Source organism: Arthrobacter sp. 131MFCol6.1 (assembly GCF_000374925.1).
Lineage (GTDB): Bacteria > Actinomycetota > Actinomycetes > Actinomycetales > Micrococcaceae > Arthrobacter.
The window spans coordinates 56569-112477 of the sequence record NZ_KB895545.1; the positions used below are offsets into that span (position 1 = coordinate 56569).

Annotated in this window: 58 protein-coding genes (2 of these 58 running past the window's edge); 16 read left to right on the top strand and 42 right to left on the bottom strand. The window is 67.9% G+C overall.

Going from position 1 to position 55909, the window contains the following annotated elements; translation table 11 throughout:
• A protein-coding gene (gene hflX / locus C566_RS0111290) for a GTPase HflX (RefSeq protein ID WP_018774451.1) crosses the window boundary here: on the bottom strand, nt 1–956 show its 5' portion. The gene continues 649 nt to the left of window position 1, outside the view; the window shows 956 of its 1605 coding nt (coding positions 1–956); its start codon is at nt 954–956; its stop codon lies beyond the left edge, outside the window.
• A 499-nt stretch (nt 957–1455) separates the two neighbouring features.
• Here hflX and C566_RS0111295 point away from each other — a divergent pair, with 499 nt between their 5' ends.
• Complete coding sequence (locus C566_RS0111295; protein ID WP_018774452.1) at nt 1456–2070, top strand: class I SAM-dependent methyltransferase; 615 nt, start codon at nt 1456–1458, stop codon at nt 2068–2070.
• On the opposite strand, the gene dapF is transcribed toward C566_RS0111295, so the two are convergent.
• From dapF to C566_RS0111325, 6 genes are all read right to left on the bottom strand, one after another.
• On the bottom strand, nt 2051–3004 hold the full coding sequence (dapF, locus tag C566_RS0111300) for a diaminopimelate epimerase (RefSeq protein WP_018774453.1): 954 nt from the start codon (nt 3002–3004) through the stop codon (nt 2051–2053). The two genes, C566_RS0111295 and dapF, sit on opposite strands and share 20 nt — an antisense overlap.
• A gap of 51 nt (nt 3005–3055) precedes the next feature.
• Entirely contained in the window at nt 3056–3991 is a 936-nt protein-coding gene (miaA, locus tag C566_RS0111305; RefSeq protein ID WP_018774454.1) for a tRNA (adenosine(37)-N6)-dimethylallyltransferase MiaA, read from the bottom strand.
• Nucleotides 3992–4103: 112 nt separating this feature from the next.
• The gene (miaB, locus tag C566_RS0111310) at nt 4104–5654 is read right to left on the bottom strand and encodes a tRNA (N6-isopentenyl adenosine(37)-C2)-methylthiotransferase MiaB (RefSeq protein ID WP_081627321.1); all 1551 of its coding nucleotides are present in this window, start codon (nt 5652–5654) and stop codon (nt 4104–4106) included.
• Between the two features lie 127 nt (nt 5655–5781).
• Nucleotides 5782–6267, bottom strand: a complete 486-nt coding sequence (locus C566_RS0111315; protein ID WP_018774456.1) for a regulatory protein RecX — start codon at nt 6265–6267, stop codon at nt 5782–5784.
• A 136-nt stretch (nt 6268–6403) separates the two neighbouring features.
• Complete coding sequence (gene recA / locus C566_RS0111320) at nt 6404–7456, bottom strand: recombinase RecA (RefSeq protein WP_018774457.1); 1053 nt, start codon at nt 7454–7456, stop codon at nt 6404–6406.
• A gap of 234 nt (nt 7457–7690) precedes the next feature.
• On the bottom strand, nt 7691–7927 hold the full coding sequence (locus tag C566_RS0111325) for a DUF3046 domain-containing protein (RefSeq protein WP_026266606.1): 237 nt from the start codon (nt 7925–7927) through the stop codon (nt 7691–7693).
• Nucleotides 7928–7968: 41 nt separating this feature from the next.
• Between C566_RS0111325 and C566_RS0111330 the strand changes: the two genes are divergently transcribed.
• Entirely contained in the window at nt 7969–8478 is a 510-nt protein-coding gene (locus tag C566_RS0111330) for a MarR family winged helix-turn-helix transcriptional regulator (protein WP_018774459.1), read from the top strand.
• Between the two features lie 99 nt (nt 8479–8577).
• Here C566_RS0111330 and C566_RS0111335 read toward each other — a convergent pair whose 3' ends face one another.
• From C566_RS0111335 to C566_RS23185, 8 genes are all read right to left on the bottom strand, one after another.
• The gene (locus C566_RS0111335; RefSeq protein ID WP_018774460.1) at nt 8578–9030 is read right to left on the bottom strand and encodes a helix-turn-helix domain-containing protein; all 453 of its coding nucleotides are present in this window, start codon (nt 9028–9030) and stop codon (nt 8578–8580) included.
• A gap of 139 nt (nt 9031–9169) precedes the next feature.
• Nucleotides 9170–9712, bottom strand: a complete 543-nt coding sequence (locus C566_RS0111340; protein WP_018774461.1) for a CinA family protein — start codon at nt 9710–9712, stop codon at nt 9170–9172.
• Nucleotides 9709–10347 (bottom strand): CDP-diacylglycerol--glycerol-3-phosphate 3-phosphatidyltransferase, encoded by a 639-nt coding sequence (gene pgsA / locus C566_RS0111345; protein WP_018774462.1) that lies wholly within the window; start codon nt 10345–10347, stop codon nt 9709–9711. Before pgsA ends, C566_RS0111340 begins: the two co-directional genes overlap by 4 nt.
• A 21-nt stretch (nt 10348–10368) precedes the next feature.
• Nucleotides 10369–13359 (bottom strand): FtsK/SpoIIIE family DNA translocase, encoded by a 2991-nt coding sequence (locus tag C566_RS0111350; RefSeq protein WP_026266608.1) that lies wholly within the window; start codon nt 13357–13359, stop codon nt 10369–10371.
• Between the two features lie 220 nt (nt 13360–13579).
• A complete protein-coding gene (locus C566_RS0111355; RefSeq protein WP_018774464.1) occupies nt 13580–15271 on the bottom strand; it encodes a ribonuclease J in 1692 nt (563 codons plus the stop codon).
• Between the two features lie 60 nt (nt 15272–15331).
• Complete coding sequence (dapA, locus tag C566_RS0111360) at nt 15332–16240, bottom strand: 4-hydroxy-tetrahydrodipicolinate synthase (RefSeq protein WP_018774465.1); 909 nt, start codon at nt 16238–16240, stop codon at nt 15332–15334.
• Between the two features lie 103 nt (nt 16241–16343).
• Complete coding sequence (locus C566_RS0111365) at nt 16344–17108, bottom strand: carbon-nitrogen hydrolase family protein (RefSeq protein ID WP_018774466.1); 765 nt, start codon at nt 17106–17108, stop codon at nt 16344–16346.
• A gap of 9 nt (nt 17109–17117) precedes the next feature.
• A complete protein-coding gene (locus C566_RS23185) occupies nt 17118–17585 on the bottom strand; it encodes a hypothetical protein (RefSeq protein WP_018774467.1) in 468 nt (155 codons plus the stop codon).
• A gap of 115 nt (nt 17586–17700) precedes the next feature.
• On the opposite strand from C566_RS23185, the gene C566_RS0111375 reads away from it, so the two are divergent.
• Nucleotides 17701–18954, top strand: a complete 1254-nt coding sequence (locus tag C566_RS0111375) for a heparan-alpha-glucosaminide N-acetyltransferase domain-containing protein (protein WP_026266609.1) — start codon at nt 17701–17703, stop codon at nt 18952–18954.
• A gap of 69 nt (nt 18955–19023) precedes the next feature.
• Here C566_RS0111375 and C566_RS0111380 read toward each other — a convergent pair whose 3' ends face one another.
• Together C566_RS0111380 and dapB are read right to left on the bottom strand one after the other, a co-directional pair.
• A complete protein-coding gene (locus C566_RS0111380; protein ID WP_018774469.1) occupies nt 19024–19506 on the bottom strand; it encodes a hypothetical protein in 483 nt (160 codons plus the stop codon).
• 5 nt (nt 19507–19511) lie between these two features.
• Nucleotides 19512–20270: a 4-hydroxy-tetrahydrodipicolinate reductase gene (dapB, locus tag C566_RS0111385; RefSeq protein ID WP_018774470.1), complete on the bottom strand. Its 759-nt coding sequence runs from the start codon at nt 20268–20270 to the stop codon at nt 19512–19514.
• 417 nt (nt 20271–20687) lie between these two features.
• Here dapB and C566_RS0111395 point away from each other — a divergent pair, with 417 nt between their 5' ends.
• Nucleotides 20688–21146 (top strand): Clp protease N-terminal domain-containing protein, encoded by a 459-nt coding sequence (locus C566_RS0111395; protein ID WP_018774471.1) that lies wholly within the window; start codon nt 20688–20690, stop codon nt 21144–21146.
• A 38-nt stretch (nt 21147–21184) separates the two neighbouring features.
• Here the strand turns inward: C566_RS0111395 and C566_RS0111400 are convergent, their stop codons facing one another.
• From C566_RS0111400 to C566_RS0111430, 7 genes are read right to left on the bottom strand one after another with little or no spacing between them, the layout of a single operon-like run.
• On the bottom strand, nt 21185–21697 hold the full coding sequence (locus tag C566_RS0111400) for a molybdenum cofactor biosynthesis protein MoaE (RefSeq protein WP_018774472.1): 513 nt from the start codon (nt 21695–21697) through the stop codon (nt 21185–21187).
• The gene (locus C566_RS0111405; protein ID WP_018774473.1) at nt 21687–22199 is read right to left on the bottom strand and encodes a MogA/MoaB family molybdenum cofactor biosynthesis protein; all 513 of its coding nucleotides are present in this window, start codon (nt 22197–22199) and stop codon (nt 21687–21689) included. The genes C566_RS0111400 and C566_RS0111405 overlap by 11 nt, the downstream gene beginning before the upstream one ends.
• Nucleotides 22196–22738: a cyclic pyranopterin monophosphate synthase MoaC gene (gene moaC, locus C566_RS0111410; protein WP_018774474.1), complete on the bottom strand. Its 543-nt coding sequence runs from the start codon at nt 22736–22738 to the stop codon at nt 22196–22198. Before moaC ends, C566_RS0111405 begins: the two co-directional genes overlap by 4 nt.
• Entirely contained in the window at nt 22735–23958 is a 1224-nt protein-coding gene (locus C566_RS0111415) for a molybdopterin molybdotransferase MoeA (protein ID WP_018774475.1), read from the bottom strand. The genes moaC and C566_RS0111415 overlap by 4 nt, the downstream gene beginning before the upstream one ends.
• A 26-nt stretch (nt 23959–23984) precedes the next feature.
• On the bottom strand, nt 23985–25682 hold the full coding sequence (locus C566_RS0111420; protein ID WP_081627326.1) for a molybdopterin-dependent oxidoreductase: 1698 nt from the start codon (nt 25680–25682) through the stop codon (nt 23985–23987).
• A gap of 35 nt (nt 25683–25717) precedes the next feature.
• Nucleotides 25718–27100, bottom strand: coding sequence for a sensor histidine kinase (locus C566_RS0111425; RefSeq protein WP_018774477.1), 1383 nt, complete (start codon nt 27098–27100; stop codon nt 25718–25720).
• Nucleotides 27087–27830, bottom strand: coding sequence for a response regulator transcription factor (locus tag C566_RS0111430; protein WP_018774478.1), 744 nt, complete (start codon nt 27828–27830; stop codon nt 27087–27089). The genes C566_RS0111425 and C566_RS0111430 overlap by 14 nt, the downstream gene beginning before the upstream one ends.
• Before the next feature lie 132 nt (nt 27831–27962).
• Here C566_RS0111430 and moaA point away from each other — a divergent pair, with 132 nt between their 5' ends.
• The 3 genes from moaA to C566_RS0111445 all read left to right on the top strand — a co-directional run bounded on the left by moaA (nt 27963) and on the right by C566_RS0111445 (nt 29789).
• Nucleotides 27963–29102, top strand: a complete 1140-nt coding sequence (moaA, locus tag C566_RS0111435; protein ID WP_026266612.1) for a GTP 3',8-cyclase MoaA — start codon at nt 27963–27965, stop codon at nt 29100–29102.
• A gap of 8 nt (nt 29103–29110) precedes the next feature.
• Nucleotides 29111–29377, top strand: a complete 267-nt coding sequence (locus C566_RS0111440; RefSeq protein WP_018774480.1) for a MoaD/ThiS family protein — start codon at nt 29111–29113, stop codon at nt 29375–29377.
• A gap of 130 nt (nt 29378–29507) precedes the next feature.
• Nucleotides 29508–29789, top strand: a complete 282-nt coding sequence (locus C566_RS0111445; RefSeq protein ID WP_018774481.1) for a hypothetical protein — start codon at nt 29508–29510, stop codon at nt 29787–29789.
• A gap of 22 nt (nt 29790–29811) precedes the next feature.
• On the opposite strand, the gene C566_RS0111450 is transcribed toward C566_RS0111445, so the two are convergent.
• The 8 genes from C566_RS0111450 to C566_RS0111485 all read right to left on the bottom strand — a co-directional run bounded on the left by C566_RS0111450 (nt 29812) and on the right by C566_RS0111485 (nt 38572).
• Entirely contained in the window at nt 29812–30309 is a 498-nt protein-coding gene (locus C566_RS0111450) for a hypothetical protein (RefSeq protein ID WP_043466767.1), read from the bottom strand.
• A 57-nt stretch (nt 30310–30366) separates the two neighbouring features.
• A complete protein-coding gene (locus C566_RS0111455) occupies nt 30367–31716 on the bottom strand; it encodes a M16 family metallopeptidase (protein ID WP_018774483.1) in 1350 nt (449 codons plus the stop codon).
• A gap of 104 nt (nt 31717–31820) precedes the next feature.
• The gene (locus C566_RS0111460) at nt 31821–34079 is read right to left on the bottom strand and encodes a polyribonucleotide nucleotidyltransferase (RefSeq protein WP_018774484.1); all 2259 of its coding nucleotides are present in this window, start codon (nt 34077–34079) and stop codon (nt 31821–31823) included.
• A 247-nt stretch (nt 34080–34326) separates the two neighbouring features.
• Nucleotides 34327–34596, bottom strand: a complete 270-nt coding sequence (gene rpsO, locus C566_RS0111465; RefSeq protein WP_018774485.1) for a 30S ribosomal protein S15 — start codon at nt 34594–34596, stop codon at nt 34327–34329.
• 138 nt (nt 34597–34734) lie between these two features.
• Nucleotides 34735–36063 (bottom strand): kynureninase, encoded by a 1329-nt coding sequence (kynU, locus tag C566_RS0111470; protein ID WP_018774486.1) that lies wholly within the window; start codon nt 36061–36063, stop codon nt 34735–34737.
• Nucleotides 36060–36914, bottom strand: a complete 855-nt coding sequence (gene kynA, locus C566_RS0111475) for a tryptophan 2,3-dioxygenase (protein ID WP_018774487.1) — start codon at nt 36912–36914, stop codon at nt 36060–36062. Before kynA ends, kynU begins: the two co-directional genes overlap by 4 nt.
• A gap of 99 nt (nt 36915–37013) precedes the next feature.
• A complete protein-coding gene (locus C566_RS0111480) occupies nt 37014–37997 on the bottom strand; it encodes a bifunctional riboflavin kinase/FAD synthetase (RefSeq protein ID WP_018774488.1) in 984 nt (327 codons plus the stop codon).
• Nucleotides 37998–38188: 191 nt separating this feature from the next.
• Nucleotides 38189–38572 (bottom strand): hypothetical protein, encoded by a 384-nt coding sequence (locus C566_RS0111485; protein ID WP_018774489.1) that lies wholly within the window; start codon nt 38570–38572, stop codon nt 38189–38191.
• Between the two features lie 113 nt (nt 38573–38685).
• Between C566_RS0111485 and C566_RS0111490 the strand changes: the two genes are divergently transcribed.
• Nucleotides 38686–39168, top strand: a complete 483-nt coding sequence (locus C566_RS0111490) for a hypothetical protein (protein ID WP_155846865.1) — start codon at nt 38686–38688, stop codon at nt 39166–39168.
• A 194-nt stretch (nt 39169–39362) separates the two neighbouring features.
• Complete coding sequence (locus C566_RS0111495; RefSeq protein ID WP_018774491.1) at nt 39363–39917, top strand: NUDIX domain-containing protein; 555 nt, start codon at nt 39363–39365, stop codon at nt 39915–39917.
• 89 nt (nt 39918–40006) lie between these two features.
• Here C566_RS0111495 and C566_RS0111500 read toward each other — a convergent pair whose 3' ends face one another.
• Genes C566_RS0111500 through truB form a run of 3 tightly spaced genes read right to left on the bottom strand, consistent with a single transcriptional unit; the run spans nt 40007 to nt 41863 of the window.
• Nucleotides 40007–40525 carry a hypothetical protein gene (locus C566_RS0111500; protein WP_018774492.1) on the bottom strand — a complete coding sequence of 173 codons (519 nt, stop codon included), beginning with the start codon at nt 40523–40525 and terminating at the stop codon, nt 40007–40009.
• 1 nt (nt 40526) lies between these two features.
• Nucleotides 40527–40880, bottom strand: a complete 354-nt coding sequence (locus C566_RS0111505; RefSeq protein WP_018774493.1) for a hypothetical protein — start codon at nt 40878–40880, stop codon at nt 40527–40529.
• Entirely contained in the window at nt 40880–41863 is a 984-nt protein-coding gene (gene truB, locus C566_RS0111510; protein WP_196802369.1) for a tRNA pseudouridine(55) synthase TruB, read from the bottom strand. Before truB ends, C566_RS0111505 begins: the two co-directional genes overlap by 1 nt.
• Nucleotides 41864–41947: 84 nt before the next feature.
• On the opposite strand from truB, the gene C566_RS21390 reads away from it, so the two are divergent.
• On the top strand, nt 41948–43162 hold the full coding sequence (locus C566_RS21390; protein WP_018774495.1) for a pyridoxal phosphate-dependent aminotransferase: 1215 nt from the start codon (nt 41948–41950) through the stop codon (nt 43160–43162).
• A 92-nt stretch (nt 43163–43254) separates the two neighbouring features.
• On the top strand, nt 43255–43464 hold the full coding sequence (locus C566_RS0111520) for a hypothetical protein (protein ID WP_026266615.1): 210 nt from the start codon (nt 43255–43257) through the stop codon (nt 43462–43464).
• Between the two features lie 90 nt (nt 43465–43554).
• On the opposite strand, the gene C566_RS0111525 is transcribed toward C566_RS0111520, so the two are convergent.
• From C566_RS0111525 to rimP, 7 genes are all read right to left on the bottom strand, one after another.
• On the bottom strand, nt 43555–43902 hold the full coding sequence (locus tag C566_RS0111525) for a CU044_2847 family protein (RefSeq protein WP_018774497.1): 348 nt from the start codon (nt 43900–43902) through the stop codon (nt 43555–43557).
• A gap of 66 nt (nt 43903–43968) precedes the next feature.
• Entirely contained in the window at nt 43969–44406 is a 438-nt protein-coding gene (gene trxA / locus C566_RS0111530; RefSeq protein WP_018774498.1) for a thioredoxin, read from the bottom strand.
• 212 nt (nt 44407–44618) lie between these two features.
• Nucleotides 44619–45128, bottom strand: coding sequence for a 30S ribosome-binding factor RbfA (gene rbfA, locus C566_RS0111535; RefSeq protein ID WP_018774499.1), 510 nt, complete (start codon nt 45126–45128; stop codon nt 44619–44621).
• 244 nt (nt 45129–45372) lie between these two features.
• Complete coding sequence (gene infB, locus C566_RS0111540) at nt 45373–48276, bottom strand: translation initiation factor IF-2 (RefSeq protein WP_026266616.1); 2904 nt, start codon at nt 48274–48276, stop codon at nt 45373–45375.
• 152 nt (nt 48277–48428) lie between these two features.
• The gene (locus C566_RS0111545) at nt 48429–49103 is read right to left on the bottom strand and encodes a YlxR family protein (RefSeq protein ID WP_331271119.1); all 675 of its coding nucleotides are present in this window, start codon (nt 49101–49103) and stop codon (nt 48429–48431) included.
• On the bottom strand, nt 49027–50007 hold the full coding sequence (gene nusA / locus C566_RS0111550; RefSeq protein WP_018774503.1) for a transcription termination factor NusA: 981 nt from the start codon (nt 50005–50007) through the stop codon (nt 49027–49029). The genes C566_RS0111545 and nusA overlap by 77 nt, the downstream gene beginning before the upstream one ends.
• Complete coding sequence (rimP, locus tag C566_RS0111555) at nt 50007–50624, bottom strand: ribosome maturation factor RimP (protein WP_018774504.1); 618 nt, start codon at nt 50622–50624, stop codon at nt 50007–50009. The genes nusA and rimP overlap by 1 nt, the downstream gene beginning before the upstream one ends.
• Nucleotides 50625–50729: 105 nt before the next feature.
• On the opposite strand from rimP, the gene C566_RS21395 reads away from it, so the two are divergent.
• The 5 genes from C566_RS21395 to fdhF form a co-directional block, all read left to right on the top strand.
• The gene (locus C566_RS21395) at nt 50730–51911 is read left to right on the top strand and encodes a ferritin-like domain-containing protein (RefSeq protein ID WP_196802370.1); all 1182 of its coding nucleotides are present in this window, start codon (nt 50730–50732) and stop codon (nt 51909–51911) included.
• A 79-nt stretch (nt 51912–51990) separates the two neighbouring features.
• The gene (locus tag C566_RS0111565) at nt 51991–52719 is read left to right on the top strand and encodes a VIT1/CCC1 transporter family protein (RefSeq protein WP_018774506.1); all 729 of its coding nucleotides are present in this window, start codon (nt 51991–51993) and stop codon (nt 52717–52719) included.
• Between the two features lie 68 nt (nt 52720–52787).
• Nucleotides 52788–53876 (top strand): aminoglycoside phosphotransferase family protein, encoded by a 1089-nt coding sequence (locus C566_RS0111570; protein WP_018774507.1) that lies wholly within the window; start codon nt 52788–52790, stop codon nt 53874–53876.
• Between the two features lie 84 nt (nt 53877–53960).
• A complete protein-coding gene (locus C566_RS0111575) occupies nt 53961–55661 on the top strand; it encodes an NAD(P)H-dependent oxidoreductase subunit E (protein ID WP_018774508.1) in 1701 nt (566 codons plus the stop codon).
• Nucleotides 55649–55909, top strand: the 5' portion of a protein-coding gene (gene fdhF, locus C566_RS0111580) for a formate dehydrogenase subunit alpha (RefSeq protein WP_018774509.1). The gene runs 2415 nt beyond the window's last position; the window shows 261 of its 2676 coding nt (coding positions 1–261); its start codon is at nt 55649–55651; its stop codon lies off the right edge, out of view. Before C566_RS0111575 ends, fdhF begins: the two co-directional genes overlap by 13 nt.

Genomic DNA, 55909 nt, shown 5'->3' on the forward strand with positions numbered 1-55909 from the left:
CCGGCGATCGCCACCGAGGGCACGGCGTTACGACGGCGGTTGGCCCGCTTCGTTTCCCGGGCAGGCTTCATGGCGGCGATTTCGCGCCGCAGCTTGGCCATCCGGGTGCGGATCCGGCGGCGGTCCAGTTCGATCTTGGTCTCACCGGGGCCACGCGAGCCCATGCCGGCACCGGCGCCGCCCACCTGGCCACCGGCCTGGCGGGACATCGATTCACCCCAGCCGCGCAGGCGCGGGAGCAGGTATTCGAGCTGGGCGAGCTCCACCTGCGCCTTGCCTTCACGGCTCTTGGCGTGCTGGGCGAAGATGTCCAGGATCAGCGCTGTACGGTCAATGACCTTGACCTTGACGATGTCCTCCAGGCCGCGCCGCTGGGACGGGGCCAACTCGGCGTCGACGACGACAGTGTCGGCGCCGGTGGACATCACGATGGCTTTCAGTTCCTGCGCCTTGCCGGAGCCGAGGAAGGTCCCGGGATCGGGCTTGGCGCGCCGCTGGACGAGCCCGTCGAGGACCTCGGAGCCGGCTGTCTCAGCGAGGGCGGCAAGTTCACGCAGGGAGTTCTCGGCGTCCGCGAGGGTGCCCTCGGTCCAGAGGCCGGCCAGGACGACGCGCTCAAGGCGCAACTGCCGGTATTCGACCTCGGTGACGTCTTCGAGCTCGGTGGACAGGCCAGCCTTGCGGCGCAGCGCGTGGCGTTCCTCAAGGTCCTGCTGGTCGCCGTCGAAGTTGGTGTACACCTCGTCCAGGCGGGAGATGGCCTGTGCCTTGCCGAGCACCGACGTCGGGCCGCCGGTACCGGCACCGGCGGCGGTGGCGGTGCCGTGGCTGGTGCCGCCGCCGCGGCCTGGGGCGGGGGTGTCCTTGGAAAGGATCCGGTCGATTACAGCTTGGATCTCCTCAGGGCTCATGTCCTGGGCTGCTGAATCGGGTCCGGTGTTGGGGTGGCTGGTCATGGTCTCCTTTAAGGGTTCGGCTCTTTCAGAATAGTGCCGATTGCTGCTCTGTGGGGCGGTATTCGCGCTGGGCTGACGGCGGGGGGTCATGCAGGCCTCCTGGAATGCCCGCGGCAACGGTGCCGGGGCGGGGCTGGCTCCGTCCGGAGCTATGGCTGGCTGAAGGGTAGAGGCGGCAGAAGCGCCTGGCTGTGGGACCACAGAATGTGGAGATCACAGTGAGGTAGGTGCCGTCCGCCAAGCCGGGCCAAGGAGCACGCTGCCAAAAGACACGGTGCTGGAAAGCGGCTGGATTCCAAGTGGTGCGGGCGCCAGCGGGTGAGAAAACTCACCCTTGCGATGGCGCACTCAGCCGAAGGCGTTTACCTGCGTCGCTCCGGGGACGGGACGGACCCGTGCCGGCTACTTGGAGATCAAGATCATGTTTCGTAGCGTAGCAGACGCCGGCGCTCCCGCCCGGTTTCCCATACGGGCTGGCCGCGAACTAATCTGGCCCATTATGGAGTCTGCACACTATTTCAGCGCCCAGCCGGCCGGGCCGTTCACCCGCAAGCCGCTCACCGTGGATCTTGCCGGTGAGACGCGCCGGTTGCAGACGTCCTCGGGGATCTTCAGCCCGGACGGGATCGACAAGGGGACGGCGGTGCTGCTCGCCGACGTCCCGGCGCCGTCGCCGCAGGGCAACCTGCTGGATATCGGCTGCGGCTGGGGACCGATCGCCCTGACTATGGCCCTGCGGGCACCGCACGCACAGGTCTACGCGGTGGACGTGAACGAACGTTGCGTGACCCTGACCAACGAAAACGCCGGCCTGTTGGGGCTGAACAATGTAACCGCCAGCACGCCAGACGCCGTCGACCCCGAACTGCGCTTTGACACCATCTGGTCCAACCCGCCGATCAGGATCGGCAAGGATGAGCTCCACGCCCTCCTGCGCCTGTGGATTCCCAGGCTGGCACCGGGCGGATCGGCCTGGCTCGTGGTCCAGAAGAACCTCGGCTCGGACTCGCTGCAGCGCTGGCTCTCGGCGGAGCTCGACTCCAGCTTCAGCGTGACCCGGGAGAGCACGTCGAAGTCGTTCCGGATCCTTCGAATCAGGAAAGCGTCCCGCTAGCGACGATCACGGCCGGGCCGCTGAGTTCGACGTGTTCGTGCCCCTCCGGGCCCAGGAAGAATTTCACGCCGACGACGCCGCCGGGGACGTGGACGTTCCACGCGTCCGGTGCGCCCTGGCCGGCCCAGTGGCGAATCGCGACGGCAGCAGCGCAGGCGCCCGTGCCGCATGACTGGGTCTCCCCCACCCCGCGTTCGTGGACCCGCATGGTGATGGTGCCGGTGCCGTCGTGGACCAGTGGTTCGGACGGCACAACGAATTCGACGTTGGTGCCGTGCGGCGGCGTCGGGTCCACGCGGGGGGCCGTGAACAGCTGCGTGGCTTCCAGTTCGGCCGTTTCGGCCAGGGCCACGACGGTGTGCGGGTTGCCCATGCTGACGGAGAGGGCGGGGCGCGCGACTTCGAGCCCGTCGGCGCTGACGAGCGAATCCATGGCCCGCGCCGTCGCCTCGCCCGGGAAAATGAACTCCCAGGGGCCCATGTCCACGGCGTAGCCCGCAGCTGTCCGGACGATCGTCTTGGCACCGCCCCGGGTTCCAATGACGAGGGATTCGCCGGCCGGCAGGTCCACGAGGCCTTCGGCGATGAGGAAGTGCACAAAGACGCGGACTCCGTTGCCGCACATCTCAGAGAGCGAGCCGTCGCCGTTGCGGTAGTCCATGAACCACTCGGCGTCGGGGTGCGCGGTCAGCAAATCCTGTCCCTCGGGCAGGAGCCGCGAAGGCACGGCGCGGATCAGGCCGTCGCCGCCGATGCCGCGGTGCCGGTCGCAGAGCGCCGCGACGTGCTCCGGGCTGAGCTCGAGCGCGCCGTTGGGGTCTGCGATCAGGACAAAGTCGTTGCCCGTTCCGTGGCCTTTGGAAAACTTCAGACCGCTCAGGGGTGCGGTATCGCCGGCAGTACGGTCAGCGGCTACGGCTTGGGATTCGTCCATGCTCCAAGGTTACCGTTCCGTCCTGACCGCTCCGGTATCGTGACCCAAGCGCTACGCCGGAGGCGGAACCGGCGTCGCCCGGCAGAGGCCGGCGGCCTCGGCCACCAGATCAGGATCGTTCCAGCCCAGCCACGTGATCCGGGGATCCGCACGGAACCAGGTCAGCTGCCGGCGCGCGAACTGCCGGGTGGCGATGATGGTTTCGTCCGCGGCCTGCTCCAGGCTGGAGGCACCGTCGAGCACCCGGAGGAACTGGGCGTAGCCGAGGGCCCGTGGCGCGGTCCGGCCGTTGCGGAGTCCGGCGGCGTCCAGCCGGCGGACTTCGTCCAGTAGCCCCTGGTCGACCATTGCGTGGACCCGGTCGGCGAGGCGCCGCCGGAGCAGTTCCCGGTCCACCTCGAGTCCGATCTGGACGGCAGGCTGGAAGTATTCGCGGGCCGGCATGAAGGAGCTGAATGGCCGCCCGGTGAGCTCGAAAACTTCCAAGGCTCGGATGATCCTGCGGTCGTCGCCGAGCCTGCCCGCGGACACGGGGTCCACTGCTTCCAGCCGTTCCCGCAGGGGCGCAGGTCCCGCGGTGGCCAGTTCCGCCTCAAGCCGGCCGCGGATCTCCGGATCCGTGCCGGGGAACTCGAGGACGTCGAGGGCGGCGCGGACGTAGAGTCCGGAGCCGCCGGCCAGGATGGCCCGCTTGCCCCGCCCGTGGATGTCGGCGATCAACGCGCGGGCCTGCTGCTGGAAGTCCGAGACGCTCGCTTCCTCGGTCACGTCCAGAATGTCCAGCAGGTGGTGCGGCACACCGCGGCGCTCGGCCTCGGTGATCTTGGCGGTGCCGATATCCATGCCCCGGTAGAACTGCATCGAGTCGGCGTTGATGACTTCACCGTCGAGCTCGAGGGCGAGGGAGACTGCCAGGTCTGATTTGCCGGATCCCGTCGGCCCGACGACGGCGATCACCGGCGGCGCAACCGGCTGTGCCCCCGGCACCGCCGTATTTTGGGCAGTGTCCTGCTGGGCTGTGTCCTCGGCTGGTGTGGCCTGGGCTGGTGTGGCCTGGGTTGCTGCGTCGTGCGCGGCACCCTGCGGGCCGGGCACGGCGCTAACGGCCGCGGACCGGGAGGCTGGGCATGCCCAGCGACACGCCGGAGGTGCCCTGCGCGCTGGTCTTGCCCGCGGGGCTGGCCGGGGCTCCGCAGGAATCTGCCTGCGAACGGTCCCAGGCGTCACCGGCACGGGACCGGCGCAGGCTGTAGTCCTCGGCCGAGGCAGGGTCCGAGACGAGGTGGAACGCCGCCGCCTCCGTGATGGTCACGGTCACCAGATCGCCGGGCCGGGGCACCTCGGCTCCCGCGGGCACGGAGAAGTGCACCAGCCGCTGGTCCTGGGACCGGCCGGAGAGGCGGTGGGTTTCCCCCGCCTTACGGCCCGACTGGGCGGTCACCATGACTTCGACGCGACGGCCGAGCTGCCGGGCGTTTTCCTCTGCCGCAATCCGGTCCTGCAGGGCCGTGAGGCGCTCAAAGCGTTCCTGGACGACTGCCTTGGGCAGCTGGTCCGGCAGGTCCGCAGCGGGCGTGCCTGGTCGCTTCGAGTACTGGAAGGTGAAGGCGGTGGCGAACCGGGACTTCTCCACGACGTCGAGGGTGGCCTGGAAGTCCTCCTCGGTCTCGCCGGGGAACCCGACGATGATGTCCGTGGAGATGGCGGCGTGCGGGATCTTCTCGCGGACCTTGTCCAGGATGCCGAGGAACTTGGTGGAGCGGTAGGACCGCTTCATGTCCTTGAGGACCTTGTCCGAGCCGGACTGCAGCGGCATGTGCAGCTGCGGCATGACGTTGGGGGTCTCGGCCATGGCGTCGATGACGTCGTCGGTGAAGGCGGCCGGGTGCGGGCTGGTGAACCGCACCCGCTCCAGGCCCGGGATGTCGCCGCACGCACGCAGCAGCTTGGAGAACGCCTGCCGGTCGCCGAATTCGACGCCGTAGGAGTTCACGTTCTGGCCCAGCAGTGTTACCTCGATGGCGCCGTCATCCACGAGCGCCTGGATTTCGGCCAGGATCTCGCCGGGGCGGCGGTCCTTTTCCTTGCCCCGCAGGGCCGGGACGATGCAGAAAGTGCAGGTGTTGTTGCAGCCCACGGAGATCGATACCCAGCCTGAGTAGACGGAGTCCCGCTTGGTGGGGAGGGTGGAGGGGAAGACGTCCAGCGATTCGAGGATCTCCAGCTGGGCCTCATTGTTGTGGCGGGCCCGGTCCAGCAGCGCCGGCAGGGCACCGACGTTGTGGGTGCCGAACACGGCGTCCACCCACGGGGCCTTCTTGAGGATGGTCTCCCGGTCCTTTTGCGCGAGACAGCCGCCGACGGCGATCTGCATTCCGGGGTTGGCTGCCTTGACCGGGGCGAGGATGCCGAGGTTGCCGTACAGCTTGTTGTCGGCGTTCTCCCGGACCGCGCAGGTGTTGAAGACCACGACGTCGGCCAATTCGCCGGCGGAGGGGACGTAGCCTGCGGCTTCCAGCATGCCGGCCATCCGCTCGGAATCGTGCACGTTCATTTGGCAACCGAAAGTGCGCACCTGATAGGTGCGGGGCTGGGCCGGGGCGGGACTTTCCGGTGCGGAAACGGGGTCTGCGCTGGTTGCTGGCTGCACCGCCGGTGGCGCTGTTGGAGAAGTCGTGCCGGCTGCTGGGGAAGGAATGGTAAAACTCACCTGTTAAGGGTAACGGGTAAGGATAGCGGGCAGCGGCTGGTCCAGCGCAGACCCCCGCCCGGCGGCTCTAGTCCCCGTCCCCTGCATGGCCGGCGGCGGCATCGAGCACCTCACCCACCACCCGGAAGGCGAGCGACGGCTGGTATCCCTTGCGGGCCAGCATTGAGGCAAGGCGGCGCGTCACCTTGTCGCGTTCCGCCCGGTCTTCGCCGCCGGTGAATCCCCGCAGCTTGCGCTCCACGAGCTCCCTGGCTGCTGTTTCCTCGTCGGCGTCGCTGAGCTGATCCAGTGCACCGGCAGCGATCTCCGGGTCGATGCCCTTGTCCGCAAGTTCGCGCCGCAAGGCCCCCTTGGCGAGCTTGCGGGTCTGGGACCTGCTGCGGACCCACATGTCGGCGAACTCGGCGTCGTCAACCAGCCGCACTTCCTCGAAGCGGTCCAGCACGGCCTCCGCGACGTCCTCGGGGACGTTGCGCTCGGCCAGTTTGCGCGCGAGTTGCAGCCGGCTCTTGGGCGAATTCGTCAGCTGCCGCAGCACGATGGCACGCGCCACGGCCGCGGGGTCCGCGTCCCGGTCTTGTTCGGCCGGCGCACCCGCGCCATGGGCGCTGTCCGCGGGCTGGTCGGGGTCGACAAAGCCGAGGGCAGGATTCCGTGATGGAAATCCTGCCCCCTTGCGCCGCCGGCTGTTAGAAGCCGTCAACGGCCTTCAGCTTCGGTGATTCCTCGGTCTCGGCCGGGGCCTTGACGCCGACACCGAGCTTTTCCTTGATCAAACGCTCGAGTTCGGCCGCCAGCTCCGGGTTGTCGCGCAGGAAGCGGCGGGAGTTCTCCATGCCCTGGCCCAGCTGGTCGCCATCGTAGGTGAACCAGGAGCCCGACTTTTTGATCAGGCCGTGCTCGACACCCATATCGATAATGCCGCCCTCACGGGAAATGCCCTGGCCGTAGATGATGTCGAACTCGGCGATCTTGAAGGGCGGGGCCATCTTGTTCTTGACGATTTTGGCCTTGGTGCGGTTGCCGACGGAATCGGCGCCCTCTTTCAGGGTCTGGATGCGGCGGACGTCGATGCGAATGGAGGCGTAGAACTTCAGCGCCTTACCACCGGTGGTGGTTTCCGGAGAGCCGAAGAAGACACCGATCTTTTCACGCAGCTGGTTGATGAAGATGGCCGTGGTCTTCGTCTGGCTCAGGCGGCCGGTGATCTTACGCAGGGCCTGGCTCATCAGGCGGGCCTGCAGGCCAACGTGGCTGTCGCCCATGTCGCCTTCGATCTCCGCGCGGGGAACGAGGGCGGCCACGGAGTCGATGACGATGACGTCAAGGGAGCCGGAACCAATAAGCATGTCCATGATTTCCAGTGCCTGCTCGCCGGTGTCCGGCTGGGAGACCAGGAGTGCGTCGGTATCGACGCCCAGCTTGGCGGCGTATTCCGGATCGAGGGCGTGCTCGGCGTCGATGAAGGCGGCAATGCCGCCCTGGCGCTGGGCGTTGGCAACGGCGTGCAGGGCGACCGTGGTCTTACCGGATGATTCCGGACCGTAGATTTCCACGACGCGGCCGCGGGGCAGGCCGCCAATTCCGAGGGCGACGTCCAGTGCGATGGAGCCGGTCGGGATGACTTCGATGGGCGCACGGACTTCATCGCCGAGGCGCATAACCGAGCCTTTGCCGAACTGCTTGTCAATCTGGGCAAGCGCTGCGTCGAGCGCCTTCTGGCGATCCGGGGCTGCGGCCATGATTCACACCTCTAATACTTTCTCGCTGTGGAGTGGCCGTGGAGGCCTTTGTCTGTCATCACTGACGCTACTGGCACCCTCCGACAAAGTTGTCGAGAGAACCACTTATGTGGAAAACGGTCTGAAAAAAAGCATATCGCTATCCGAACAGATATTCGAACAAGCGGGCGGCGTGTCAGGCGTCGACGGGTCGTGTCAGGCGTCAACGGGGCTCAGCCGGCGTCGTCGCAGGTGTCAGCGGGGCCCGGTGGTGTCACGGGGTTTGACGTCCCGGCCCAGGCGGCGCTCCGGCGGGACGTCCTGGACGTCGCACAGGGCAAGCCACACCTGGCGGGGCGGAACGCCGGCGCTGAGGGCCTGGTCCGCGGTGCGGCCTCCAACGCCTGCCAGGACCAGCGAACTGCTCAGGACGCGGGAGTATCCCGCGCCGAACTCGTCGTCCATAAGCCGCCAAAAGTCACTGATTCGCACGAGTAAAGTCTCTCACGGCCCGGGACTCTAGAATGGTTGCCATGAGCAACCCAACTGAGTCCGCGGGAAATGCAGCTCCCGATCCCGCCGGCGCGGATGCCGCCCTGGACGCCGTCGAGAACCAGCTGAGCCTGCTCTGGCGCCGGGGCCGGTCGATTTCCCATCAGCTCTCGCGCCAGGTCCATCCGGACATGGAACCAGCCGCCTACGGGCTGCTCAGCGTGATCCGCAAGCAGGGCCCCATCCGGCTGACCGATCTCGCCTCCTGCATCGGTGTCGGCAAGCCTTCGGTGAGCCGGCAGATCGCCTTCCTCGAGGGCCTCGGGCTGGTGTCCAAGGAGGCGGACCCCCTGGACGGCCGGGCGCAGGCCATCCGGCTGACGCCCGAAGGCGAGGAAAGGATGCATCAGGTCCAGGACGCCCGACGTGAGGTGTTTCGGGAACGCCTGGCGGAATGGCCCGCCGAGGATCTGCAGGCGCTGGCCATGTACATGGCCAAGCTCAATGCCACCTACGAACGTGACGGGTTCCCCCGGGACGAGCCTGCCTGACTCCCCCGGCGGGAATCCAGGTCCCCGGAATACGTCAGAGGACCTCCGGCCGCGGCCGGAGGTCCTCTTGTGTGTCTTAGGTCTTAAGTGAGTTGGGGGTTAGCGTGCTCCGGAGAGGAGGCCCTTGGCCAGCTCGTCGCTGAGGTCGGAGTTGAGCTCCCGGTCGAGGTCGCGGCCGTAGCGCTGCGCGAACTCCTGGGGAACGGTGTCCGGAACCGCGACGCCTTCTGCGACTGCGACGCGGTCGCTGACTTCGCGGAGCATGCTCGAAAGCGGAACATCGAGGGCCGAGCAGATCGAGGAGAGCAACTCCGAGGAGGCTTCCTTCTGGCCGCGTTCCACTTCGCTCAGGTAGCCCAAGGAAACACGGGCACTGTGAGAGACTTCGCGGAGCGTACGGCCCTGGCGCTGGCGGACGTCGCGCAGGACATCACCGATTTCGTGACGTAGTACAACCATCTTGCGCTCCTTCTGTTCGCTCTTGGCCTGATCGGCGAGGCCCACATCCTTCCAGCGGACAACGCCGTTTACGGATACGGGCTGCTTTACCATCTGTATCGCCTTGCTCCTCGTACTGTCGAGTCCGCCGGTGGGGGCGGACTCTGCTGATGATTTCATCCTAGGCGCCTCCCTCATTTGGAAGCGACACAATGTAACAACTATTCGGAATCAACTTTTGTTCCCGGCAACTTTACGCCCGGTAGCCTTCGGAAGATAGGGCCTCCAGCAGACGCTCCAGCGCAGCGCCGCACGCGAGGGCGCGGATCTCTGCGCGGCTGCCCTCAAACGAATAGGGGTACGACGTCGATCCTTCCGCCGTGGCGATGCCGATAAAGACCGTGCCGACCGCTTTGCCGTCGTGCGGTTCGGGCCCGGCCACGCCGGTGGTGGACACCCCGATGTCGGCGCCGCAGATGCGCCGCGCGCCGTCGGCCATGGCTGCGGCTACGTCGCCGTCCACGGAGCCGACGGAGTCGAGCAGCTCACTGGGGACGCCCAGAACGCCGGCCTTGACCTTGTTGGCGTAGGACACCACGCCGCCCTGCAGCATCCCGGAGGCGCCGGGCGTGTCGGCCAGCACGGCGGTGACCATCCCGGCGGTGAGGGATTCGGCGGTGGCGGCGGTCATGCCGCGGCCGAGGGCGCCGGTGACGGCCTGCTCCGCCAGCCGGTGCAGGTTGGGGTGGAGGTTGGGATGCAGTTGGGGATGAGGAGCTGGGTCCGGCTGGTTCATGGCTTGTTCTCCCTTGAACGTTGTTTCTCTGCCCTGATGCCGGCGGCCCGCAGCTTGAGCGCCTCGATGACGTATTCGCCGCCGGTCCACAGGGTGATGACCAGGGCAGCCATCATCACGACGAACGCTACAACGCCCAGCCACGGGGCTAGGGACGCCAGCGGAAGGACGTAGAGAAAGATGGCCACCGTCTGCACCACGGTCTTGAGCTTGCCGCCGCGCGAGGCCGGGATGACGCCGTAGCGGATCACGAAGAAGCGCAGCGCTGTGATGCCCCACTCCCGGACCAGGATCAGGATCGTGACCCACCACGGCAGTTCCTGGAGCAACGAGAGCATGACCAGCGCGGAACCGATCAGGAGCTTGTCGGCAATCGGGTCAGCAATCTTGCCGAAGTCGGTGACGAGGCCGCGGGACCGGGCGATGTCGCCGTCGAGCTTGTCCGTGTAGATGGCCACCGCGAAGACGAAGGCGGCCGCCCAGCGCCAGACGCCGTTCTGGGCCTGCAGTCCCGGCGCGTCGAGGAGGAGGAACCAGACGAAGAACGGCACCAGCACTATCCGCAGCATCGTGAGGACATTCGGCAGGTTCCAGATCCGCGAGGCGGATCCGGCGTTGGCTTCGGCGCTATTCACCTTCCTAGGCTACCGTCTGCGCTACCGCCCGGTGAGCGACCAGGCGTCCTCCGAGCCGTCCTCGTCGCTGGAACCGCCGTCGGCGCCGTCGTGGTAGTCGATCGCATGGGTGCGGTTTTCCAGGTCGGCCGCCACGAGGTCCTCGGCGTAACCGCCCTGGGCGATGTTCGCGTTGGCGTTATCGCTCAGTGCCGCGGTCTGCGAGTCGGCGGACACCGGACCGTCCTGCCCCTTCATCGCGGCCAGCACGGCGGCGAGGTCATCGGGCTTGACCAGCACGTCGCGCGCCTTGGAACCTTCGGAGGGCCCCACCACTCCCCTGGACTCGAGCAGGTCCATGAGGCGGCCGGCCTTCGCGAAACCGACACGGAGCTTGCGCTGGAGCATCGAGGTGGAGCCGAACTGGGTGGTGACCACGAGCTCGGTTGCCTGGAGCAGGACCTCAAGATCGTCCCCGATGTCGTCGTCGATCTGCTTCTTCTGCGCCTCGGGCGCGACGTCGTCCCGGTAGACGGCCTTGAGCTGGCCCTTGACGTGCTCGACGACCTTGTGGATTTCGGATTCGGTGACCCAGGCACCCTGGACACGCATCGCCTTGGACGCCCCCATCGGCAGGAACAGGGCATCGCCCTGGCCGATGAGTTTTTCGGCGCCCGGCTGGTCCAGGACCACGCGGGAGTCGGTGACGGAGGAGGTGGCGAAGGCCATGCGGGAGGGCACGTTCGCCTTGATCAGGCCGGTCACGACGTCGACCGACGGGCGCTGGGTGGCCAGGACCAGGTGGATGCCGGCCGCACGGGCCAGCTGCGTGATGCGGACGATCGAGTCTTCGACGTCGCGCGGGGCCACCATCATGAGGTCGGCGAGTTCGTCCACGATCACCAGCAGGTACGGGTACGGCTTGATGACGCGCTTGGAACCTTCGGGCGGGTGGACCTTGCCGGCCCGGACGGCCTTGTTGAAGTCATCGATGTGCTTGAAGCCGTAATTGGCGAGGTCGTCGTAGCGGGCATCCATTTCCCGGACCACCCACTGCAGGGCCTCTGCCGCCTTCTTCGGGTTGGTGATGATCGGGGTGATGAGGTGCGGGACCCCCTCGTAGGCCGTGAGTTCCACGCGCTTGGGGTCCACCATGACCATCCGGACCTCGTCCGGGGTGGCCCGCATCAGGATCGAGGTGATCATCGAGTTCACGAACGAGGACTTGCCGGCACCGGTGGCACCGGCCACGAGCAAGTGCGGCATCTTGGCCAGGTTGGCCACGACGTACCCGCCCTCGACGTCCTTGCCGACCCCCATGACCATGGGGTGGTCGGTGCGGCGGGCGTTCTGGCTGCGCAGCACGTCGCCCAGGGAAACGGTTTCGCGGTCCGTGTTGGGGATTTCGATGCCGATGGCCGACTTGCCCGGGATGGGACTCAGGATGCGCACATCCGAGCTGGCAACGGCATAGGAGATGTTCTTGGACAGGGCGGTGACCCGCTCCACCTTGGTGCCCGGGGACAGCTCGATTTCGTAGCGGGTCACGGTGGGGCCGCGGCTGAAGCCGGTGACCTGCGCCTCCACGTTGAACTGGTTGAGGGTCTCGGTGAGCGAGGCGACAATCGCGTCGTTGGCCTCGGTGCGTTCCTTGGGGATGGAACCGGGTGTCAGCACGTCCGACGCCGGCAGGGTGTAGGTGACGTCGCCGGCCAAGGAGAGCTGTTCGGTGCGCTGCGGAATCGGGGTGGGCAGCGGTGCCGGCGCGACCGGGTTGGAGGGGACCTTGGCGGCCGCGGCGGCGGCGGGATTGAGCGATCCCGCGGCCACCATCCCCGGAGTGACCAGCGGGATGGCCTCGGTGGCGTCGCCGCTGGACTCCGCCGCAGCGCCGGCGGATCCTGCCGAGCCCAGCCCCTGGGCGGCCTTGATCTTTTCGACGGCGATCTCGGCCTGGGTGGGACGGCGGACGCCGGGCGCCACATCGGGCGCAGCATCGGCCGCGGCGCCAGAGTGCGCCTTGCCCTTGGCGCCCTTGGCCGGACGTGCGTCGGCAGCTTCCTCATCTGCGATGAGGGCGCGCTCGAAGGCCTCGTCGCCGACGTAGCCTTCCAGGCCGGACTCGTCGTCGTGGTCCTTGCCGAAGAGGCGCTTGCGCTTCTTCCTGGCCGGGGCCGGTGCGTCGTTCTCGTACAGGTAGCTGCGGTCGTGGCGGTCGCCGTCTTCGTCGTCCTGCAGGTCGATGCCCATCAGGTGCTCGTAGGCGTCGCGCAGGCGGCCGGGGATGGCGCCGAAGGGCGTGGCGGTGACGATCAGCAGCGAGGTGAAGGCCAGCAGGCCGTACACCGCGACGGGGACGGCGGTGTGCACGGCGGCCAGCGGGGCCGCGGCGAGGTAGCCGAGCATGCCGCCGGCCCGGCGCAGGCCGTCAAAGCCGTCGGCGACGGTCGGCTGGCCGCCAATGATGTGGGCCAGCCCGGAACCGGCGAACGTCATGATGAGGAAGCCGATGCCGATCCGGTTGTTGCCGCGGCCGTCGTCGGGCTGGCGGAACAGGCGGAAGGCGCACACGAACAGCATGAGCGGCAGCAGCAGGGCCATCCAGCCGAATGTGCCGTTGACGATCGCAAAGATGAGATCGGGGAGCCAGCCCTGGAATCCCCACCACGCGAAGGTGGCGACGAAGACTCCCAGGGCCAGATTGAACAGGGCGGCGCCGTCGCGGCGGTCCTCGGGGGCGAGGTCGCTGACGTCGTGGCCGACCCGGCGGATGCCGGCGCCGATCACGTGGGCGACGCCCAGCCAGGCTCCGGCCAGCACCCGCACCACCCAGGGCTGGTGCGGCTCAACAACGGCCAGCTGCCGGGTCCGGGCGGTGGCTGTTGTTCTACCTGCGGTGCCGCCTGCGGTGCCGCCTGCGGCGCCCCGCGGCCGGGCGGATTTGGATGCGGCGGGACTGGACCCCCGGCCGGGAGAACTGCCTGATTTGCCGCTTGAGTTTCCTCTAGGCGCGGAAGAAGTACGAGTCGCCATACCCGCCACGGTACCGGATGCCGGGCCGAAAACCCCGAATTTCCGGGCGTCCGGGATCATGTTGCCGCCGGACCCAACGGGAACGGCCTCCCCCGCCTCCCGCGGCGCTCAGGCTGCGGGTTGGCCGGGAAGGCCGTTGACCAGGCGTGCGCCGGGTACGGGTGGAGGACTTACGACCGGAGAACCACCTGAGGCTTACGCCCGGTGAACCACCTGAGGCTTACGCCTCAAGGACCACCGGGATGATCATGGGCTTGCGGCGCAGCTTGCGGTTGACCCACGTGCCGACGACCCGGCGGACGACCTGCTGCAGCTGGTGCGTCGTGTGGTCCGTGCGGTTCAGCACGGCTTCCTCGAGGGCCTCGTTGATCTTGGGGATGATCTCGTCGAAGACGGAATCGTCCTCGGCCACACCGCGGGCGTGGATCTCCGGCCCGGACACCACCTTGCCGGTGGCACGGTGGATGACCGTGATGATGGAGATGAAGCCCTCATCGCCGAGAGTCTGGCGGTCCTTGAGGTCTGCTTCCGTGACTTCGCCGACGCTGGAGCCGTCGACATAGACGAACCCAACCTCGACCTGGCCCACGATGTCTGCCTGGTGGTCGCGAAGATCGATCACTGTGCCGTTGTCCGCGAGCAGGATGCTTTCCTCCGGCACTCCGGATTCGAGGGCGATCTTGCCGTTGGCGATGAGGTGGCGGGTTTCGCCGTGCACCGGCATGGCGTTGAGCGGCTCAAGGATGTTGTAGCAGTACAGCAGCTCCCCGGCGGCAGCGTGGCCGGAGACGTGCACCTTGGCGTTGCCCTTGTGGATGACGTCGGCGCCGAGCTTCAGCAGGCCGTTGATGATGCGGAAGACGGCGTTTTCGTTGCCCGGGATCAGGCTCGACGCGAGGATGACGGTGTCGCCCTCGCCGACGACGACGCGGTGGTCGCCATTGGCCATGCGGGACAGGGCGGCCATGGGCTCGCCCTGGGAGCCGGTGGACATCAGTACAACCCGGTTGTCCGGCAGGTTGTCGATGTTCTTGATGTCGACCAGGATCCCGGCCGGGACCTCCAGGTAGCCCAGTTTCGCGGCGATGGCCATGTTCCGGACCATGGAGCGGCCGACGAAGGCAACCTTGCGGTTGTGGTTGGCGGCGGCATCGAGAACCTGCTGGACGCGGTGCACGTGCGAGGAGAAGGACGCGACGATGATGCGCTTGGAGGCCTGCCCGAACAGCCGGTCCAGGGTGGGCCCGATTTCCTTCTCGGCGGTGGTGAAGCCCGGGACGTCGGCATTGGTCGAATCCGACATGAACAGGTCCACGCCTTCTTCGCCCAGCTTGGCGAAGTGGCGGAGGTCGGTGATGCGGCCATCAAGCGGCAGCTGGTCCATCTTGAAGTCACCGGTGTGCAGGACGGTGCCGCCGGAGGTGCGGAGGAACACGGCCAGGGCGTCCGGGATGGAGTGGTTGACGGCGACGAACTCGCATTCGAAGGGCCCGTACTTCTCGACCTGGCCCTCGACGACGATCTTCGTGTTCGGCTTGATCCGGTGTTCCTGCAGCTTGGCCTCGATCAGGGCCAGTGTCAGCTGTGACCCGACGATGGGGATGTCGGCGCGCAGGCGCAGGAGGTAGGGGACGGCGCCGATGTGGTCTTCGTGACCGTGGGTCAGGACTACCGCGACGATGTCCTGGAGACGGTTCTCGATGTAGGAGAAGTCCGGCAGGATGAGGTCGACACCGGGCTGGGTCTCTTCGGGGAAGAGCACGCCACAGTCAACGATGAGGAGCTTGCCATCGATCTCGAAAACGGTCATGTTGCGACCGATTTCCCCGAGTCCGCCGAGCGGCACGATCCGCAGGGTGTTCTTCGGGAGGCGGGGCGGCGTGACAAGGCCGGGAAGGGCGGTTTGGGTCATAGTGCACTACTTTCCAGGCTGAAGCCGGGCTGGTTCTTAACGATCAGGATTGGCTCCCGATCAGGAAAAGACCATCCCCGCTTCCGCCAAATCCTCGCGGATGGTTGCGATCTCGGCCTCGCCCGGCTCCACGAGGGGCAAACGGACAACCGAGTTGGGCAGGACTCCCTGCCACTTAAGAACCTGCTTGGCAGCGACAGCACCCTGAATGTGGGTCATCACTGCGCGGACCACGGGGTCCAGTTCGAAATGTAGGGTGCGGGCGGTAGCAAAATCGCCTGCAAGTGCGGCATCGATCAGCGCACGGAATTGCCGGGTCGCGACGTGCGCGGAAACGCTGACCAGCCCGACGGCGCCGGCGGCCATCCACGGCAGCGTGAGGCCGTCGTCGCCGGAGTAGACATCAAGATCGGTGTTCGCCAGGACGCGCGTGACGGCGTTGAAGTCGGCCTTGGCATCCTTGAGGGCGACGATCCTGGGGTGGTCGGCGAGCCGGATCATGGTCTCGGGCAGGATAGGCACGCCGGCGCGGCCAGGGATGTCGTAGACCATGACGGGGAGGTCGGCGGCGTCGGCCACGGCCTCGATGTGTGCCTGAATGCCGGCCTGGCTCGGCTTGTTGTAATACGGCGTGACGATCAGCTGGCCGTGCGCTCCGGCCTTGGCGGCGCGCTTGGCCATCTCGATCGAGTGCGACGTGTGGTTGGTCCCGGTTCCGGCGATGACTTTGGCGCGGTCGCCCACGGCCTCGACGATGACGCGGAAGAGCTTCTCTTTTTCGTCGTCCTCGAGCGTGGAGGTCTCCCCCGTGGTGCCGGAGATCACGAGGGCGTCATTGCCGTCGTCGACGAGCTTGCTCGCCAGTTCCGCCGACTGCCGGTAGTCGACCTCACCGTCCGGTGTGAAAGGCGTGACCATGGCAGTCACGAGGGTCCCGAACGTGTAAGAGCGAATATCAGAGTCAGCCATATGAAAAACGTTACCTTGTCTGCGGCATGTTAGGACAATGGCGGCGGTGTGACGAACGTCAAACTCGGCGGCCGTGCGTCACTTTTCGGCGGCTCGGCCGGACTCAGGGCCGCCGAAACCGCGCCAGCACACTGTATTGGAGACTCACGGTCAGCACCTCGGTGCCGGTGCCGGCCGCCTGCCGGAGCGGGAGCCCGTCAGGACCCCAGAATCCGCTTTGGCCACACGAAGGGCCGAGCGGCGTGGCGCCTGCCAGGTTCGCCAGGACGGAGAACATCCGGTTGTCCATGGCCCGGGCGCCAAGATGCAGTGCCAGCCGGTGGTCTTCGCCGGCCGTGTAGAGGGCCGAGACGGCATAGATGTCCGCCCCGGCGTCCGCGGCCCATTCCGCGTGGCCCGGGCGGGCTGCGTCGAAGCAGATCGCCAGGGCGACCTTCCAGCCGTCGATCTCCAGGACCGCGGGATTGCTGCCGGCCACGAAGCGATCCTGTTCCGGTCCGTGCAGGTGCGCTTTGAAGCTGGTCTCGATGGAGCCTGTTGGGTGGACTGCGAGGGAGGCCAGCCGCGGCGTACCGTCCGGTTCTTTGAACGCGGCCCCGATCACCGCGGTTATTCCGGTGCGCCGGCAGATTTCCCGGATGCCGTCCAACCGCCCATCCGCCGCACTCAGCCACTCCCCTGCCCCCTCCAGAAGGTCCAGCCGGTACCCCGTCAGCGAGAGTTCGGGAAAGATGACCATCCGGGCCCCGTGCGACTCGGCGTCTTCGATGAGCCGGATGTGCTCGGGCACGTTGGCGGCGACGCCACCATCCAGGGCCTGGTATTGGACGGCGGACAGCGTCAGCGCGGTGATTGAGCCAGTGGTCACCCTGCCATCCTATGCACCCCGTCTTTCGCCGGAGGGTGCGGATCTGTCGCCGGAGGGTGCCGAGCAGTAACGCCCAACGGCGGTTTCGCGCAGGGCCTCTGCCCAGGCGGCAAGGCGCTGGGCCGCCCGCACGTAGTCGAACAACTCTGTTGGAGTGAGGGCGTCAAGGTCCGTCTCGGCCAGCCGCCGGGCCAGCTCAGCCCCCGGCGGCACCGCAGCCAGCGCCGTGCCTTCGTTCCCCCACTGGACGTCCTCGGCCGGTTCGCCGGCCACCAGGCGCCGGAAGAGGAAGTCCACGACGCCCGGGCTCATGGCTTTGAGGACGCCGGCCGCCGACTCGCCACCGCCGGCCCGTCCGCCCGGCGTGGTCCTGGTCCGTTCCGGGCCGACCGGATCCGGACCCGGGATTTGCCGGTTTGTGGAATCCCGGCCGGTGCATTGGGGTCTCGGGAAGGTGGGCTCTGCGGCGTCGTTCATACGCCCATCGTATTCGAACATATATTCGAATACAAGACTTGTTCGGAGACGGATTGGAGCTGTGGGCAGGCCGCAGATGGGACGATTACCCGGCCGATCGTGAGACGATCGGATGATGACCGCGCGCGGAATGACCACTGCTTCCCGGACCGTCCGGGGCACTTCCTCCGGCGCCCGGCTGGCCGGTATCGACGCCGCACGCGGCCTGGCCCTGCTGGCCATGATGGCCACGCACGTGCTGGCGACCTTTGAACCGGACCCGCAGCTCACGCCCACGTGGATTGGCCTGGCGTTTTCCGGACGGGCAGCCGCGCTGTTCGCCGTGCTGGCCGGAGTCGGCCTCGCGTTGTCCACGGGGAAACAGCAGCCGCTTGAGGGCCCCGAACTGTGGTCGGCCCGCAGAGGCATCGCCCTGCGGGCGTTCGTGATCGGCGCCGTCGGGCTCTCCCTGGGCGGGCTGGAAGTCAACATCGCGATAATTCTGGTCCACTACGCCCTCCTGTTCCTGTGCGTGCTGCCCTTTATCGGGCTCGGGGTGAAACGCCTGGCCGCACTCGCGGTCCTCTGGATACTGGCTGCGCCCGCTCTGGCCTACCTCCTGCGGCCGTGGTTGCTGTCCGCCGATCCGCCCCTGCGGCTGGGTCACAACCCCAGCTGGGAGGATCTGGCCACGCCGGCCAGGCTGCTGGGCGACCTCTTCCTCACGGGCTACTACCCTGTCCTGCAGTGGATCGCCTATCTCCTTGTAGGGCTGGTGATCGGCCGGATGGCGCTGTGGAAAGCGGCCGTGCCGTTCCTGCTGCTGGCTGCCGGAACGGTGGTGGCGGTCATGTCCAAGTGGCTGGGGACGCTCATGTTGGAGGACTGGGGCGGCCGGCAGGCCCTGCAGGCGCACATCGGCGATCCCGCCTACCCGCTGGAGAGCCTGCTGCAGGTCAACCTTGCCGGCGTCGACCAGTCAGGCTCGGTGTGGTGGCTGGCCACGAGCGCACCGCACTCCGGCACCACGCTGGATCTGTTGCACACTTCGGGGGCCGCTGCCGCCGTGATCGGTCTGTGCCTGCTGCTGGGACGGCTGGGTGAATGGCTGGAACTGGATCTGATGCTCCCGCTGCGCGGCGCCGGGGCCATGACGTTGAGCCTCTACACGGCTCATCTGTGCATCATGGCTGCCCTGCACGATCAGCCGCTGATGCCGGGCTGGACCGTGGAGGGGGTGTACTTCGCGCAGGCTGTCGGGATGCTGGTGGCCGGCGGAGTCTTCGCGGCGATGGCCTGGCGCGGGCCGCTGGAGTGGGCGACGCATGCGGCCAACCAGGTTGGCGGCTATCAGCCGGCCCGGGTCCGCCAGCCTCCACGCCTCCGCTAAGGTCCGACGCCGGACCCGGCGCGGCAGGTGCCACGGCCGGATCCGGCCTCATCGGCGATGGGTGTCCGGCTAGGGTTTCTGCGCCCCGGCACGGAACATCCGCACGGCGTCGCGCATTGAGGCGCGGGCGCGCTTGCGGTCTCCGGCAGCATCGTAGGCACAGCTGAGCCGGAACCAGGAACGCCAGTCCCCGGGGGCGGCTTCGGCCTCGGCGCGATACTTCTCAAATTCGGCGTCGGCGGCTTCGCGGATGATCCGGCCGGCGGGCGTGCGCGGCAGCGTGTCCTCCGGCAGGCCTCCTTCGGCTTCGAGGATCTTCGCCAGCCGCTCAGTGCGGGCGCCAAACAGCAGTTCCCGGATCAAGGCCCAGGCGCCGATGACCGGCAGCACCAGGTAGGCGACGCCGATCGCCTTCGCCACGAGGCTGGGGTCGGACATCAGCAGCACGGAACGTTGAAGGGACACCACCAGGTAAAACACGAGCAGCAGGGTGACGGCCCCCACCCAGATCTTGGTGCGGTTCGCTTTCAGGGCTGTCAAGGCAGCGGACATCGGGCTCAGAGTCCCAGGTCCAGGTAGCCGTCAAGTCCCACGGTGAGACCGGGGTGAGCGGCGACGTTGCGGATCCCCAGCAGCACTCCGGGCATGAAGGAGGCGCGGTCGAAGGAGTCGTGGCGGATGGTCAGCTGCTCCCCCGGCCCGCCCAGCAGGACCTCCTGGTGCGCAACAAGCCCCGCGAGCCGGACGCTGTGGACCCGGATGCCGTCGACGTCGGTGCCGCGGGCACCCGCGAGTTCCGAGGTGGTGGCGTCCGGGCTGGACGGCACGCCAGCGTCGGAGCGCTCGGCCGAGATCAGCTGCGCCGTGCGCACGGCCGTGCCCGAGGGCGCATCGACCTTGTCCGGGTGGTGCAGCTCAATAATTTCAACGGATTCGAAGTACTTGGACGCCTTGGCGGCGAAGGCGGAGGCCAGGACCGAGCCGAGGGCGAAGTTCGGGGCGATCAGGACACCAACTTCGGGCCGGTCGGCGAGGAGTGCCTGCAGCCCCGCGAGCCGGCCGGCATCCCAGCCGGTGGTGCCGACCACGGCGTGCATGCCGTGCTCGACGGCGAAGCGAACGTTCGCCTCGGTGCTTTCGGGGACGGTCAGGTCCACCACGATCTGTGCGCCGGAGCTGACAAGGAAGTCGAGGGAGTCGTTGCGGCCAAGGGCCGCAACGAGGGTCAGGTCCGCGGCGGCGTCGATGGCCTTCACGGCCTCTGCGCCCATGCGCCCGCTGGCGCCCAGCACGGCGACTGAGAGTTGTTCGGTCATGCCATTAACCCTACCGCCGGGGCCGTTGCGTTCCGGAACCGGAGGCCTTGGGTTACAGGCCCCGCCGTCGGTGGGGACAGCGGGATTTCTATGCCGTGTGAGCAACGTTCCGCAATGCCAGACCCGCGGACCCGATGGTCACGCCAACCCCAAATCTGTCAGGCTGGATTGACGGGCCGGCGTTGTCAATCTAAACTGACAGGCATGGAGACTGACGACCTGTCCGCGCATATTCATTCACTAGACCCCGCCGTCGGTCTACGAGCGGTCGGTGCCCTCCATCGCCTCGCAGAACAGGTCGAGGCAGCGCAGGTCCGAGCTGCCCGCCAGCAGGGATGGACCTGGGAGCAGATCGGTGACGCCCTGGGCGTCTCACGGCAGTCCGTCCACGCAAAATACCGAGAGTGAGATCAAACCATGTTTGAACGATTTGCCGGCGACACCCGAAAAATCGTTGGCTACGCCATGGACGAGGCCCGCTGCAGCGGCGACAAGCGGCTGGGCACGGATCATCTGCTGCTGGGGGCGCTTCACGATCCCGGTCCGGCCGGCGTTCTGGGAGTCACGCTCGATCAGGCACGGGAAGCGGCGGCGAGGCTTGACCGCACGGCACTCGCGTCAATCGGAATAGACGCCCAAGGATTTGAGCGCGCCCCCATGCCCGGCCGGGGGAAAAAGCCGCCCTTCAGCTCGGGCGCCCGGTCGGTAATGGAAGGCATGCTTCGGTACACCATGGATCAGAAGTCACGACAGATCACCACCGCGCATCTTCTGCTGTCACTGCTGGACCGCGAGGAACACGACCCGGCAGCCGCGCTGCTCAAGGAACTTGGGGTCGACCGGGCCGAGGTCCGGCGCAGGGTGCTTTCCTCCTGATCCCGAGCCGGCTTCCTGCCGGCCGGCCACCACCGCGCCTACTCGCCGGCGCCGACCCACTCCACACTGCCGTCGGCAAAGAACTGCTCTTTCCAGATGGGCACCTGGGCCTTGATCCGGTCAACAAGTTCTGCACATACGGCGAAGGCCTGGCCGCGGTGGGCCGCAGAGACGGCGCAGACCAAGGCAGGATCGCCGATCTCCAGCATGCCGATTCTGTGGGCCGCCCAGATCCGCACCGGCTGCCGCTCTTCTTGGGCGCCGCCGGCGGCGTCCTCCGGAGATCCGCCGGTCGCGCCGCCTTCGGCCGGGACGGAGTGCTCCGCCACAAGCCGGGCGACAACGTCGGCCATCACCTGGTGCGCCGTCGGGTGGGCGCTGTAGCTGAGCCGGGAGACCTGCTTGCCGCCGTCGTGGTTGCGGACGACGCCGCTGAAGCTGACCACCGCACCTGCCGTGTCCGACTCGACGGCCGCGATGGCCTGCTCCACCGAGATGGGCTCGGCGCTCAGCACGGCGTGCACAATTTCAAATCCGGTGTCAGTGCCCATGGCTGCCTTCCAGCTGGTCGCAAAGGTGTCCGAGGATGGGATCCAGTACGGCCAGGCCGTCCATCACACCCTTCGGGGATCCGGGCAGGTTCACGACGAACGTCCGGCCGGCCGCGCCCGCGTGGCCCCGGCTGAGCATGGCCATCGGCGTCTTGGCCGTTCCGGCGTTCCGGATGCCCTCCATGATGCCCGGGATTTCCCGGTCCAGCAGGGGCAGCGTCTGCTCCGGCGTTGCGTCGGTGGGGCTCAGCCCGGTGCCGCCGCTGGTGATGATAACGGCCGGCTGCTGGCTCAGCAGGGCCCTCAGCGCGGCCCCCACCGGCGCCCCGTCCGGCACCACCATGGCAGGGAACGGCTCGAAACCGTGTTCGGTGAGCCAATCGATGATGACAGGACCCGTGAGGTCCTCATACACACCGGAGGCCGCCCGGGTGGAGGCGATCACGACGCCGGCCTTCCGGCCTGTGGCTTCGCCGTGGCGGTGGGGTTCGGGCATGTTCATAGGGTCCAGTCCCCGCTCTTGCCGCCGCTTTTGGCGAGCACTTTGATATCGGTCAGGACCGCGTGCTTGTCCACGGCCTTGATCATGTCGTACACGCTCAGTGCCGCGACCGTCGCCGCGGTCAGGGCTTCCATCTCGACCCCGGTGACGCCGCGGGTCTTGACGGTGGCGAAAATTGTCACCGAGTCGGCGTCGAGCTCAAAGTCGATGGTGACCTTGGCGATCGGCAGCGGGTGGCACAGCGGGATCAGGTCCGGCGTCTTCTTCGCGGCCATGATCCCGGCGATGCGGGCCACGGCCAGGGCGTCGCCCTTCGGGAGCTCACCGCCGCCGAGGAGGGAAAGGACCTCGGCCGTGCTGCGGACGGTCGCGGTGGCCGTGGCTTCCCGGGTGGACTGCGCCTTGTTGGACACATCCACCATCTGGGCCGTGCCGTCGTGGCGGAGGTGGGTCAGGCGGGTGTTGCCCACTGCGCTTTTGTCCGATTCGCCGCTATCCGCTGGTGCGGCATCCGCTTCAGGGTTTTCTACATCATTCACAGGATCCATACTTCCACTTCGTCGCCCGCTGCGAGCGCCGCTGTTCCCTCTGGCACGTGAACCAGGGCATTGGACCGGGCCAGGGCATGAACCAGGTGGGAGCCCGCCCCGCCCTCCAGCCTGACCGTGCCGTCCGGGGCCAGCGTGCCGCGCCGGACCTGGTGCTTGCCCGCCGGGGACGTCAGCGGTTCGGCGAGGCTCGCGCGGACGGCGGGCCGGGGCGCCGGGGCGCCGAACAGCTCCGTGAGGACCGGGCGGAGGAACATTTCAAAGGACACGAGGCAGCTCACCGGATTACCGGGGAACCCCAGCACGGGGACGCCGTCGAAGCTGCCGATCCCCTGCGGGCCGCCCGGCTGCATCGCCACGGCGCCGAACTCGACGTCGTGTCCCGCCATCGCCTGCCGGACCACCTCATAGGCTCCTTTGCTGACGCCGCCGGTGGTGACGATCAGGTCCACGGCAGGGCCGTGCCGGCGCAGCAAGGCGGCGAGCTCGTCCGGCTGGTCCGTGGAGACGCCGGTCCGTGTGACCTGGAGCCCGGCCTGGCGCATGGAGGACTCGAGCAGTGTGCCGTTGGAGTCAAAGATCTTGCCCGGTCCCAGCGGACTGCCCGGTTCCACCACCTCGTCGCCGGTGGTGACCAGGAGGACCCGGAGGGAGGGACGGACGGGCACCTCCGTATAGCCCATCGCCGCCAGCAGGCCCAGCTGGCCGGGGCCGAGGAAGGCCCCCGCGGCGAGGGCGAGCTCGCCGGAGCGGATGTCGCTGCCGGCGTCGCGCACGAACGTTCCGACGGCCGCGGCCGGCAGGTGGACCGTGGCGGGCTCCCCCGGCACCGGGAAGGAATCGGGCACCGCCTGTTCGATGGGAACGACGGCGTCAGCCCCGGCCGGCATCATCGCGCCGGTCATGATCGGCGCTGCCGTGCCGGCGGCGAGTTCCGCCGGTGCGGCACCGGCCGGGACGGGCGCGACGACGCGCAGTTCCCTGCCGCCGTCGGGCACGTCGGCGCTGCGGATCGCGAAGCCGTCCATCTGCGAGTTGGCGAAGGGGGGAAGGTCCAGCGGCGACAGAATGTCGGCGGCCAGCCCCCGGCCCAGGGCTTCGAGCAGCGGGAGCCGTTCCACCCGCGCCTCGATGCGCAACGGGGCCAGCAGGGCCCGCACCTTGTCCCGGTGGGCTTCCACGCTGACATGCCTTGTCTCGGTGCGGTGCATGCTTTTCCTGACCTCTGCTCGGCTCGCTAGGACTTCACGTCAACTCTAACCGTGTGGTAACCCGTGGCTCCGTTCGGCGCGACCGGGGCCGATTCCTCGACCTGCGGCACACCGTCGAGGGCTGTGGCCCGGACCTGGACCTCGTACTGTCCCGGCTCCAGCGGCAGGGCCAGCTTCCACTGGTACCAGGTGTCCTTGGAGATGCCGGGGGCAAGCTCGGCCTGGCGCCAATCGCCGCGGTTGACGCGCAGCTCCACCTTGCCGATGCCCGTGTGCTGGGCCCACGCGACGCCGCCGAAGGCCACCGTCCCGCCTGTCACGTTGGCCCCGTCGCGCGGCACGTCAATGCGGGACGATGTCTTGATGGGCCCGCGCTCGCTCCAGCCGCGGGGAGTCCAGTAGGCGACGTCGTCCGCGTAGCGGGTCACTTTCAGCTCGGTGACCCACTTCGTGGCCGAGACGTAGCCGTACAGCCCGGGCACGATCAGCCGGACCGGGAATCCGTGTTCGAGCGGGAGCGGTTCCCCGTTCATGGCGACGGCCAGCAGCGCGTCGCGGCTGTCCGTGAGGGCTTCAAGCGGCGTCCCTGCCGTCCAGCCGTCCGTGCTGCGGGAGAGCACCATGTCCGCCCCGGGCTTGGGCCCGGCCATGGCGAGCAGTTCGCGCACCGGCCAGCCGAGCCAGCGGGCGTTGCCGATCAGGTCCCCGCCCACCTCGTTGGAGACGCAGGCGATGGTCACGTGCCGTTCCGTCAGGGGTTTGGCCAGGAGGGTGGCGAAGTCGAGCTCGATCTCGCGTTCCACCAGGCCCGTGACTTTCAGCGTCCATTCCGCCGGGTCCACCAGCGGGACGCGCAGGGCAGTGTCGATCCTGTAGAAATCCCTGTTGGGCGTCACGAGCGGGCGCAGCCCGTCCAGCCGGATCTCGGCGCCGGCCGGGATGGGCGGTGCGGGAGCGACGGGCACCGGGAGGACTAGCTTGCTGCGCACGTCGCTGACGACGGCGGCCGCTCCCCTGAAGGTGGAGGCGAGCACGCCGGCGACGGCGGCAACCGCGGCTGTCCCGCCCAGGGCCAGCAGGAACCGGCGCCGGGCGGGCCCGGCTTCATTGGCTGCAGTATCTGCGGACTCCGCCGGGGGTTTTTCCGGCGGGGCGGACTCCGCCGGGGGTTTTTCCGGCGGGGCTGTTTCCGGCGGGGCGGACGCCCCAGCCGGTCGGCCGCCCGCAACGGATTGCCACTCCAACAGTTTCCGGATGAGCCACCGCAACAACGCGATCCCCACCAGTGCCACCAGCACCGGGACGGGGATGGCATTGGCGGTCAGGTCGGCCCGGCTCACCACGGCCACGAGGCCCACAACGCCGAACACCGCAATGAGAATCACGCCGGCGAAACGGCGCCGCACTTCAAGGACGCCGGAGAGTGCCGCGAGTGCGGCAATGACCAGTGCCATGCCGCCCAGGAGGGCCACCTTGTCCGCCGTGCCGAACAAGGAAATCGCCCACGCCTTGACGCCCGGCGGGACCGTATCGATCACGGCCCCGCCCACGGCCGTCACAGGAGACACCGTAGGGCTCACCAGGCTGGCCGTGAGCTCGCCGAGGACCACCGCGGTCCCCACGGCCACCAGTCCGGCCACGGCGGCCCACAGGTCCCGGGACCGCCGCTGCCTTGCCCGCGGTTCCCTATGGCGCTGTTCGCTGCCGGCGAGTGTCCCGTCCATTTCTTTCCCGTGCCCGTCAAATTCGACGCCGCTGCTCACTGTGCCCGTCCCGTCCGGAGTTTTTCCTCTACTGCGTCGCGCGGAATCCTGTTGCGTGCCCCCTGGGCCGATGCTGCCGGGACTGCTGCTCCCCCGGCAGCTGGCTCCCCGGCAGAAGTGCCATGGCTGCCGGCTGGCTCCTGGCCGGCGGCTCCCTGGCCGGGGAGCCGCAGCGAGAACCGGCATCCGCCGTCGACGTTCTCCACGGTGACGGTGCCCTGATGGGCGCTGACGATTCCGGCGACGATGCTCAGGCCAAGTCCGGCGCCGCTGTAGCGCATGACGCCTGCCGGCTCATCCGGCCCTGGCACCCGGAAGCCGTCGCCCGGGGCTCCGCCATTGGGGGAACTATCGTCCGGGCCGTCGTCGGGGGCGGTCCAACGGCCGGGCTGCCGCCGGGCCGGGTCCTTCTGCCAGCCGGTCTCGAACACATGCGGGAGGTCCGCTTCGGGGATCCCGCCGCAGCCGTCGGTGACCGCGACGACGGCCCGGTCACCGTCCCGGCCGACTTCCACGGTGACCCGGGAGCCGGGAGCGCTGTGGACGATCGCGTTGAGCACCACATTCCGGATGGCGCGCCCCATCGAGGGGCCGTCGGCGAGGGCCAGGCTTTCCCGCTGGCCGCCGCCGTCGAGCGTAATGCCGTGCTGCTCCGCCAGCGCGGCGAGGTCGGCAATGGCGTCGCTGGCGAGGTCGTACAGGTCCAACGGCTCGGCCTTGAGCCGCATCGTTCCGGCGTGGATCTTCGACAGCTCCAGGAGATCGTTGACCATGCCGGCCATGAGGTCGGTCTGCGCGATGATCTTGCGGTAATAGCCGGGGACATCCGCGGCCATGCCGTCTTCCAGGGCCTCGGTCATGGCGCGCATGCTCGCCAGCGGTGTCCGGAGGTCGTGGGAGATCCAGCTGACCAGTTCGCGGCGGGCGTTCTCGACGGCGGCCTCACGCTGCCGGGAGGCCTCCAGCATCCGGCTGCTCGATTCGAGTTCGGCGGCGAGGGCGGCAAGTTCGTGGCTCATCACCGGGGACTGGATCCCGGGGCTCTCGCCGCGGCCGATGCTCCGCGCGGCCTCGACCAACGCCTTCGCGTTCCGCGAGACCCTCGATCCCAGCACGAGCGCGATCGAGACAGCCACGGCGGAGGCCACCGCCAGGACGTACCACATCACTTCGAGGTCCCGGGCCGAGATGAACATGGCGTTGAAGGCGCTGACCATTCCGGCTGTCAGGACCGCCACGGCGGCGAGCACCACCACACAGATCTGGACCGCGAACGAGGCCCTGCGCAGGGATTTCAGGATGAGCAGCGACGCGGCCCCGATCACGGCCCCCCAGGCCACGGCCCAGCCGATAATGGTCAGGAGTTCAGAGGTCTGCATCGGCGGACGCCTCCTCGTCGCTGGGATCCAGTCGGTAACCCACCCCCCAGACCGTTTTCAGGACGGAGGGGCGGGTGGGATCGTCCTCGATCTTCTCCCTCAGCCTCCGCACGTGCACCGTCACGGTGGACAGGTCCCCGTAGTCCCAGCCCCAGACGGCCTTCATGAGTTCCTCGCGGCTGAAGACCTGCCGGGGACGGCGGAGCATGAAGGCCAGCAGGTCGAACTCCCGGGCCGTCAGCGCCAAGGGTCTGCCGTAACGGGAGACGGTGCGCGCGGCCGGGTTGAGGTCGAAACCGCCCACTTCGACGGAGGGCTCCGGGCTGAATTCGGGCATGCTCCGGCGCAGGACCGAACGGACCCGCAGTACCAGCTCGCGGGGCGAGAACGGCTTGGTGACGTAGTCGTCCGCGCCGGCTTCCAGGCCCAGGATCCGGTCGTCTTCGGTTCCGAGGGCGGTGAGCATGATGACCGGGACATTGTGTGCGGCACGTAGCCGGCGGCAGACTTCCACGCCGTCCAGGCCGGGCAGCATCCGGTCCAGCAGGACGAGGTCCGGGCGACGCTCGGCCGCAAGGCGCAAGGCCGTGAACCCGTCGTCGGCGAGGACCACCTGGAATCCCGCCTGGACGAGGTAGTCCCGGACCACTCCGGCGATGGTCGGTTCGTCCTCGACGAGGAGGATGCGCCGGTGCTCCGTTGCGTCCGGGGCCGGCTGGGTCTTGTTCACGCTTCCAGCATAGGTTCGCCGCCATGCTCCGGGCAGGGCTCCGGACCCCTGCAGGACATCGTTCCCGAATCCGTAAGATCCGTGCCGTCATGCGGCTGTGACGTGGGCCGCGAGGTGGCGTAGCCTGACTCTATGACAGTTCAACTGGGTATGCCCCAGCCCCGCGTGGCAGGCAGTCCCGGAGCGGGAATGCCTGCTGCAGCCGCGCTGTCCGAGCGTCCGGAGGGCCTGCCTGCCGGGCTCGTGGATCGCTACGGTCGCCGGGCCACGGACATGCGCCTCTCACTGACGGACAAGTGCAACCTGCGTTGCACCTATTGCATGCCGGCCGAGGGTCTGGAATGGCTGTCCAAGCAGGCGGTGATGTCCGCGGAGGAAATCGTCCGGATCGTGCGGATCGGCGTCGACATGCTCGGCGTGCGCGAACTCCGGCTCACCGGCGGCGAACCGCTGGTACGCGCGGACCTGCTCGATATCATCGCCGCGCTCCGCCAGGCCCACCCCGAGCTGCCGATTTCAATGACCACCAACGCCGTCGGCCTGGACAAGAAAGCCGCCGGGCTCAAGACCGCGGGACTGTCCAGGATCAACGTCTCGCTGGACTCCCTGCACGAGGAAACCTTTGCCAAGCTGACCCGCCGGCCCTTCCTGGACAGAGTCCTCGCCGGTGTCGACGCCGCCTGGGCCGCAGGCCTGGGCCCGGTCAAGCTCAACGCCGTGCTCATGCGCGGGATCAACGACGCCGAGTCCCCGGCCCTGCTGGCCTGGGCACTGGACCGCGGCTATGAACTGCGCTTCATCGAGCAGATGCCGCTCGACGCCGACCACGGCTGGACCCGGCGGAACATGATCACCGCCGCGGAGATCCGCGAACTGCTTTCCGCCGACTACGTGCTCAGTTCCGACCCGCGGGACCGCGACGGCGCCCCGGCGGAACGGTTCGAAGTCCGGGCCCGCGTTCCCGGCACCGACCAGGCGACCGGCCCCGTGCTCGGCACCGTGGGCATCATCGCCTCCGTCACGGAGCCGTTCTGCTCAGACTGCCGCCGGACGCGCATTACCGCCGAGGGCAAGATCATGAGCTGCCTGTTCTCGCGCGAGGAAGTGGATCTGCTGGGGCTGCTGCGCGAGGGCGCCAGCGACGAACAGCTCGCCGAACGCTGGCAGGATGCCATGTGGATCAAGCCCAAGGCCCACGGCATGGACCATGTGGGCCTCGACGCGCCCGACTTCGTCCAGCCGGACCGCAGCATGAGCGCCATCGGAGGCTGATTTTTTTCGTGAATGTACGCTACTTCGCTGCCGCGCGCGCTGCTGCCGGCGTGGATGAGGAACGCTACGAGCTCGCCGACGGCGACACCCTCGCCTCGCTGCTGGAGGCGATTCTCGCCGTCGAGCGCCCCGAACCGCCGGTCGGTACGCCGCCGCTGGCCCGTCTCCTGTCCCGCTCCAGTTTCCTGCTCAACGAAGTTGCCGTCCGGGACCACGCCGCGGTACTCAAGGCGGCCGACGTCGTCGACGTACTGCCGCCGTTCGCCGGCGGGTAGGACGGGCGCGCCCGCACCATGAAGCCGGTATGTCGGGTGCAGAAATTCCGGGGTATCGCGTTTAGCTGGCCGGTTCTAGAGTGTGGAATATCCGCTGCGGCGGGCAACAAACACCAACGAGGAGGGCAGCATGTTCACCTTGCAGATCGAGCATAAGATCAAGGATTTCGCCATGTGGAAAGCGGCGTTCGACCGTGATCCGGTGAACCGCGCGGCGTCGGGCGTCACCGCGTACCGCATCAACCAACCCGTGGACGACCCGCACTCTGTAGTCGTTGAGCTGGACTTCGAGCAGCGCGAGCAAGCGGAGGCCCTGTTGGCCAATCTTCAGGCAAAGGTGTGGAACTCCGCCGGGGCGGCGCCCGCCCTTGAGGGAACTCCGAAGACCCGGATCCTGCAGGGAGCCTCCTGAGACCTTATGCGGGGACGAGGGCTCATGCCGGGGCGGCGTCGCCCTCAGCGACCCGGCGGCACACAGTGGTCATGAAGGGTGTGAAGTCGCTCGCTTTGCCCAGGCGGAGACCGGCGGCGTGCGTCAGTTCGCCGTCGTCCACCCGGAAGGTGTGCCGTGCGGTGCCGCGGTCGCTGCGCCGTTCCACGGTCAATGTGCCACCCTCCATGCTGGCGCGCGCGGGCGCCTCAGGCGGCAGTCCGAGGCTGTTGACGTGGTACCAGAAGGTGTCGGGGTGGTCCGGGTCCGTCGTAAAGACACCATGGCCTTCGGAGCGGTTCCCGTCCGCGTCCGTGTGCCGGTAGCTCTGGGTGACGGCGAGCCCGGCGGCCGCCCGGGAAAAGATGATCTCGGTGTCCGCGCTGCGCGCCGGACCCCACGCCGTTGCCTCCCAGTGCGTCATCCCGGTCCAATGGCCCAGGAACCCCTCAAGCGCCTCGCATGCACTGCCTGGCAGTGGCCGGTCCACAGTTTCTCCCATATGGAGTTCCTCCCGAGTGACCCCGCCACCATCATGACGCCGGGCCGGCTGGAATGTCTAGGCTAGGAGCCCGAACGTCTCGGTTTCCTCGAACGGGCCGACCACCGTGACGGTCCGCGGGGCTGCCGCGAGCTCACGGGCGAGCTCCTGGACCTCGGCGGCTGTGACGGCCTTGATCTGGCGGAGGGTCTCATCGATGTCCTGGTACTCGCCGGAGACCAGTTCCGCGCGGCCCAGCCGGGACATCCGGGAACCGGTGTCCTCCAGCGCCAGCACGATTCCGCCGCACAACTGCCCCTCCGCCTTGCGGAGCTCCTCATCTGAGATGCCGCCGGCAGCCAGCTTGTCCAGTTCGGCGCCCAGCAGATCAATGACCTGCCGGACCTTCGACGGCGTGCATCCGGCGTACATGCCGAAATAGCCGGCGTCAGCGTAGGAGGAGGCGAACGAGTAGGTCGAGTAGACGAGGCCGCGCTTTTCCCGGACCTCCTGGAAAAGCCGGGAGGACATGCCCCCGCCGAGGACGGCGTTGAGAACGCTCATGACGAAGCGCCGGTCGTCCGTGGCGACCAGCGAGGGGCAACCCATAATGATGTTGGCCTGTTCCACCTGCCTCTTGACCACATGCAGGCCTGCCGTGCCGGTGATGGATGCGCGCTCGGTGGAGCGGCGCTGCACGGGGGCGGCCGCGGCCTCAAGGTTCCAGCCGGCGGAGTGCAGGGCCTCCACCACGAGCCCGCAGACGACGTCGTGGTCCAGCCCGCCGGCAGCGGTGACCACGAGCTCGTCGGGACGGTAGTAGCGGCGGTAATGGTCCCACACCGAGTCGCGCGCCACGGCCCGGATGGCTGCCGGGGTGCCGCCGATGGGGCGGCCCAGCGGGTGCGTTCCCAGCACGGCGGCAACGAAGTTCTCATGCGCGACGTCGGTGGGGTCGTCGCTGTCCATGGCGATTTCCTCGAGGATGACGTCCCGTTCCTGCTCCATCTCCTGCGGGTCCAGGACCGCGCCGGTGATCATGTCCGCGATGACGTCGATCGCCATGGGAAGGTCGGTGTCCAGCACGCGGGCAAAGTAGCAGGTGCTTTCCTTCGCGGTGGCGGCGTTCGATTCCCCGCCGACCTCGTCGAAGGCCGAGGCGATCTCCAGCGCGGTGCGGCGCTTGGTGCCTTTGAAGAGCAGGTGCTCCAGGAAGTGGGTGGAGCCGTGCTGGCCGGGGGCCTCGTCGCGGGAGCCGACGCCGACCCAGAAACCGATCGTGGCAGAGCGCTGGCCGGGCATCGCTTCGGTGAGGACGCGGACGCCGCCGGGCAGGACCGAGCGTCGCACCTCGGAGCCGCCGTCGGCGCCGTGGATCAGGGTGTCAGCGTGCTGGTTCTGCTCTAGCGGCAGGGGGACGACAGTCATCAAGGCCTTTCATTGAACACATGCCAAATCTGCCTGCCATCCTACCTTTAACAGCAGCGGGGCCGGTGGTTGATCCACCGGCCCCGCTGCTGTGATGCACGAGACTACTGTGCGGACTCCTCGGAGACCTCAGAGTTGTCTGCGTTTTCTGCGTTGTCTGCGCCTGCCTCGTCAGCCACTACGGGCGACAGGGACAGCTTTCCGCGATCGTCGATCTTGGTGATTTCCACCTGGATCTTCTGGCCCACGGAGACGACGTCGTCGACGTTGTCCACGCGCTTGCCGCCGGCGATCTTGCGCAGCTCGGAGATGTGCAGCAGGCCGTCCTTGCCCGGGGTCAGGGAAACGAAGGCGCCGAAGGTCGTGGTCTTGACGACCGTGCCCAGGTAGCGCTCACCGATTTCCGGGATCTGCGGGTTGGCGATGGCGTTGATCGCGGACCGTGCTGCGTCGGCAGACGGGCCGTTGGTGGCGCCGATGTAGACAGTTCCGTCGTCCTCGATCGAGATGTCGGCTCCGGTGTCTTCCTGGATCTGGTTGATCATCTTGCCCTTCGGGCCGATGACCTCGCCGATCTTGTCAACCGGGATCTTGACCGCGATGACGCGCGGCGCGAACTCGGAGAGCTCGTCCGGGGTGTCGATCGCGGAGTTCAGGACGTCCAGGATGTGCAGGCGGGCTTCGCGGGCCTGCTTCAGGGCGGCGGCCAGGACCGAGGCGGGGATGCCGTCGAGCTTCGTGTCGAGCTGGATGGCCGTGACGAACTCGGAGGTACCGGCAACCTTGAAGTCCATGTCGCCGAAGGCATCTTCGGCGCCGAGGATATCGGTCAGGGCGGCGTAGCGGGTCTGGCCGTCAACCTGGTCGGAGACCAGGCCCATGGCGATACCGGCAACGGCAGCCTTCAGCGGCACGCCTGCGTTGAGCAGGGACAGCGTGGAGGCGCAAACGGAACCCATCGACGTCGAACCGTTGGAGCTGAGAGCCTCAGACACCTGGCGGATGGCGTAGGGGAATTCCTCGCGGGACGGCAGCACCGGCATGATGGCGCGCTCGGCGAGGGCACCGTGGCCGATTTCGCGGCGCTTCGGGGACCCGACGCGTCCGGTCTCGCCGGTGGAGTACGGCGGGAAGTTGTAGTTGTGCATGTAGCGCTTGCGCGTCACGGGAGACAGCGAGTCGATCTGCTGTTCCATCTTGAGCATGTTCAGCGTGGTGACACCCATGATCTGGGTCTCGCCGCGTTCGAAGATGGCCGAGCCGTGGACGCGGGGCAGAACCTCAACCTCGGCGGTGAGCTGGCGGATGTCCGTCAGGCCACGGCCGTCGATGCGGATCTGGTCCTTGAGGATGCGCTGGCGCACAACCTGCTTGGTGACGGAGCGGAAGGCTGCGGACAGCTCCTTCTCGCGGCCTTCGAACTGGCCGGCCAGGGAAGAGGTGACCTCGTCCTTGAGCTCGTCGGACGCGGTGTCGCGTTCCTGCTTGTCGGCGATCTGGAAGACAGCGGCCAGCTTCTCGGCGGCAGCGGACTCCACAGCGGCGTAGACGTCGTCCTGGTAGTCCAGGAAGACCGGGAACTCGACGGTCGGCTTGGCGGCGCGGGCTGCCAGGTCGGACTGTGCTTCGCAGAGAGCCTTGATGAACGGCTTGGCGGCCTCGAGGCCTTCGGAGACAACCTCTTCGGTCGGGGCGGTGGCGCCCTGTTCCTTGATGAGGTTCCAGGAGTTGTCGGTCGCTTCGGCTTCAACCATCATGATGGCGACGTCGTCACCGGCGATGCGGCCGGCGACGACCATGTTGAAGACGGCGTTCTCGAGCTGGGAGTGCTTCGGGAACGCAACCCACTGCGAGCCGTTCTCGTCGGCGACGAGGGCAACGCGGACGCCGCCGATCGGGCCGGAGAAGGGCAGGCCGGAAAGCTGGGTGGACATCGAGGACGCGTTGATCGCGACGACGTCGTAGAGCTCGTCCGGGTTGATGGACAGCACGGTGACGACGATCTGGACCTCGTTGCGCAGGCCCTTGACGAACGCGGGGCGCAGCGGGCGGTCCATGAGGCGGCAGGCCAGGATGGCTTCCGTGGAGGGACGGCCTTCGCGGCGGAAGAACGAGCCCGGGATGCGGCCGGCGGCGTACATACGCTCTTCGACGTCGACGGTCAGCGGGAAGAAGTCGAAACCTTCACGCGGGTGCTTGCCGGCGGTGGTTGCGGACAGCAGCGCGGTCTCTTCGTCGATGTAGACCATCGCTGCACCGGCTGCCTGCTTGGCAAGGCGGCCGGTTTCAAAGCGGATTACACGCTTGCCGAAGCGGCCATTGTCAATGACTGCTTCTGAGAACTGGATTTCGGGACCCTCCATAGAGAGTCACCTCCGTTTCTTGGTTCACGGAGCCCAGCCGCATCAACCCAGTCCAGCATCTGTCTACTGGCCTGCACTGCACCCGGTCATCGATCGAGACCCACGGGCCGGGCCTCATTCCTTGAGGCCGTTCCCGGGGATCACTACCGAGGACCGCGAATGCGTGATGCGGTTGATCCTCCTGTTTAGTTTTTTCCTGAAGAAGGCGGCCCTTTCCGGTCCGGAAGGGGCCGCCCCTTAAAGCTGACTAGCGACGCAGGCCGAGGCGCTCGATGAGCTTACGGTAGCGGGTGATGTCAGTGTTCTTGAGGTAGGTGAGCATGCGCTTGCGACGACCAACCATGGCCAGCAGACCGCGCTGGGTGTGGTAATCGTGCTTGTGCTCCTTCATGTGCTCAGTGAGATCCTTGATCCGCTGAGTCAGGACTGCAACCTGGACCTCCGGCGAACCGGTGTCGCCCTCGGACGTTGCGAAATCCTTGATGATGGACTGCTTTACAGCGGCTTCAAGTGCCACAATAACTCCTAGAGATGTGCCGTGAGGCCCGAATCAGTAATGCACTGCCGGGGGTGCCGTCCCGGAATCCCCCGCCGAAGCCGGGCATTCCGTACACAACAGGAGCCAGCCGCCACGGACTGCAGCCGGATCCAACGTTCAGTTTAGTGGCACGTCCGTGGTCTTGTCGAAACCGCCGGGCGCGCCCGCCGGCCCCGCCGGCGATGCGGATCCGCTTTCCTGGCCTGCGAGCAGCGCACGAATGGCCTCGACGCCCCGGTACAGCTCCGCGAAGGACGTGCTGAGCGGCGACAGCCCGATCCTGATGCCCTGCGGGGCGCGGAAATCGGGAATCACATCCTGGTCCCACAGCGTGGCCGTCATTTCACGGAAGGCCGGGTGGTCGATTGTCACATGGCTGCCGCGCAGTTCCGCGTCCCGCGGGGTGGACAGCTGCACGCCGGCCGGCGCCAGCCAGGCATCGTAAAGTTCGAGGGCATACGCCGTCAGCAACCGTGACTTCCCACGCAGTGACGCCATCCCCGCTTCCTCGATCAGGTCCAGGGTGCCGCGCATGGCGAGCATCCCGAAGATCGCCGGAGTGCCGCTGAGGAAGCCGCGGATGCCGGGAGCGGCCTCGTAGCCGGGACCCATTTCGAATGCGTCCTTGCGTCCCATCCAGCCCCAGATGGGCTGCTGCAGTCCGGCCAGGTGCCGGGCGTTGACGTAGGCGAACGCGGGCGAACCAGGTCCCCCGTTCAGGTACTTGTAGGTGCAGCCTGCCGCGAAGTCGACGTCGGCGTCGTCCAAAGCGATCTCTACAGACCCGGCGGAGTGGCAAAGGTCCCACACCACCAGGGCGCCGGCGTCGTGGACTGCGGCGGTGATGGCCGGCAGGTCCGCGAGGAAGCCGGAGCGGTAGGCGATCTGGCTCAGGACCACGACGGCGGTGGCCGGGCCGGTGGCGTCCCGCACCTGCTCGACGGTGACACCGGAGGCGGGATCGGCGTCGATCCAGCGCAGGGTCAGGCCTTCTTCGCGGGCGATGCCCTCCACCAGGTAGCGGTCGGTGGGGAAATTGTCCGTGTCCAGGACGATCTCGGTCCGGGCCGGATCAGTGACGGCCGCCAGCGCGGCGCGGATGAGTTTGTACAGCACCACGGTGGTGGAATCGGCAATGATGGTCTGCCCCGGCGCCGCGCCGAGCACGGCGCGGCCGAGCTGGTCGCCGATCTTCTGGGGCAGTTCGAGCCATTCCTCGTCCCAGCCCCGGATCAGGCGGCCGCCCCAGCTGTCCTGGATGAAGCTGCCGATGTCGGTGACGGTCCGCTTGAGCGGACGGCCCAGGGAGTTGCCGTCAAGGTAGGACAGGTCCGTGTCCGTGCCGACGAAGTGGTCGCGGTAGCCTGCCAGCGGATCCGCGGCGTCGAGGTCGAGGGCGCGCTGCCACAGGATGTCCGTCGTTTCGGTGTTGGCGGAGACGCTCACTGGCCGATCTCCGTCCGTACGGCGAAGAGCTCGGGGAAGAAGGTCAGTTCGAGGGCCTTCTGCAGGAACGCGGCGCCGCTGGATCCGCCGGTACCGGCCTTCATGCCAATGGTCCGCTGGACAGTGCGCAGGTGGCGGAAACGCCACAGCTGGAAGTTGTCCTCAAGGTCCACAAGTTCCTCGCAGGCCTCGTACGCGCCCCAGTTGTCGGCGGCGTTCTCGTAGATGTACTTGAACACCGGGACCAGTTCGGGGCAGAACTCGTGGGCCTTGGTGACGTCGCGCTCCAGCACGGAGGCCGGGACGTCAAAGCCCTGGCGCTTGAGATAGGCAAGGAAATCGTCATAGATGCTGGGGGCTTCGAGCAGTTCGCGCAGCATCTCGTGGGCCTCGGGGTCCGATTCGAACACCGGAAGCATCTTGGCGTTCTTGTTGCCGAGGAGGAACTCGACCGCACGGTACTGGCTGGACTGGAATCCGGACGAGTTGCCGAGGAAGCCGCGGAACTGGGAGTACTCGGTGGGCGTCAGGGTGGCCAGCACGGACCATTGCTCGGTAAGCGTCTTCTGAATGTGCTTGACGCGGGCGATCGCCTTCAGGGCGGACCCGAGGTCGTCCGACCGCAGCCACGCGGCGGCGCTGCGAAGCTCGTGCAGTACCAGCTTCAGCCACAGCTCCGTGGTCTGGTGCTGGATGATGAACAGCATCTCGTCGTGGTGTTCCGGGGTGCTGACCGGCTGCTGGGCGCTGAGCAGGGTGGGCAACTGCAGGTAGGACGAGTAGCTCATCCGCGCGCTGAAGTCCCGGACAATGTCCTGGTCCAGTTCCCTCGTGTTTTTCTCGATGGTCATGCGTCTTGCCTTCCTTGCCACATGGCTGCCAATCAGCGCGCGGCTCCAGTGAATCAGAACATTGTCAGCGCGGGGGCCGACGCCGATCCGGCCCGGTTTTCAGCGGGCGAACAGGAGGTCGTGGGCCTGGACGACGTCCAGGCGCATCTGCTCCACCAAAGCTTCAGCCCCACGGTACGCCACCATGCCGCGGAGCCTGGCGACAAATTCCACCACAACTGTCTGGTCGTACAGATCGAAGTCGTCGGGAGACTCTTCCGGGCGGTCGATCACGTGGGCCTCGACCTGGCGGCTCACGCCGTCGAACGTCGGGTTCGAGCCCACGGAGATGGCGGCGGGCCAGCGCGTGCCGGCCTGGTCCACGAGCCAGCCGGCGTAGATGCCGTCCGCGGGGATGTACCCGGTAGCCGTCGAGGAGAGGTTCGCGGTGGGGAAGCCGAGGTCGCGGCCGCGTGCGGCACCGTGCACCACCTCGCCGCGCATCCGGTGCGGCCTGCCGAGGACGGCAGCGGCGGTGGCAACGTCGCCCGCGCGCAGGGCCTCGCGCACCCAGGTGGACGAACAGCGGCGGTCCGTGCCGTCGTCGTCGTGGATGGGAAAGCCCTCTGAGCCGAACTCGCTGATGACCAGCACCTCGAACCCGAGCTTCTTGCCCAGCTGCTGCATGGTGGAGAGGTCGCCGGAATTGCCGCGGCCAAACCGGGCGTCGTGGCCGACCACCACATGGCTGGCCTTGAGGCTGTCGACGAGCACTGTCGCGACGAATTCCTCGGGCGTGAGGCTGGCGAGCTCCAGCGAGTACTTCATGACCAGCACGGCGTCGAGGCCGAGCTCTCCGAGGGCCACGAGCTTGTCCTCCAGCCCCATGATCAGTTCGGGAGCCGATTCGGGGCGGTGTACCTGCGCGGGGTGCGGGTCGAAGGTGATGGCGACGGCGCGTGCGTGGTTCAACCGGGCGGTACGGATGAGCTGCGACAGCACCTGCTGGTGGCCGCGGTGCACGCCGTCGAAATTGCCGAACGTGACCACCGACGGACCAAAGTCCGCCGGGACCTCGGACAGATCGTTCCAGATGTGGACCATCAACCTCGCCTTTTGCTGCCTGCCATGAACTCCTCCGGAGCGACCGTGCCGGCTCCGGAACTCTCTAAGATTACCCGCAATCCGGGCAACTCCCGGACGGTCCGCCGGGCTCCCGGGGCAGCCTCGCAAAGGCCCCGCCGGCGGGACCAGGGTTAATCGGAGGCAGGTCGAAGGTGTGAGGCGGCCGCGCACTATCGCCCGAGCAGAAGCCGCCGCTCGCTATCGCGCACCGCCTGTTTCCGCCAATTTCGCCAATGCAGCAGCACGGCGACGAGGATGAGGGGGACGTGGAGCCCGGGCAGGATATTCGCCAACCACCGCGGCAGGTAGATGTCCGTGACGGAGCCCGAGCCGTCGCCAAGAGTTTGTGCGACGACGGTCAACGGGCATTGGAAGCCGGTGCCTGCAAAGATCAGCGATTCGCCGGCGACCACGACGGCGGCAGCCCTCGTCTTCCGGTCATTGCGGCCCGTGATGCCGGCGTACAGGACGTAGGCCATACAGGCCTCGATCACGAGCCAGGCAAGGGTGTGGATCGTCTTCACTGCCCGCAGCATCAGACTGCGCTGGTCCATGCCTCCACCCTAGGCCCGCCCGGGCGCGCATGCTTGGGGCTTTCGGCCCGGTGCAGGGATGGGCGCCGCCTCTACTCTGGACCGTTCCCGCTCCGAGCCGCTAGGTTCTGAAGATGCGGAGGCCGGTGCAGCTCGGGTTGGTGGGATGGATCCTTTGCCTGCTGATGGCAGGTTGCGGTCTGCTGCCGGGCTCGACGACCGAAACCTGCGTCGACTGGATCCGTTTCGAGACCGCCCAGGAACAGTTCCGGCAGGCGACCCTGGTAGTCATCGGGACACCGCAGGGCACCGAGTCGGAAACCAGAATTTACGGCTACACGGCCCATATCCATGTCGTGGAGGTCGCGGACGTCCTGAAGGGCGATCCGGGGCCAGGGCCGCTCCGTATCGCTTCGATGCCGGTGACATGCACCGGAGGGGTGTCCTATCCGGAAGGCGATCCACTCGACGGGCGCCGGCGGATGCTGATCTATGCCACCGAGCAGGACGGCTACTGGTTTACCGTGACGCCGGCGCAGGGTGCCGTTCCGTTCGACGTCGGCACGCCCCTCCCGTTCGAAACGTCCCCGACCGAAACCTCCCCCGCGCAGAAGTAGCCGTGCCGAAAGGTTTGGCGCAATGCGGGACCGGACGAGGCGCCGGTTCAGTCCAGGCGGAAGTCAGGAATAGCGGAAGCGATTCTGCTCTCGCGCGCGCATCACAGTGGAGGACCACCTCAGTGCACGTCGTGCACGTAACACTGCGTACGCCGCCCGCCCTCCCAAGGACCGGTGCGTGGCAAGCTGTAGGGATGGACAGCACAGCCGCGCCCCAGGCCGGGGAATCACCGTTCGCACCACCGCTGCCGGGCGATCCGCGCCGCCCGTTGGGCCCACGCGATCCGGGCGATGCCTGGGTTGAGGGCGACCGGGGGCGGTTCTGGGGTCGGTTCGGATCCGCCGGGCTCCTGGTCCACGACCCCGCCAAGGGGGTCCTGCTCCAGCACCGCGCGCTATGGAGCGATCAAGGCGGCACGTGGGGGCTCCCCGGCGGCGCCTTGCACCAAGGGGAAGAGGCCATCCACGGCGCCCTGCGGGAAGCACAGGAGGAAGCGGCCGTGCCGCCGGAGAACGTCCGCGTCCTGTTTACGTCAGTGTTCGACGTCGGCTACTGGACGTACACGACCGTCGTCGCCGAAGCCCTGCAGCCCTTCGATGCCGCAATCAGTGATCCGGAAAGCCTCGAACTGCAGTGGGTGGGGATTGACGCCGTCGGCAGCAAGCAACTGCACCCGGGTTTCGGCGCGGCTTGGCCCGGGCTGCGAAGCAGGCTCACCGAGGCCTTGCGCCTGACCAGTCCGGAGTAAGGGGCAACCCCCGCTGATCGTTAGGTGAAGTCCCGGCGCGGGACGGGACGATCCGCCTTCGTCCCGTCGCGGACCACCCCGCCCTAGGGCTAGCGGGGCGCGGGCCGGCGGCGGTACAGCCAGATGAGTCCCAGGATCGGCAGCAGGAGCGGGATGAATCCGTAGCCGCGGCCAAACAGGGACCACACCGTCTCGTGGGGGAAGTTCACCGAGTCGAACACACTGAGTGCTCCCACGACCAGGACGCCCACAAGCTCCACCAGGACTGCCGCCACGGAGACCTTGAATGCGGTGCGCCCCGGCTTCGCCAAGGACACGGTGGCCACGACGTACACGGCGGCGGCGAACGCGGACAGCAGGTACGCCAGCGGTGCCTCGGAAAACTTCGTGAGAATCTGGTAGCCGGCCCGGGCCGTCGCCGAAATCGCGAAGATGGCATAGACAGCAATCAGCAGCCGTCCCGGCCCGGTGTTGCGGGTATCGGTCGCCGCCGGCGCAGTTTCGGCGGATCCAGCATCCGCTGGCCCGGTGGCCCGGGAATCCGGCCCCGCCGGGTTCCGGATGCCGTCGTGCGGGGAGTTTGCGCTCACGTTTTCTGCCTCTTCCATCTCAATACCAGATCTGGTTCATGCGGGCCGCCATCACCAGGGCGGTGACGCCGACGGCGGCCAGGACAAAGTTGCTCCAGCGGGTCCGCTCCAGGATGGACCAGTACACGGCCCCGATCGGGAGGATCATCGCCGTCGCCAGATAGCCCCAGAACTCCCAAGACTCCCCCGCGATCCGCTCGCCGCTGGCCACCCGGACAATCGAACCCACCAGATAGACCAGGAGGGCAAGTTCGACGGCGGCCACCGACAGTATCGTCGTGTCGTTGGGCGCCTTCTTCAGGATGCCTGCGACGACGCAGATGACGCTGGAGAGGAGGCCAACGACCAGAATGATGTAGAAATACGCGTCCACTACTGGCCGGCCAGCTTTTCTGTGGGCTGCTTTTCTGCGGCTGGCTTGTCGCTGCCCGGCTTGTCGTTGCCGTGCTTTTCATTGTCCGGTGCGAAGACCAGCACAGGTTTGGCGTAGCTTCCCGCATCGGCCAGGAGGGCCACGAGCGAACCGTCCGGCGCGAACGCCGCTGCCGGTTTGTCCGCCGTCGCCGCCTCCGGCGTGCCGGCCGAGGCTCCAGCGGCGATTCTGCGGCCGAAGGAAATCTCGGTGGTCTCCGCCTCGCTCAGTTCACGGTTCGGCATCAGTGCCCGGGCCGCGTCCGAGATCTCCAGGACGTCCAGCCTCTCGGCCAATTGTTCGAGGGTGTGCGCCTGGTCAAGGGTGTACGGACCCACTTGGGTCCTGCGCAGTGCCGTGAGGTGGCCGCCGACGCCGAGAGCATCACCGAGGTCGCGGGCCAGGGCACGGATGTAGGTTCCGGAGGAGCACTCCACGGTGACGTCCACGTCGAGGGCCTCCCCGTCGTGGACGGGACGGGTCTCGTGGATCTCAAAGCGGTGGATCGTCACGGGCCGGGCTGCGAGCTTGACCTCTTCACCGGACCGGACCCGGGCATAGGCGCGTTCCCCGTTGACCTTGATGGCGCTGACGCTGCTGGGAACCTGGTCGATTTCCCCGGTCAGTGCCGCGACGCCGGCGCGGACGGCGTCCTCGGTGACCCCGGCGGCGCTGCGGGTGGCAGTGACCTCGCCTTCGGCGTCGTCCGTCACGGTGGATTCACCGAGCCTGATGGTGGCCGTATAGGTCTTGGACGTGCCCACGATGTAGGTCAGCAGACGGGTGGCCTTGTTGATGCCCACCACCAGAACGCCGGTGGCCATCGGATCAAGTGTCCCGGCGTGGCCGACCTTTCGGGTACCGGCGATCCGCCGCATCCGTCCAACCACATCGTGGCTGGTCCAACCTTGCGGCTTGTCTACTATCACCAGTCCAGAAAGCACGCCTCCCAGTATATGCGGGCCAGCCCTGCCCCGACGCCCACCGTCCCGCCGGCACCGCGGACGCCGGGCGTTAGGATGGCACACATGCCCGAGCTTGCCGCACATGTCCGCGACGTCCCGATCAACCAGATCCGTGAGATCACCGAAGCCGCCTGGGGAACCCCCGGTGCGATCGTGCTGAGTATCGGGGAGCCGGGCTTCGCAGTCCCCCGCCACGTCCTCGAGGCCGGCATGGCGTGCCTCGACCGGGACGAGACCAACTACACACCTAACGCCGGGATCCCCGCCCTGCGGGAGGCCTTCGCCGCCCGCTTCCGTGAACACAATGCGACGCCGGTCGGCGCCGAGCGCGTCTACGTGGTCGACGGCGCCCAGCAGGGCCTGCACTTCGCCATGAGCCTGCTGCTCTCCCCCGGGGACGAGATCCTCATCCCCAATCCCGGCTACCCCACCTTCGCGATGACGAGCAGCCTGCTGCACGCCGTCCCGGTCCGCTACCCGCTGTACCCGGAGCACGATTTCCAGCCGCGGATCGAGGACATCGAGGCACTCATCACGCCCCGGACCAAGGTGCTGATCCTGAATTCTCCGTCCAATCCGCTCGGCGCTGTCCTGGGCGAGGACCTGACGCGCCGGCTCGTCGAGCTGGCAAAACGGCACGATCTGTGGGTCATCTCCGACGAATGCTACGAGGCGTTCACCTACGATGTCCCGCACGTCAGCCCGGCCCGCTTCGACAGCGATGTCCCGGGCGAAGCACGCGTTTTCACCTCGCTCACGCTCTCCAAAACCTACGGGCTCACGGGACTGCGGATCGGTGCCCTGATCTGCCCGCCGGGGCTGGAACAGAAGATGAACAACGTCATGGAGTCGATCGTGTCCTGCGTGGCCTCGCCGTCGCAGTACGCCGCGCTGGCAGCGCTGACCGGCCCGCAGGACTACGTCAGCCACGCCCATGCCCATTACCGGGCCAACCGCGACGCGGCCTCGGCGGTGCTGCGCGCCCACGGCATCCCCTACCTCGCGGCCCAAGGCGCGTTCTATTTGTGGGCGGACGTCTCGCATGCCAGCGGCGGGGATGTCCGGTCATGGACGCGCCGCTTCCTGGCGGACTCCGGAGTGGCCTTCGCCCCCGGCACGGCGTTCGGCTCCATCGGCGAGGGCTGGATCCGGATCGCGCTCTGCGGCAGCCAGGCCGATCTGGTGGAAGGCCTCGGGCGCATCCCCGCACGTAAGCCGGCAGCGGGCAGCGACAGGTCCACCGGCCCTATCGCCGGACCCGCTGGCGCCCTAGCCTGAGCTCACGGCGCTTCCGGGCTGGCCCGCCAACCTGGCGTCGGGCCGCCCTGGCCCGTCAGGGCGCCGTGGATTTCCAGCCGAGGGAGTACATCGTGTGGTGGCAAGACCTGCTGTGGGGTTTCTGGAATGGGCTGACGGCATGGATCGTCCTGATCGCCCATGTATTCGGGTTCTGGAGTGAATTCCCGTTCTATAACTCCGCCCGTGCGGGGAACTGGTACGACTTCGGCTACCTGCTGGGCATGGGATCCCCCGTGCTGGGCGGCGGCCTGGGAGCCCGAGGGCGCTCAAAACGCCGCTAGGCCGGCTGACGTGCAGCGCCCCCAATCGCCGCGTGATAGACCGTTCGAGACGGCATCTAGCGGCGGCGACGGACAGAGGTCCAGGCGAATTCAGAGCATGATTTCTTCCTCTGGCGCCTCGGCCGGCATGGAAGCCTTGGTGAAGGACATCCGGATGATGAAGTGGCCTTCGGCGGAGTTCCTGGCGATGATGGCGCCGGCCTCTCCCGCCAGCTTCACGCCGAACTGAAGCTCCAGGTGCTCTGGACCTAGTTCCTTCATCACCTCCGCGGCGGCGTTGGCCGCCGGCCGGACCGCCGAGAGCGCGTCCTCGAGGCGTCGCCCGGCGTCGAGGATTCCCTGCTCGTTGCGGGAGGGCCGCTCCACCCCGAAGCTGTTGTCCTCGACCTCCACCAGCACCGTCCCCGACCCGACTTCATAGCGCAGGATCTCGGTCATTACGTCCTCCATTTCAGCGTACTGTTCAGTCGGGTTGATGCCGCCGGGATGACCGGCACCGGGTGCTCACCTCGGGCTTGCGGACAGCGCAGCATCCAGCCAGCTGCGAAGGGCCGCGGCCGGCGGCGCCCCGGCCTGGCGCGCCACCACCGCGCCGTTCTTGATGAGCAGCAACGTTGGAATGGCTTGAATATCGAACCGTCGGGACAGCCCCGGGGACGTGTCGACGTCAACCTTCACGAGCTTGAACGTCCCCGCCCTTTCCTGCGCCAGCTTGTCCAGCACCGGGCTGACCATTCGGCACGGGCCGCACCACGCCGCCCAAAAGTCGACGAGCACCGGAACGGACGACTGCTCCGCAACCACCGGGAAATCGGCATCTCCCGCCGCCACGATCCACGGCAGGTCCCGGCGGCAGCTGCCGCAACGCGGATGCCCGGCCGCGGCCGCAGGAATCCGGTTGGTCTTCCCGCAGTGCGGGCACTTGATCAGGCTGGAATCCACGGCGCTCCGGCGCCTCCCCGCATACCTGCAGTCATGGTTCCATGGGACTCTCCGCCCAAGAAAGGGCATAGGGTCGAAGGTCCCCCGGCCCGCCGCCGCCCCTCGTCACGGCAGCCACCGCGTCCTCCGCCGGAACAGGCAACCGGAACGCCAACGAAAACAGCAGGGGCCGGATCCGTTACCGGTTCCGGCCCCTGCTGTGGACAGAATTCTTACTTGTTGCGGTCCTCATCGATGGCGTCGTTGTCGATGAGGTCCAGGTCCTCTTCGTCAAAGTCGTCCTCGTCGAGCTCCACGTCCTGCGGCGTGTCGCTCTTGTAAGGATCGGCGTCGCCGGCGTGCTTTGCACTTTCGGCAAGCGCGGCCACCTCGGCGTCGCGCTTCTTCGCCGCGCGGAGCAGTTCCTCAAGGTTCGAGGCATTGACGGGGATCTGGTCGGCCACGAACTCGAGCGTCGGAGTCAGGCGAACAGTGATGTTCCGGCCGACTTCCTGCCGCAGCACGCCCTTGGCCTTCTCCAGCCCCTTGGCGGCATCGGCCTGGGCCACTTCGTCACCGAACACGGTGTAGTAGACAGTCGCGTGCTGCAGGTCGTTGGTCACCCGCGAGTCGGTCACGGTGACGCCTTCCAGACGGGGATCCTTCACCCTCCGGCCCAGCGCCTCAGCAACGACAACCTTAATCCGCTGCGCCAACTTGGCAGCCCGTGCGGGATCAGCCATTTCCACTCCTAAAAATTTGGATGTACGACGGCGCCGGAACGGTGGCCGCACAACTGTTGGGTTTTGATGCCACGCCCCTAAGGCGAGTCTACGACGGACTCCCGTTGGGTTTTTTCCGGCGGCCTGGGAGTGGCATCGGGCCTATCGGAGCCGGACGGTTTGCGATCGAAGATCGAAACCGTCCGGCGAAGGGGCGGGGCCGCCGGGAAAAACCCAACGGCCCCGCACCTATGAACGCTCCGACTTAGACGCGCGGCTTCTCGCGCATCTCGAAGGTCTCGATGATGTCGCCTTCGGTGATGTCGTTGAACGAGCCAAGACCGATACCACACTCGAAGTCCGTGCGGACCTCGGTGGCGTCGTCCTTGAAGCGCTTGAGCGTCTCAACGGTGAGGTTGTCACCGATGATCTTGCCGTCGCGGCTGATGCGGGCCTTGGCGTTGCGCCGGATGACACCGGAGCGGACGATCGAGCCTGCAATGTTGCCGAACTTGGAGGAACGGAACACTTCGCGGACCTCGGCGGTGCCAAGCTGGACCTCTTCGTACTCCGGCTTGAGCATGCCCTTGAGGGCTGCCTCAATGTCATCGATTGCTGCGTAGATGACGGAGTAGAAGCGCATGTCCACGCCTTCGCGGTCTGCCAGTTCGGCAACACGCTCGGCGGGCTTGACGTTGAAGCCGATGATGACGGCGCTGTCGACCGTTGCCAGGTTGACGTCGTTCTGCGTGATCGCACCGACACCGCGGTGGATGACGCGGAGCTGGACACCCTCGCCGACGTCGATCTTGAGCAGCGCGTCCTCGAGGGCTTCCACGGCACCGGACACGTCACCCTTGAGGATGAGGTTGAGGGTGTCGATCTTGCCATCGGCGACGGCCTGGTCGAAGTCTTCCAGGCTGATGCGCTTACGGCGCTTGGCCAGGGCGGCGTTGCGGTCGGCGGCTTCACGCTTCTCGGCGATCTGGCGGGCGGTGCGCTCGTCAGCGGTCACGAAGAAGGTGTCACCGGCGCGCGGGACGTTGGACAGACCCAGGACCTGCACGGGGCGGGACGGGCCGGCCTCGGTCAGGGCGCTGCCGTCGTCGTCGAACATCGCACGGACGCGGCCGTGGGCCGTGCCTGCCACGATGGTGTCGCCGACGTGCAGGGTACCGGACTGAACCAGGACGGTGGCCACGGAACCGCGGCCCTTATCCAGGTTGGCTTCAATCGCGATGCCGCGGGCGTCCTTGTTCGGGTTGGCGCGCATGTCCAGGGCAGCGTCTGCGGTGAGCAGAACGGCGCCGAGGAGCTCGTCGATGTTCAGGTTCTGGCGGGCAGAGACCTCCACGAACATGGTGTCGCCACCGTATTCTTCCGGAACCAGGCCGTACTCGGTCAGCTGGCCACGGACCTTGTCCGGGTTGGCGCCTTCCTTGTCGATCTTGTTCACGGCCACGACGATCGGCACGTTGGCCGCCTGGGCGTGGTTGAGGGCTTCAACGGTCTGCGGCATGACGCCGTCGTCCGCTGCGACCACCAGGATGGCGATATCGGTGACCTTCGCACCACGGGCACGCATGGCGGTGAACGCCTCGTGGCCCGGAGTATCGATGAAGGTGATCTTCCGATCGATGCCTTCATGGGCGTGGGTGACCTGGTAGGCACCGATGTGCTGCGTGATGCCGCCGTGCTCGCCCGCCATAACGTCGGACTTGCGGATGGCATCGAGCAGCCGGGTCTTACCGTGGTCAACGTGACCCATGACGGTGACAACCGGAGGACGTGCCTCGAGGTCTTCATCGCCTTCGGCTTCCAGTTCGGCGTCGAAGTCGATGTCGAAGGTGGAGAGCAGCTCGCGCTCCTCGTCCTCCGGGGACACAACCTGAAGCTTGTAGCCAAGCTCCTCGCCGAGCAGGGCGAAGGTCTCTTCATCCAGCGACTGCGTGGCCGTGGCCATTTCGCCGAGGTGGAAGAGAACCGTCACCAGTGCTGCCGGGTTTGCCTCGATCTTGTCGGCGAAGTCCGTGATGGACGAGCCACGGCGAAGCCGGACTACGGTGTTGCCGTCGCCGCGGGGTACGCTCACGCCACCCAGCGACGGAGCACTCATCTGCTCCAGTTCCTGACGCTTGGCACGCTTCGACTTGCGCTGCTTGCCACGGCCTGCGCCGCCCTTACCGAAGGCGCCCTGGGTGCCGCCGCGACCGCGACCGCCCTTACCAAAGCCACCACCGGCCGGAGCGCCGCCACCGGCACCGGGAGCACCGGTACCCGGAGCGCCACCCGGACGGCCCGGACCACGGCCGCCGCCGCCGGGACGGCCGGCACCAGCGGGTGCGGGACGTTCGGTGCGGTTAGGCATCATGCCCGGAGTCGGACGGTTGCCGCCGGCTCCTGCCGGACGGCCAGCGCCGGGAGCGCCGGCCGGACGCGGGGCGCCGGGGCGGGGGCCGCCTGCGCCTGCTGCCGGACGGGGACCACCCGGACGGGGGCCGCCTGCGCCTGCTGCGGGGCGCGGACCACCGGGGCGTTCACCCTCGGTGCGGCTTCCGCCCGGACGGGGCATGCCCTGGGAAGGAGCGAACGGGTTGTTGCCCGGACGCGAGGGACGTTCGTTGTCGCCGCCGCGGCCGCGGGGCATGCCCTGGGACGTGGCGAACGGGTTGTTGCCGGGACGGGGACCGCCCGGACGCGGTGCAGAACCGCCCTGGCGTGCCGGAGCAGCCGGGGTTTCAGCCTTGGGAGCCGGACGCGCGCCGGGCTTGACGCCCGTCGAGGGTGCGGCGGGGGCCTGGGCAGCGGGGGCTGCCGGAGCCTGGGCGGCGGGGGCTGCCGGTGCGGCGGGCGCGGCGGCAGGTGCCGCAGCGGCCGGAGCCGGAGCTTCAGCCTTGGGTTCTGCAGCCTTGGGCGCAGCGGGGCCAGGCGCAGGCGCCGGACGGGTCGCTGCCGGGCTGGCAGATGCCTGGGGGGCGGACGCCGGAGCTTCGGACTTCGAAGCTGCGGGGGCGTCGGGGAAAGCGTTGCGCAGTTTCCGCACAACGGGAGCCTCGATTGTTGACGAGGCGGAGCGAACGAATTCGCCCAGTTCCTGCAGTTTGGTTACTGCATCTTTGGAAGTAATACCGAGCTCTTTAGCAAGCTCATGTACGCGGACCTTGGCCACATTTCTCCTGTCTCGGTCCGCACCGAGCCAGGCACGAACCGTCTACTTCTTACTGCGGGCCTCCGCCGCGAATGCAGCTGAAAGGCCCATTGCAGAGCGCAACAAAGTTGTCATCGTTGCGCACTCATCGCTGGGAACTCATCGGGTTTCCATCAGTTTTCTGACCCGCTTTCAGGTTGGACGGTTGTTGCTGTGGCCACCGGGGTGCCCACGGCTTCCGTGCCGGCAGTGATCCGGCGTTCAACGTCGGCTGTACCGGCTGCGCCGTTGAGGGCGCGGCCGAACGCTCGGCGTTTGACCGCCAGTGCCAGGCACTTTTCGCTGGGGTGCAGCCATGCTCCCCGGCCAGCCATCCGGCGTCGTTCATCGACCACGACGGCGGACGAACCACCGGCGCCGGCGACGAGCCGGAGTAACTCCGACCGCGACCCTTTTTGTCGGCATCCGATGCAGGTGCGCTGCGGCTGATTCCCGAGGTGTTGCACATGTGCCACGTTCGAGTATCTTCCTGCCAGTACAACTGCTTGGTGAATCACCGCGTCCCTGGAATCCGGGAAAAACCCAGACGCGCCAAAGACACACGGATACCGGCCGTTAGGCGCGGTCATGTCTATTCTAGCCCCTCCGGAGCCCGGGTCCCGAACCCAGGCGTGCCGGTCAGCTTGGAAATCACGGCTAACCCGTGAGAGCGCATACAAGCTGCGGGCCGCGACGGCGGCCCGCAGCTTGTCTGTGCGCGGGCGCTCCGCGCTATTTGCCGGTGTTGACGGCGGCGTCGGAGACGATGTCGATTCGCCACCCGGTGAGTTTGGCGGCGAGACGGGCATTCTGGCCCTCTTTGCCGATGGCGAGGGAGAGCTGGTAGTCGGGAACGACCACCCGTGCCGAACGCGTCGCCTCGTCGGTGATCGTGACCGAATTCACGCGCGACGGCGAGAGGGCGCTGGCGATGAAGGTTGCCGGATCGTCGTTGTAGTCAACGATGTCGATCTTTTCGTCGTTCAGTTCGGTCATGACCGCCCGGACGCGCGAACCCATTTCACCGATGCAGGCACCCTTGGCGTTCACGCCGGGGGTGTTTGCCTTCACGGCGATCTTGGTGCGGTGGCCGGCTTCGCGGGCAAGCGCCACGATTTCGACCGAACGGTCCGCGATTTCGGGAACTTCGAGTTCGAAGAGCTTCCGGACGAGCCCGGGGTGGGAGCGGGACAGCGTGATGGACGGGCCCTTGGTGCCGCGGTGGACGTCGATCACGAAGGCGCGCAGCCGGTTGCCGTGGATGTACTTCTCGCCGGGAACCTGCTCGGGCGGCGGCAGCAGTGCCTCCACCGTGCCCAGGTTCACCTGGATCATGTGCGGGTTGTTGCCCTGCTGGATGGTGCCGGCGACGAGCTCGCCTTCACGGCCCTTGAACTGGCCCAGGACGTTGTCGTCCTCAGCGTCCCGGAGGCGCTGCAGGATGATCTGCCGTGCGGTGCTCGCCGCGATGCGTCCGAAGCCCGCGGGGGTGTCCTCGAACTCGCCGATCGGGGCGCCGTCGTCGTCGATCTCGGTGGCCCAGATTGTCACGTGGCCGCTCTTGCGGTCGAGCTCGGCCCGGGCCTTTTCGAAGGCGCCGGGGGTCTTGTGGTAGGCCACCAGCAATGCCTGCTCGATTGTGGGAATCAGGAGATCCAGCGGGATTTCACGCTCACGCTCCAGAAGTCTCAGTGCGCTCATGTCAATATCCATCAGGCCTCCTCAGAAGGTCCATTGTTTGCTTTTTCCAGGCCGGCCTCTTCGAGGTGGCTGAACTCTATCTCGACTTTTCCGCTGCGGATCCTGTCGAAAGGAAGCTTGACGGGCTCACCCTGTTTGGGCTTCATGCCCTTCTTGACGGCAATTTCCGGGACGATGGTGACTCCCCCGTCGTCCACGGACTGCACCCTTCCGGTGACGTTGTCGCCCTGGATCACGTTCACGTTGACCATCCGCCCGCGGGCGCGGTGCCAGTGCCGCTCCTCGGTCAGTGGACGGCCGACGCCGGGTGATGAGACTTCGAGCTCATAAGGGCGCGCGTCCATGCTGGGATCGTTGTCCAGGGTGTCCGAGAGGGTCTTGGAGATCTCGGCGATGACGTCGAGCCCGACGCCCCCGGTCTCCTCCTGCGGCAGGTCCACCACTACGTGGACCACCCGGTTGGCGCCGGCGACATGGATGGATACGTCCTCCAGGTACAGCCGGTTCGCCAGCACTGCGGGTTCCAGGAGTGCGTGAAGGCGCTCGGCCTCGACATTTTGAACGGTTGCGGCTTCAGCCTTACCCGTCCCGGTCCGGTCTGTTGAAGTCGTGGCTTCTGCGTTGGTCATGATGCCGGCCGCCTCCCGCTAGATGATGTTGTGTGTACTAGCCTAGCGATTTTCCGGGCGGCGTGGTGCACGCAGTTCCGGGCCGGCATGACAACATGGTCTGTTGTGAAAGACGACACCAGGGAAAAGCAATGGCAGGATCACTTTCCCCGGTCGCTCCCCCGCTACGTGCTTATGGCGTGCCTCGCCCTGGTGGTGGCGAGCCTGGGGGTGGTCCTGACGCCGGCCAGGCCGCCGGAACCTGCGGAGCCGCCCTTTTCCGAACAGGCGCGCGCCGCCGCATTGGCCGAAACCCGGCAGCTGCTGGACGCCGGCAGCCAGCTTGGCACCGCGCCCCGGAACGGCTCCAAAGACAACTCGGCGGAGAGCGCGGATGACCGTTCCGCCGCTGCCGGGAATCCCGCCGTCGAGCGGACTGTGACCTTGCTGACACTTCAGGCGCAAGCGCTGCTGGCGCTGGGCGAAAGTCCTGCAGACGCGGCCAGCGCAGCTTCCGCCTCCGGCCGGGCAACGTCCCCTGCAACGTCCCCGGCAACCTCCCCCGCCGCACCCCGGCCGGCGACCGCCGCCGGGCTGGTGTTGGCTCTGGCGGACAGTGGCCGCCAGCGCCTCGCGGACGCTGCCAAGGCCGACGGCGGCATGGCACGGCTGCTGGCCGCCGTCGGCACCGCGCAGCTGCTGCAGGCGTCCGCCCTCGCCGCCGAAACCGGAACGGAGGCCCCGGCGGCCGACGTGACCCCGCCACAGCTGTCCGGCACCTGCCCGTCGCCGTCCGCGTCCCCGGCGGTGCCAGCCGCTGGGAAGTCCGCAGCAGAGCCGTCTGCGGCCGCGGCCAGCCTCAGCGGTGCCCTGGCGGCGACTGTCCGGACCGAAGCGCAGACCATCTACGGCTATCAGGTGGCGCTGACCCGGCTGGGCGGCGACGCGGCGAAATCCGCGGCCGAGGAACTCGCCCGCCACGACGCACTCCTCGACGGCGCGGAATCCCTTAGCCGGCTGCACTGTTCCGCGGTGCCGCCACGCGAAGCGGGCTACGCGCTGGGCCCGTCCTTCCTGGCCTCCCCCGCCGACGGCCTCGCCGACCTCGAAGCCGCCGCGCTGCCGGTCTATGGCGACCTCGTGGCGCTGAGCGAGGGCGGGACCCGGCAGTGGGCCATTGCAGCCCTGTTCGGGTCCGCGAAGCGGGCGGTGCGGTGGGGTGCGGATCCCGGCGCCCTGCCGGGCCTGGAAAGTGCGTCGATGCCAACGCAGCCGGCAGCCGAAACGCCGTCGCAGCCCGCAGGCTGAACGCCCGAGAAAGCCTCGGCTAATTTTGGTAAGCCTTGGAATACTGGCGAGGCCCCGGCCCGGGTGGTTTGCTGTAGGCATGGACACGACCGGCCCCGCAACCCTTCATGAGAACGAGCCCCACCACAACGACCTCGCGCACCGCCTCAACTGGCTCCGCGCGGGCGTCCTGGGGGCCAACGACGGCATCGTCTCCGTCGCCGCGATCGTCGTCGGCGTCGCGGGCGCCACCACCGACACCGGGGCAATCCTGCTTGCGGGCGCCGCGGGGGTGGTGGGCGGCGCGATTTCGATGTCGCTCGGTGAATATGTCTCCGTCAGCAGCCAGAAGGACAGCCAGCATGCCTTGATCGAGAAGGAACGCCGCGAACTGCAGGAACAGCCGGAGGAAGAGCTCGAGGAACTCGCGGCGATCTACCAGGGCAAGGGCCTCAGCCCCGCGACGGCACGGACGGTTGCCAAGGAACTGACGGCCCACGATGCCCTCGGCGCCCACCTCTCTGCCGAACTCAACATTGACGAGACCGACATCGTGAGTCCATGGCACGCGGCGTTCGCCTCCGCCCTCGCGTTCCTCATCGGCGCGATCCTGCCCATGCTGGCCATCCTGCTGCCGCCGGAAAACATCAGGATCCCCCTGACGTTCGTGGCCGTGCTCGTGGCGTTGGCGGCCACCGGGGCCGTGGGCGCGTGGATTGGCGGCGGCTCAAAGCTCAAGGCAGCCATCCGCGTGGTGATTGGCGGCGCCGCGGCGCTGGTGGCCACGTTCGCGATCGGCAGCGCGCTCGGCGCGAGCGGCATCGTCTAAAGGCTCCCGCTACCAACCAGGAGCCCGCCAACGCGGCGGCATCCGTTCGGGGACCTACGATAGGTCCCGTGAGCCCGATCCCAGACGTCCCCATCCCGCACGATCTCTCCCGCCGCTTCGCCCGTACCCCTGCGGGACGCGCCTGGCTGGCGTCACTTCCTGGCCTGATCGGACAGTTTCTCGATCAGTGGGACCTGGAGCCGGACCTGGAACCGGGCGCCCTTCCCTGGAGCGGTCACGGCGGCGTCGTCATCCCCGTGCGGCGCCGGCACGGGGACGGGTCCCCCGGCAAGGGCGACGCAGCGGTGCTGAAGCTGGCGTTTCCGCACGAGGAGGCGACCCGCGAACACCACGCCCTTGCCCTGTGGGGAGGCCAAGGCGCCGTCAGGCTGCTGGCCGCCGACGCCGGTTCCTGCGCCCTGCTCCTGGAGCGCCTGGACGCCTGCCGTTCCCTCCTGGATGTCCCGCTGGACACGGCGGTGACGGTGTGGAGCGGCGTGGTCCGCCAGCTCAGCGTGGTCCCGGACGGCCGGCCGGAGTGGCGGGAAATCGACCACGTGGCGGCACGGGCCGAGCGGTGGAGCGATGAATTCCCTGAGGCGTGGGAGCAACTGGGGCGGCCGTTCCCGCGATGGTTGCTCGAGGCGGCGCTGGAGGTCTGCCAGACCCGCGGCGCCGTGGGCCGGCGGTCCGGCAAGGACGTCCTGGTCCACGCGGACCTGCACTACTTGAACGTCCTGGCCCGTCCCGGCGTGCCGGACCCGGGAACCCGGGAGGAAACACCGGCGCCGCTGGAGTACGCTGCGATTGATCCCCAGCCCATGATCGGGGAGGCGGAGTTCGCGGTGGCCCCGGTGCTGTGGAACAGGCTCCGGGAACTGCCGCAGCAGGATCCCGGGCGGGCCCTGCTCGCGCGGTGCGGGGATTTCAGTGCCGCAGCCGGTCTCGACGCCGAGGCCGCCCGGCAGTGGAGCCTGGCGCGCGAGGTGGAGAACGCCCTCTGGTATGCCTCGCAGCGCCACCATGACGGTGATCTGGCCCGATCGCTGTGGGTGGCGAGCACGCTGGCGGGCCGGACGCTTCCCGGCCTGCCAGCCCCGCAGGAGCTGCCCGATCCGGGCCAGGACATGGCCCACTGGGCGGCGGACCAGCGCTAGCCGCAGCCGGCTCCGTCAGCACTTGGCGATCCGGGGACTTTTGGCTCTTCCCCGACCGGGGGTGCCGGGGAGAAGGCTGGACACATGCACGAACCCCGTGGCGGGCGCTCAGCCGCCGAACCTGCTGGGCACGAGGGTCGGGACAATGACGATCCTTTCCTCCGGTATGCCGCCCGCTTCGAGCGGCCCATCGTGGACCTCAAGAATCTGCTCCGCGGCTCGGTTACCTCCCCGGCCGAGGTCGCCCGTGCGATCGGCTTGCCCGCCGCAGCGGCCGAGGGACCGGCATCGTTTTTCGCCGACTTCTCCGCGCCGCGCGGGACCCGGCACATCCGGGCCTGCGGTGCAGCCGCCTGCTTCGCGGCGTCCGGCGGCAGGCACATGGCGGAAGTGGAGGCGGCGCTGGGCGTGGAGGCGGGGAGCCGAAGCGCGGACGGCGCTGTATCGCTCCAGGAAGTGCGCTGCCTGGGCTACTGCTTCGGCGGACCGGCAGCCCTCGACGGCGAGGACGCGTGTGCAGGGGCCGACCTGGCGGCCCAATTGCAGGGGTCGTCACCGCGGAAGGCTCCGCCCATCCCGGTGTCCTCCGACAGTGCGTTCCCCGTGGTGACCGCCGGACTGCTGGAAGCCTCTACGCCATGGTCGGCCTGGCCCGGCGTCGTCGCCGCAGGAACACCTGACGATGTCCTCAGCCAGGTCGAATCCGCCCGACTGAAGGGGCGGGGCGGAGCCGGCTTCCGCGTCGCCGCCAAATGGCGGGCCGCACTGGACCACCCTGCACCGCGGGTGGTGGTGGCCAACGGTGATGAGGGCGACCCAGGTTCCTTTGCGGACCGCTTGCTCATGGAGCAGGACCCGCACCGTGTGCTCGAAGGCCTCGCCTTGGCCTGCTTCGCTGTCCGCGCGGAAACCGGCGTCGTGTTTGTCCGCTCAGAGTATCCCCAAGCCGTCGCCCGCCTGCAGGAAGCGCTGCTCGAGGCACGCGCTGCCGGGCACCTCGGCCCGGCCGCGGGAGGCAGCGGATTCAGCCTGGAGATCCACGTAGCTGTTGGCGCGGGCTCCTATGTCTCCGGCGAGGAAACGGCCCTGTTGAACGGGCTCGAAGGCCTGCGCGGCGTTGTGCGGCCCCGTCCGCCGTTTCCCACCGCGCGGGGGCTCCACGGCCGGCCCACGGTGGTCAACAACGTGGAAACACTCAGTGCGGTGCCGTGGATAGTGCAGCACGGCGGAGCCGCATACGCGGCGATGGGGACCGCGGACGAGGCCGGCACTGTAATCGCCTGCCTGTCCGAACGTTTCCTCAGGCCCGGCGCCTACGAGGTGGAGATCGGCACGCCGGTCCGGCGGATCGTGGAAGATCTCGGCGGCGGGCTTCGGGACGGGGCAGCGTTGCGTGCCCTGCAAATCGGCGGCCCCCTGGGTGGCTTCCTCGGCCCCGCCGACCTGGACGTGCCCCTGAGCGATGCCGCCCTCACCAGCCGGGGAGCGGCCCTCGGCCACGCAGGGATCGTCGCCTTCGATGACAGGCTTTCGGGCGAGCAGGTGCTGCGGAACCTGTGGGACTTTGCGGCGGCGGAGAGCTGCGGGCAATGCTCGCCCTGCCGGGTGGGGACATGGCGCGGCCGGGCCCTGTCGGAGCGGCCTGACGGGCCGGATATCCGCCGGGAACGCGGCGAGGTGCTGCGCACGATGGCGGCGGGCAGCCTGTGCGCTTTCGGCCGCCGGGTGCCGGCCGCGGTGCTAAGCCTCGCCCGCGTCTACGGCCTGGACGGATGGCCGTCGTGAGACTCGTTGTCGACGGCCGACTGGTCGAGGTCGCGGCCGGAGCCACGCTGCTCGATGCTGTGCGGGCGGCCGGCCTGGCCCTCCCGACGTTGTGCCACGATGACCGGCTCACCACCGTGGCCTCGTGCCGTACGTGCCTGGTCGACGTCACCGGCCGGGGCCCGGCCGCCGCCTGCAGCACCCCGGCGGAGGACGGCTTGCGCGTCGCCGTCGAAGCGTCCCGGGCGTTGCGGCGGGATGCCCTGCGG

Bases quoted from the DNA above. Each gene is read 5' to 3' on its own strand.
- C566_RS0111295 (WP_018774452.1), top strand. From the start codon at position 1,456: ATGGAGTCTGCACACTATTTCAGCGCCCAGCCGGCCGGGCCGTTCACC.
- dapF (WP_018774453.1), bottom strand. From the start codon at position 3,004: ATGGACGAATCCCAAGCCGTAGCCGCTGACCGTACTGCCGGCGATACC.
- recA (WP_018774457.1), bottom strand. From the start codon at position 7,456: ATGGCCGCAGCCCCGGATCGCCAGAAGGCGCTCGACGCAGCGCTTGCC.
- C566_RS0111330 (WP_018774459.1), top strand. From the start codon at position 7,969: ATGAGCAACCCAACTGAGTCCGCGGGAAATGCAGCTCCCGATCCCGCC.
- C566_RS0111335 (WP_018774460.1), bottom strand. From the start codon at position 9,030: ATGGTAAAGCAGCCCGTATCCGTAAACGGCGTTGTCCGCTGGAAGGAT.
- C566_RS0111340 (WP_018774461.1), bottom strand. From the start codon at position 9,712: ATGAACCAGCCGGACCCAGCTCCTCATCCCCAACTGCATCCCAACCTC.
- C566_RS0111350 (WP_026266608.1), bottom strand. From the start codon at position 13,359: ATGGCGACTCGTACTTCTTCCGCGCCTAGAGGAAACTCAAGCGGCAAA.
- C566_RS0111355 (WP_018774464.1), bottom strand. From the start codon at position 15,271: ATGACCCAAACCGCCCTTCCCGGCCTTGTCACGCCGCCCCGCCTCCCG.
- dapA (WP_018774465.1), bottom strand. From the start codon at position 16,240: ATGGCTGACTCTGATATTCGCTCTTACACGTTCGGGACCCTCGTGACT.
- C566_RS23185 (WP_018774467.1), bottom strand. From the start codon at position 17,585: ATGAACGACGCCGCAGAGCCCACCTTCCCGAGACCCCAATGCACCGGC.
- C566_RS0111375 (WP_026266609.1), top strand. From the start codon at position 17,701: ATGACCGCGCGCGGAATGACCACTGCTTCCCGGACCGTCCGGGGCACT.
- C566_RS0111380 (WP_018774469.1), bottom strand. From the start codon at position 19,506: ATGTCCGCTGCCTTGACAGCCCTGAAAGCGAACCGCACCAAGATCTGG.
- dapB (WP_018774470.1), bottom strand. From the start codon at position 20,270: ATGACCGAACAACTCTCAGTCGCCGTGCTGGGCGCCAGCGGGCGCATG.
- C566_RS0111395 (WP_018774471.1), top strand. From the start codon at position 20,688: ATGTTTGAACGATTTGCCGGCGACACCCGAAAAATCGTTGGCTACGCC.
- C566_RS0111400 (WP_018774472.1), bottom strand. From the start codon at position 21,697: ATGGGCACTGACACCGGATTTGAAATTGTGCACGCCGTGCTGAGCGCC.
- C566_RS0111405 (WP_018774473.1), bottom strand. From the start codon at position 22,199: ATGAACATGCCCGAACCCCACCGCCACGGCGAAGCCACAGGCCGGAAG.
- C566_RS0111415 (WP_018774475.1), bottom strand. From the start codon at position 23,958: ATGCACCGCACCGAGACAAGGCATGTCAGCGTGGAAGCCCACCGGGAC.
- C566_RS0111420 (WP_081627326.1), bottom strand. From the start codon at position 25,682: ATGGACGGGACACTCGCCGGCAGCGAACAGCGCCATAGGGAACCGCGG.
- C566_RS0111425 (WP_018774477.1), bottom strand. From the start codon at position 27,100: ATGCAGACCTCTGAACTCCTGACCATTATCGGCTGGGCCGTGGCCTGG.
- moaA (WP_026266612.1), top strand. From the start codon at position 27,963: ATGACAGTTCAACTGGGTATGCCCCAGCCCCGCGTGGCAGGCAGTCCC.
- C566_RS0111445 (WP_018774481.1), top strand. From the start codon at position 29,508: ATGTTCACCTTGCAGATCGAGCATAAGATCAAGGATTTCGCCATGTGG.
- C566_RS0111450 (WP_043466767.1), bottom strand. From the start codon at position 30,309: ATGGGAGAAACTGTGGACCGGCCACTGCCAGGCAGTGCATGCGAGGCG.
- C566_RS0111455 (WP_018774483.1), bottom strand. From the start codon at position 31,716: ATGACTGTCGTCCCCCTGCCGCTAGAGCAGAACCAGCACGCTGACACC.
- C566_RS0111460 (WP_018774484.1), bottom strand. From the start codon at position 34,079: ATGGAGGGTCCCGAAATCCAGTTCTCAGAAGCAGTCATTGACAATGGC.
- kynA (WP_018774487.1), bottom strand. From the start codon at position 36,914: ATGACCATCGAGAAAAACACGAGGGAACTGGACCAGGACATTGTCCGG.
- C566_RS0111480 (WP_018774488.1), bottom strand. From the start codon at position 37,997: ATGGTCCACATCTGGAACGATCTGTCCGAGGTCCCGGCGGACTTTGGT.
- C566_RS0111485 (WP_018774489.1), bottom strand. From the start codon at position 38,572: ATGGACCAGCGCAGTCTGATGCTGCGGGCAGTGAAGACGATCCACACC.
- C566_RS0111490 (WP_155846865.1), top strand. From the start codon at position 38,686: ATGCGGAGGCCGGTGCAGCTCGGGTTGGTGGGATGGATCCTTTGCCTG.
- C566_RS0111495 (WP_018774491.1), top strand. From the start codon at position 39,363: ATGGACAGCACAGCCGCGCCCCAGGCCGGGGAATCACCGTTCGCACCA.
- C566_RS0111500 (WP_018774492.1), bottom strand. From the start codon at position 40,525: ATGGAAGAGGCAGAAAACGTGAGCGCAAACTCCCCGCACGACGGCATC.
- C566_RS21390 (WP_018774495.1), top strand. From the start codon at position 41,948: ATGCCCGAGCTTGCCGCACATGTCCGCGACGTCCCGATCAACCAGATC.
- C566_RS0111525 (WP_018774497.1), bottom strand. From the start codon at position 43,902: ATGACCGAGATCCTGCGCTATGAAGTCGGGTCGGGGACGGTGCTGGTG.
- rbfA (WP_018774499.1), bottom strand. From the start codon at position 45,128: ATGGCTGATCCCGCACGGGCTGCCAAGTTGGCGCAGCGGATTAAGGTT.
- C566_RS0111545 (WP_331271119.1), bottom strand. From the start codon at position 49,103: ATGCCCGTCTCGCCGCCAAACTCACCGGGTGGCGAATCGACATCGTCT.
- nusA (WP_018774503.1), bottom strand. From the start codon at position 50,007: ATGGATATTGACATGAGCGCACTGAGACTTCTGGAGCGTGAGCGTGAA.
- rimP (WP_018774504.1), bottom strand. From the start codon at position 50,624: ATGACCAACGCAGAAGCCACGACTTCAACAGACCGGACCGGGACGGGT.
- C566_RS0111565 (WP_018774506.1), top strand. From the start codon at position 51,991: ATGGACACGACCGGCCCCGCAACCCTTCATGAGAACGAGCCCCACCAC.
- C566_RS0111575 (WP_018774508.1), top strand. From the start codon at position 53,961: ATGCACGAACCCCGTGGCGGGCGCTCAGCCGCCGAACCTGCTGGGCAC.